The following is a 57,671-nucleotide window of genomic DNA, read 5'->3' as shown; positions in this document are numbered from 1 at the left end:
TGAATAGATTGCAGTACCCTGGTCTTCATTCCATTCATTATATAAAATGAATGGTTTTCCCACCTGTTCAATATTGTTTGTAGCCATAAAATTGCCAACCTCAGTAACCATTTTTTCCATTCGGTCGCTTACCTGACTTATTTTGCTGGCAGTAGTGATATACATATAATAGCCTCCGCCATGTTGTGTTATGCCATCAATATTAATAGTGTAGCTGTTCATTTTAACAGTGATCTCTTCCTGAAGATTATTTAGTCCTTTGCTGAACATTGGTTGCATCATTTCAGCCAGGCTTTCATCTTGAAAAATGAATGCAGCTTTTTCCATAAAAGTTTGCTCACCCATCATTCCCCATTTTACAAGTGTGCTGTCACCTTGTGGTTCAAACTCCCAGTAGACTTCGCTGGTAGATTCACCAAATGGAGTGATAAAAGTGAGTTCCTGTTGCAGGCTGCTATGAGGTTTAGCATTGATGGTTCTCATTTTCCCATCTCCCATCTTTTCACTTTGCCATGAATAGGAAGCACCTTCGCCAGTTGTTTTTTCGCCATAATTTATAATCATGTCGTCTGTTTCCTGTGACCATGGTTCCCAATTTTTCCAGGTAGTAAAATCATTAACTTCATTAAATATTATCTCCCGGGGTGCTTCCATCATTAAAGTTCGCTCCACCTGAAATTTACCATCTTTAGTTGCAATGTATATTGAGGCGCCAATTATAAAAATTAGGCTTAGAAATAAGAGATACTTAAAGATTTTCATGTCTGGTTGTAATTAGGTAATGCTAATATAATTAAATTAAGAAATCATGCGTAAGTTAATTCCTATAGAACTAATGATTCAGCTTGGTTTTAATGAAAAAAAGAAGCAGTATAAATATTATAAAGCCTGCCAGTACATAAAGGCTCCCTTTGTAGTATTTTTTATGCAGGCTTTTATCTTTTCTATAACTAAAGAACATGACAATTATAAAAGAAACAAGGAATAGACCTGCGAATATTAGTTGTCCGGTAGAAAACATTTTGGTTATTTTTATGCAAAGTTAACTTTTTAAAGCTTGAATCAATATGAAGAAAAGAATTGCTGCCGTAAAAGAGTTTCATTCGGCATTTGGACTGGGTATAGAAGAAAAGCCTGTTGCGAGTCTTGGAGAAGCTAAAAATCTGCTTCGTTTTAATTTAATGAAGGAAGAAAATGAGGAATATTTGGATGCGGCTAATAATGATGATCTAGCAGAAGTGGCAGATGCCCTGGGAGATATGTTGTATATTTTATGTGGAACGATTATAGAGCATGGGATGCAGTATAAAATTGAAGAGATTTTTGAAGAAATTCAATCCAGTAATATGAGCAAACTGGGTGCTGATGGAAAACCAATTTATAGGGAAGATGGGAAAGTGCTAAAAGGCCCAAATTATTTCAAACCCAATATCTCTAAAATATTGAATCAATAATTTTTAGATTATTTTAAAATAATACTTGACTCATTTTTTTAACTTAAGAATAAAAAAGATGCGATACTTTATCATATTCTTAATCGTCTTAAGTTGTATTTCCTGCAAGAATAATACGAGTAAAGAAGCTGAAACTGATAATTCAGATAATAAAGAATCTTCAGATGCTCCATCAGGTTCAATTGAAACCTATAATAATGAAGAATGGGGATTTTCTTTAAAATTTCCCAAAGAGTTTATTCTACTGGAATCAGAACTTCCCGGTAAATCACCAGTTATTAATCTCTATTTAAAAAATAATAATTTTAATCCACCATTTGCTATACATGAAGATCCTGAAAACGCCTATATAGCAGTCTTACCTCAAGGCTTTGGCGTGGATGCCCCAAACGGAGGTCATATATCTTTTGAAAATACAAGCGAAACTGTCAATTTAAGCTCAGATTTGAAGTTGGATAATAGTAAAGCCTATGTTTTAGAATCTGGAGAATCCTGGGCTTATTTCTTGAGATTTAAAGACCCACCTGAGAATTGGAAGGAATACGGTGGTGTCTTTGTCCATTTTCCCATTCAGAACTTCGAAGCGAAATGTGTGGATAAAGCGGGAAATCAAAAGGATTTAGAGAATTGTGATCCCATGGGGGAGGATAAAATTAAATATTATGGAAAAGTGGAGACAGACATAAAGTCCAGGATGATCAATATTTTAGAATTCTTTCAATTCCAGTCCAATTATCAAAAACCGATTTCAGATTTGATCAAAATTGAAAAGCCCTTACCAAATATGGATGTTACTTCACCCCTTACAACTAAAGGAAAGGCAAGAGGTTATTGGTTTTTTGAAGCAAATGCGCCCATAGAAATTCAGGATAAGGATTATAATACGCTGGCGGAATCTTATATCAAAGCAGAAGGAAAATGGATGACTGAAGATTTTGTTGATTTTTCGGGAAAAATCGAATTTGAATCTCTTGATGATGAACGTGGTTATCTTGTTTTTAAAAGAGCAAACCCTTCAGCTAAGAAAGAGAATGACAGAATTTATAGATTACCTATAATATTTCCTCCTGAAAAATAAAAATCCTGATCAGAGACCAGGATTTTCACTTTATTTATTCGAAGATTATTTTACCTCGTACCTCCAGCCAAATTTGTCTTCAGCTTCATTATACTGGATCTTCATTAATTTATCTTTAAAGAATTTTGCATAAGAATCTTCCAGTTTAGGGAGCTCAAATTTTTGTTCTTTATAACCAAATCCAACAATAGGATTTATTACTGTCGCTGTTCCAGAACCAAACATTTCTTTTAGCTCACCTTTTTCTGCCGCTTCAACAATTTCTTTAACGCTAACCCTTCTAACTTCGGTATCTATATTATACTCCTCAGCCAGTGTTAAAACACTCTTTCTTGTTACACCGTCAAGAATTCTATCATTGGTAGGAGCAGTTACAAGTTTATCTCCAATCCTAAAAAAGATATTCATTGTTCCAGCTTCCTCTAAATAATCGTGGGTATTCGCATCTGTCCAGATGATCTGCTGGAAACCTTCTTCTTTAGCAAGATTTGTTGGGTAAAATTGTGCACCGTAGTTACCTGCTGCTTTGGCAAAACCTACACCACCGTCTGCTGCACGGCTAAATTTTTCTGAAAACTTAACTCTCACTTCACCACTATAATATGCCTGTGCAGGAGAACAAATGATCATGAACTTATACTCATTTGCTGCAGATGCAGATACACCGGCCTCTGTAGCAATAACAAACGGTCTTAGGTAAAGACTGTTTCCAAAACCTTTTTTGATCCAATCCTTATCAATTTTTAATAATTCTTCCAGAGCTTCGAAAAAATACTCTTTTGGAAATTCGGGAATTGCAAGACGCTTACTGGATTTATTGATTCGTTCAAAATTTTGATCAGGTCTAAAAAGCCAGATTTTATCATTATCATCCTTATACGCCTTCATACCTTCAAATACTGCCTGTCCATAATGAAAAACCCGTGCAGAAGGATCTAACGAAAGTGGCCCGTATGGCTTAATAACGGGTGTTTGCCATTTATCATTTTTATAGTCGCACTCCATCATATGATCTGAAAAGACGCGCCCGAAAACCAGATTGTCAAAATTAGTTTCACTTAGTTTAGATTTGGGAGCTCTTTGGATGTCTATCATTGATGTTAGATTTTTCATATTTATGTGATAAGTTTACAAATTTACCTAATTAAAAGCAGAATCAAAATCTAAAGTTTTGGTAAATTTGGGGCTTTAGGCCTTATAATACACGTGAAATATGAGATATAATATTCTAATTGTAATAATTTTCTTCGGTATTGCCTCTTGTAAAGATGCTGATTCGAGCAGAGAAGAAGTTTTCACTGAGGTACAGAAAACGCAGGAAACGTTTAAAAGTTTTGGGGAGAAAATTGCACCGGAAAATGCTCTTAGCGATGAAGAAATGAAGCTAAAGTTTGAAACGTTAGAACCCGGGGACACCATTTCAGCTAAATTTCGAACCACGGTTAACAGTGTATGTAAGATGAAAGGTTGTTGGATGACGCTGAATTTACCTGATTTTGAAGAAGATCCCATGGTGAAGTTTAAAGATTATGGCTTCTTCGTGCCAAAAGATATCGAGAGCAAAGAAGTGATCGTCCAGGGCATTGCATTTATTGAAGAAACTTCTATTGAAGATCAAAAGCATTTCGCGGAAGATGCTGGTAAAAGTAGTGAGGAGATCGAGAGCATAACCCAGACGAAAAAAACTCCAGGCTTTCTTGCCAATGGCGTGCTTTTAAAACAATAAATTGGAGAGGAAGATCATAAAAACCGACGATGGATCGGTTACCATACATTTACCAGAATGGAATGAACAATATCATTCTAAACATGGCGCAGTTCAGGAAGCCAGGCACGTTTTTCTTAAAATGGGGCTTCATTATTTTCTGGAAACAAATGTTATTAAAGATCTCTCGATTCTGGAAATAGGCTTTGGGACAGGTCTCAATGCTTTTTTAACCTTATTAGAGTCTGATAAACTTAATTTAAAGATCAACTATACTGGAGTAGAGGCATATCCTCTTCCGGCAGATGAGGTAAAAATGCTGAATTATCCCGAAGCTTCTCAGGCTGAAGATAAAAAGGATATTTTTTTGAAATTACATGAATGTAACTGGGAAAAGAAATGCATGATTTCTGATGACTTTTACCTGACCAAGATGAATAAAAAATTTGATGAGATTGATGATGCCAGACTTTACGATCTTATTTATTTTGATGCCTTTGGCGCAAGAGTTCAACCAGAATTATGGACAGAGGAGATCTTCAGTCTAATGTACCGGGCATTGAAAAGAAATGGGACTTTGGTTACTTACGCGGCAAAAGGTAGTGTAAGAAGAGCAATGATCGCATCAGGTTTTGAGGTTCAAAAACTTCCAGGGCCTCCTGGCAAACGCGAGATGTTAAGAGCTGTTAAAAATAAGGATTAATGTCGTTAAACCTCTGGTAAAACTAGGTGTTCCCGCAGAGTCTTATGTATCTTAACAAGAAAAAATATGCGGGTATTAATTACAGGTGCAACAGGATTGATTGGCTCTAAACTTTGTAGTTTGTGCCGTGAGGAGGGAATAAAAATTAACTACCTAACAACTAGTAAGTCCAAGATCGAAAACCAGGATGATTATCAGGGATTTTACTGGGACCCGAAAAATGATGTAATAGAAGGCGGCTGTTTTAAAGATGTTCATACAGTGGTACATCTTGCCGGAGCCAGTATAGCCGAACCATGGTCTAATTCATACAAAAAGACGATAATAAAAAGCAGGACAAGAACAGCTGCTTTACTCCATAAAAAGCTTAGCGAAAATTCCCATGAGGTTGAAAACTTTATTTCGGCCAGTGCTATAGGGATCTATCCAAGTTCTCTTGAGAAATTATATTTTGAAGATGAAACCGCAGTAGCAGATAACTTTATTGGAGAAGTGGTTAAAAAATGGGAAGCATCTGCAGATGATTTTGAAACTATTGGATTAGATGTTGCCAAGATTCGTGTAGGTTTAGTACTTGCACAGGATGGCGGGATGCTTGAGAAAATAAAAAAACCTATTTCACTTAACATGGGAGCTGCTCTGGGTAGTGGTAAACAATGGCAATCGTGGATCCATATAAATGATCTGGCAGAAATTTTTCTTTTTGCCATTAAAAATAACCTGACAGGAGTATATAATGCAGTAGCACCAAATCCTGTTACCAATAAAGAACTTACTAAAAACCTGGCAAGCCAGATGGGAAAATCAGTTTGGTTGCCAAATGTTCCCACTTTCGCATTAAAAACATTGTTGGGTGAAATGTCGCAGATCGTGCTTTCAAGTCAATTAGTCAGTAGTAAGAAAATTGAGAGTGCCGGGTATAACTTTACCTATAATAATCTTTCACGAGCACTGGGTGATCTCACCTAAAAATAAAAAAGGCCACCATAACTGGTAGCCTTTTCGTTAGATTCAAATTATAAACTAAGCTTTTTTAGCTTTAAGGTTTATCTTCAAGGTAACATCATCATTGATAAATTTGTCACCAAGACCATCAAAAACAGATTTTGAACCATAGTTCACATTCCATTTTGTACGATCAATAGTAAACTCTTCACTGGTAATTTCCATCATTTCACCATCATTAGAAATGTTTACAGGAAAAGAAATGTTTTTGGTTTCTTCTTTGATCGTAAGGTTACCTTGTAACATTGGCTGACCTTCTTCTTCAGAAATTCCTGTAACTTCAAAAATAGCTTCCGGGAATTCATTAACGTTAAAGAAATCACCTTCCTTACCTTCAACAGTTCCTTTTAAGTGTGCTTCAAGATTAGACTTCTGGTCACCTTCAAGATCTGTAACTTCAATAGAATTCATGTTTATCACGAAAGTCCCGCTTTCTACAACACTATCGTTTGCCATGAAAGAACCATTTGCAACCTTAATAGTACCAGTATGTGTTCCTGTTGGTTTTTCACCTTTCCATTCGATCACAGAAGAAGCTGTGTCTACTGTAAATTCCATTGATTCAGCTTCGGCAGTAGCAACTTCTTTAGTTTCTGCCATATCAGCTTCTTTATTATTGTTCTTACATCCGGTAACGGCTAGTCCAAGACCTGCGATTACAAATGCATTTAAAAAAATTCTTTTCATCAGATTTAATGATTTTAAAAGTTCGGCGCAAATGTAATTGGAATAGTATTTCGTGTCTCATAAAATTTTATTAAAAAAATCTTGTGACATTTTGACATTTTAATTGAGTTGGCAGCGATTTTGACTTCAATTGCGTGAAAGTAAAATTTAAATAATGAGCCGAAAAGAAGATAAAATCAAAGAAGATAATAAAAAGGTGAAAGACCAGGTTGAAGAGGTAATTGACGATGCCATTGAAGAGGTTGGGGAAAATGGAGAAAACCATGACGAACAGCCCGAAGTAAAAGAAGATGAGCTTACAGAAGAAGAGCTTTTGAAAGAAGATGTGCAGAAAGAAAAGGATAAATTCTTAAGACTTTTTGCAGAATTTGAAAACTATAAGAGACGTACTTCAAAAGAAAGGCTTGAATTATTCAAGACTGCCAATCAGGAGGTGATGACTGCCATGCTACCAATTATGGATGATTTTGACAGGGCTTTAAATGAGCTGAAGAAAGCCGGGGACGAAAATCTTCTGAAAGGAATTGAATTGATCCATAATAAACTTAAAGAAACCCTTAAAGCAAAGGGTCTTGAACGTATGGAAGTGGAGCACGGATCAGATTTTGATTCAGAAATTCACGAGGCTATTACTCAAATTCCAGCACCATCAGATGATCTTAAAGGCAAGATTGTTGATGTAGTAGAGCCAGGATACAAACTTGGGGAAAGAATTATTAGATACCCAAAAGTAGTAACCGGAAAATAAAAACCGCTTTTACAAAATTTGTAAAAACCCAACATGAAAGAAGATTATTACGAAATATTAGGCTTAAGTAAAGACGCTTCGGCGGCTGAAATTAAAAAAGCATATAGAAAAAAAGCTTTAAAATATCACCCGGATAAAAATCCTGGTGATACGGAGGCTGAAGAAATGTTTAAGAAATCAGCTGAAGCATATGAAGTTTTAGGAAATCAGGAAAAAAGAGCTAAATACGATCGTTTTGGACACCAGGCCTTTGAAGGTGGTGGCTTTGGTGGCGGAGGTGGTATGAATATGGATGACATATTCAGCCAGTTCGGTGATATTTTCGGTGGTGGTTTTGGCGGCGGTGGATTCTCTGGTTTTGGAGGGTTTGGTGGCGGCCAGCGCCGGGCTAAAGGAAGTAATCTTAGAATTCGGGTAAGTCTTAATCTTGAGGAGATCGCTAATGGTTGTGAGAAAAAGATCAAAGTTAAGCGTAAAGTTCAGGCCTCTGGAACTACCTACAAAACCTGTAATACCTGTAATGGATCAGGACAGGTAACACGTGTGACCAACACGATTCTTGGTAGAATGCAAACAGCTTCTCCATGTACTACCTGTGGTGGAAGCGGGCAAATGATAGATAAGAAACCTGAAGGTTCAGATGCGCATGGACTTGTGATGCAGGAGGAAACAGTTTCTATTAAAATTCCTGCAGGAGTTGAAGACGGAATGCAGTTAAAGGTCTCTGGAAAAGGAAATGATGCTCCAGGAAACGGAATTCCGGGTGATCTGCTGGTTGCTATAGAGGAGAAAGAACATCCCACATTGCAGAGAGAAGGTGATAATTTGCATTATGATCTTTATATAAGTTATTCAGAAGCAGTCCTGGGTTCGTCCAGGGAAATTGATACCGTTACCGGAAAAGTTCGTATCAAGATTGAAGAAGGTGTTCAGTCAGGTAAAATATTGAGACTTAGAGGTAAAGGGATTAGTAGTATAAATGGTTATGGAAAAGGTGATCTTTTGGTACATGTAAATGTATGGACCCCAAAAACGCTTTCCAGAGAACAAAAGGAATTTTTTGAGAGAATGGCTGATGATGAGAACTTCCAGCCAAATCCTGAAAAAAGCGATAAATCCTTCTTTGAAAAAGTTAAAGATATGTTTTCTTAAAAAGTTAATTTTAAGAAAAAATTTATATATTTGAGAATCACTAAGTCTTTTAGTGATAATTTTTCTTTTTCATAGCAATTTTTTTCCCATCCTTAATTTATTAAGGGTGGGTTTTGTTTTTATAGAGGTTTGGGAAATTATAAAATCCTCTTAATAGCCTTATACTCTCTTTGTATTTATATATCTTTAACACTTCTACAATAGACTATATGGAAAATCTTTTGGTTGCGGAGAATATCTATAAACGCTTCGGAAATTTTACTGCACTCAACAATGTTTCAATAAATATTCCCAGAGAAAGTATTTTTGGTCTTTTAGGCCCCAATGGAGCAGGAAAAACTACATTACTTCGTATTATAAATCAAATCACCATGCCCGATGAAGGCAGGGTATATCTTGGCGGTAAACCACTACATCCAGATGATATTGCGCACATTGGATACCTGCCAGAAGAACGCGGGCTTTACAAGTCTATGAAAGTAGGGGAGCAGGCGCTTTATCTCGCCAGGCTTAAAGGTTTAAGCAAGGCAGAGGCAAAAGAAAGATTGCAATACTGGTTTAAAAGACTTGAGATTGAAGGTTGGTGGGATAAAAAAATACAGGAACTTTCTAAAGGGATGGCGCAAAAAGTACAGTTTGTGATCACGGTGCTACACCGCCCTAAATTGCTTATTTTTGATGAACCTTTTAGTGGTTTTGATCCTGTAAATGCCAATCTTATAAAAGATGAGATCCTTCAGTTAAAAGAAGAGGGAGCAACTATTCTATTTTCAACTCATCGTATGGAAAGCGTAGAGGAACTTTGTGAATACATTGCATTGATTCACAAGTCTAATAAATTACTGGATGGGAAAGTCTCAGAAATAAAGAAAGAGTATAAATCTAATACTTTTGAGCTGGGTCTAGATGCTGTAGAGGAGCAAAGCTTAAGGCGTGAACTGGAAGAGCATTTTACAATTGGTCCCGCAAGGTTTAAAAGTATTCAGAACGATCTTAAATTGAGTATCAAATTAAAGGATAATGAAACTTCCAATGATTTGATCCAGTTCTTACTTCCCAGGGCCCGAATCAATCATTTTGTAGAAGTGATTCCTTCAGTAAACGATATTTTTATAAAAACTGTGACTCAAAATGAATAATCTCAGACTTATCATTAACCGGGAGTACCTGGCGCGAGTTAGAAACAGGACCTTCATTGTCATGACCTTTTTGAGTCCGTTGATTTTTGTGGGGATGATACTGCTTATAGCTTATTTGAGCATGTTGAATAGTACAGAACAAAAGATCATAGGGATTCATGATGAAAGCGGGATGTTTGCGACCGAATTTGTGGATGGTGAGCAGGTGCAATATTTAGATTATTCTCAAAAAACCCTGGATGCAGCAAGAAAGGAAGTACTGGAAAAAGAATATTTTGGATTAATTCATATTTCTAATATTGAACCCGGCATTGGTAAACCTTCTGAAATTGAATTTTTCGGGAAAGATACTCCTGGTTTTGGAACTATTGAAAGTATAGAAAAGACCATTTCAGATAAAATTACCAGAGAGCAGCTCATAGCAAAGGGTATCGATGTTACAGAAATAGATAAAGCTAGGGCTGATGTAAGTGTGCAGATCCAGAATTTTTCTGGAGAACGAAGTTCAAAAATGTCAAATTACATTAAGATGTTTTTTGGTGGTGCGGCGGGTTATCTTTTAATGATGTTCATTATTATCTACGGGAATATGGTGATGCGTAGCGTTATTGAAGAAAAGACCAACAGGATTATTGAAATCATAGTCTCTTCAGTTAAACCATTTCAATTGCTGTTGGGTAAAGTGTTGGGAACCTCTCTTGCGGGAATCACTCAGTTTACCATCTGGGTGATCTTAGGGACTGTATTGTTAATGGGAGTTTCCACTTTTCTGGGGATAGATCCTGCTGCCGCGCAGTCGCCGGCATCTGAAGCAATAGAAAACGCTGCAAGACCTGAAATTAATCAACTTGTAGTAGATATTCTCAAATTGCCTTATGCCAGTCTTCTTAGTTTTTTTGTGATCTATTTTATTGGCGGATATTTTTTATATAGTGCTATTTATGCCGCTATTGGTGCGGCTGTAGATAGTGAAACAGATACACAGCAGTTTATGTTTCCTATTATTTTACCCCTTATATTAGGGATCTATGTAGGATTCTTTTCGGTGGTGGAAAATCCGCATGGAACGGTCTCAACCATATTTTCTATAATTCCACTTACTTCACCAATTGTAATGTTGATGAGAATTCCGTTTGGCGTGCCGTGGTGGGAAATTACCATTTCTATCGTGGTTCTTATTGCCACTAATTTTGGGGTGCTCTGGCTATCTGCCAAGATCTACCGGGTGGGAATTTTGATGTATGGAAAGAAACCGAGTTATAAAGAACTGTATAAATGGCTTAAGTATTAGGTATGCAGCAAGACCAGTCAGCTAAAGAAAAAGTGACCGAAGTAATAGAGCAGGATATTTGGGGTCTTATAAAGGATTTCTGGAATGCCGGCTTCAGTTATCATATTGGTGAGGAAGAAATGCGGGTGACCGTGGGGCTCGTTATCATTATTGTTCTTGCTTTTCTTTTAACCAGTGTAGTGCTGCGCGTTATAAGATCATTTATCACTTCTAAACTTTTAGAAGAGGACAAGCTAAAGTTTATAAGTGTATTTAAGTTTATAAAATACTTTGTTTATCTGACAGTGATCCTAATTACGCTAAGTTCTACGGGGGTAGATGTAACTATTCTTCTAACGGCTTCAGCAGCCCTGTTCGTAGGTCTTGGTCTCGCTTTACAGGAGTTGTTTCAGGATGTGATAGGTGGTATTTTTATTATTCTTGATAAATCGCTGCTGGTAGGAGATGTTATTGAGCTGGAAGGCAGGGTAGCCCGGGTTTTTGAAATTAAATTGAGAACTACCAGAGCACTTACCAGGGATGACAAGGTCATGATCATTCCAAATCATAAATTTATTAGTGACACCGTTTATAATTATACTCAGAACCATAAAACTACCAGAGAAGTGGTTAGGGTAGGTGTTTCTTACGGAAGTGATGTTGAGCAAGTAAGGGAGGTTTTACTGGAATGTGCCAGAGAACAGAAAGGAATTTTAAAAAAACCTGAACCATTTGTACTTTTTGAAGATTTTGGCGATTCGGCCCTACTGTTTGGTCTCCATTTTTATATTTCAGACAGTTTTGTGGATCCAAAAGTTAAGAGCGAATTAAGATTTAAGATCAATAATAAGTTTAGATTGAATAATATTACGATTCCATTTCCTCAAAGAGATGTCCATATGTTCTATCCAAAAGGCGTGGAAAATTCCGATGAAATGAGTGAGAACGACTAAATACTTTTCAAATTTGAAGATAGGTGCATAGAAATTATATTATAGAAGAACGAAAACAGTTTACGCTAATAGCAGATTAATATTTACAATACTACAATGGCAAAAATTTTATTGATAGAAGACGAGGCCTCTATTAGAAGAGTGCTTAATAAGATACTTACCGAAGAAAGTAAAGATTATGAGGTAACAGAAGCTGAAGATGGATTGGAAGGAATGGAATTGGTCAAAAATGAAGATTTTGATCTGATTCTTTGCGACATCAAAATGCCTAAAATGGATGGCGTAGAGGTATTGGAGGCTGTTAAAAAGGTGAAGCCAGAAATTCCCGTGGTGATGATCTCTGGACATGGTGATCTTGACACCGCTGTAAATACCATGAAAATTGGCGCATTTGACTATATATCTAAACCACCAGATTTAAATCGTTTATTAAATACTGTTCGCAACGCATTAGATCGTAAGGAACTTGTATTAGAAAATACAAGGTTAAAGAAAAAGGTGAGCAAGAATTATGAAATGATAGGGGAATCTGAAGAGATACACGCTATCAAGAACATGATAGAGAAAGTTGCACATACAGATGCTCGTGTTCTTATCACAGGCCCAAATGGTACGGGAAAAGAACTTGTAGCGCATTGGCTACATCAAAAAAGTGATCGCTCAAAAGGACCTATGATAGAGGTGAATTGTGCCGCGATCCCTTCTGAATTAATTGAGAGTGAACTGTTTGGTCATGTAAAGGGGGCATTTACTTCAGCAAATAAAGACAGGGCCGGGAAGTTTGAGGCGGCAAATAAGGGAACCATATTCTTGGATGAGATTGGAGATATGAGTCTTTCAGCTCAGGCGAAAGTTTTAAGAGCTCTTCAGGAGAATAAAATTTCCAGGGTAGGTAGCGATAAGGACATCAAAGTAGATGTAAGAGTAGTCGCGGCAACAAATAAAGATCTTAAAAAAGAGATCGAAGAAAATAATTTCAGGGAAGATCTTTATCACAGACTGGCAGTAATTCTCATCGAAGTACCTGCATTGAAAGACCGTAAAGATGATATCCCACTCCTTGTTGATTATTTCAGTGAAAAGATCGCAAATGAGCAGGGTACTAACAAAAAAGAATTCACCAAAGAGGCTATTAATGTTTTAAAAGACAGTGAATGGCGCGGGAATGTTCGTGAATTACGAAATGTTGTAGAACGTCTTTTTATTCTTGGGGGTAAAGAGATTACAGATGAAGATGTAAAACTCTTCGGAAGCAGGTTCTAAGGTCTTTTATTTCTCGGATTCTTAGGATCGTATTTTAAGAAGTACATGGTATCACCGCTAGGGTGATCCCATTCATGAAAAAGTTCAAAACCAACCCGTTGATAAACGATAGCATTCGTTCTTCCGCGGGTTTCTGCATATAATTCCAGTCCTAGGTCATGGGCACTCCTAAAGAAAATGTCTTTCATTTCTTTGCCAACCTGAGTATCTGCACCACGAAATTCCTTGAGAATCCCCCAAAACCAGCAGTATAAATATTCTCCCTGCTGCGGACGTTGATTCTTGATATACTTTTGAGTTTTCAGGATATTAAGAGCATTCCTTACGCCAGTAACATTGGCAACCAGCTTTAGCTGGGACCATAGGTCTTTCCATATATTATCATCACCCTTGCTGGTCTTAAAAAGAATGGCAATTCCCTGCCGATTTTCAGAAACGATCAGGGCATCTTTTTCTATCGCCTTGTCCACCATATGGGTTGCGAGATACCTAAATCTCTCATCACGGTTCCCTTCTTTTTTTACAATATCCATAGAAGATGGGATCTCCTTTAATAATGTGGTAACCTTATCTATAATGTCTTTTCTTTCGAGTTTGTCCAAGCTGAAAAAGTATTTGCCGCGAAGATAAAAAAATTAACTCTTATAAAGATTGTATATTTAGTTGAGATATAGTTATGATATGAAGCAAATAGACCATTCAGAATTTAAAGTATCTGAAAAGATTCAACTAAAAATTACTAAAACCAAAATTGATCTGGACGCATCGGGAGCTGAGATCAAAGATGCAATGAAAGAGATAAGAAAAGATCTTGGCGACTGGCAGGATAAATTATATGCACACGGGAAATATTCAGTACTTATATGTTTACAAGGTATGGATACCTCCGGGAAGGATAGTTTGATACGGGAGGTTTTTAAAGACTTCAATAGCAGGGGAGTGGTGGTACACAGTTTTAAAGTGCCTTCAGAAAAGGAATTAAAGCATGATTTTTTGTGGAGACATTATATTGCGTTGCCCGAAAGAGGAAAATTTGGAGTGTTTAATCGTACTCATTATGAAAATGTACTGGTAACCAGGGTTCATCCTGGATACATTCTTAATGAAAATTTACCGGAAATTAATAATATTGAAGATATAGACGAAAATTTCTGGGAAGCTCGATTTGAGAATATCAGAAATTTTGAAAAGCATGTTGCAGAAAATGGAACGGTCATTTTTAAATTCTTTCTCCATCTTTCTAAAGAAGAACAGCGCCAGCGATTATTAAGACGATTAGATAAACCAAGTAAAAACTGGAAGTTTTCACCGGGAGATCTAAAAGAGCGTAAACTATGGGCAGAATATCAGGAATGTTACGAGGATGCCATAAATAGAACATCTACTAAAAAAGCACCCTGGTATGTGATACCAGCAGACGATAAAAATACCGCCAGATATTTGGTCGCAAAAACTCTTTATTCAGAACTTGTAAAGTATAAGGATGTAAAAGAACCTGAGCTGGATCCTGAAATTAAGAAGAATATAGCTGAATATAGGGAGCAGCTTCATCTGGAAAAGATTTAGACCAGGTTCGTAAAACTGAAAAAAATACTGTTATTTAGCGGCAAAATTAGTATTGCAATGAAATCTCTCTATTTAGTCCTGATCTTAATTTTTACCGGTATTACTGTTTCTGGGCAGTCTAATTCTACTGAAGATTCTCTACAAATCAGGAAAATTTACGATATGTCCCTTCTCAACGGGAAGAGCTACAACTGGCTGGATCATTTATCTAATGAAATTGGCGGAAGGCTCTCTGGGTCTTACAATGCGCAGCAAGCAGTTGAATATACCAAAGCTGAGCTAGAAAAGCTTGGTCTTGATAAAGTGTGGTTACAACCTGTAATGGTTCCTAAATGGACAAGAGGAGAAAGAGAGTTTGCATATGTACAAACAGCTCCGGGAGTCACCCGAAACGTAAATATTACTGCCCTTGGGGGGTCAATTGCCACTGCGATAGGAGGCACTAAAGCCAAAGTGATCGAAGTTCAGGGCATCGAACAGCTTAAAGAATACGGCAGGGAAAATATTGAAGGCAAGATCGTTTTTTATAACAGGCCAATGCGTGCAGACCATATTCAAACTTTTGAGGCTTATGGCGGTTGTGTAGACCAGCGATATTCAGGAGCAGAAGAGGCTGCGAAATATGGCGCAGTTGGAGTGATTGTTAGATCTATGAATTTGAGAATGGACGATTTTCCTCATACCGGTTCTATGGGCTATGGAGACACTCCTGCAAATAAAAGAATCCCGGCAGCCGCTATTTCTACAAACGACGCAAAATATTTAAGCGGAATACTGAAAATTCAGAAAGATCTGGATTTTTATTTCAGAATGACCTGTGAGTTACATAAAGATGTAGAGTCTTATAATGTGATTGGAGAGATCACCGGTTCTAAGAATCCGGAGGAGATCATGGTTGTTGGCGGTCACCTGGATTCCTGGGACCTTGGAGATGGTGCTCATGACGATGGTGCCGGTGTGGTACAGTCTATGGAGGTGCTTAGGTTATTTAAGGAAATTGGTTACAAACCGGAAAAAACCTTAAGAGTTGTTCTTTTTATGAATGAAGAAAACGGACTTCGCGGAGGTAATAAATATGCCGAGGTTGCTCAAAATAAGGGAGAGAATCATGTATTTGCATTAGAAAGCGATGCCGGTGGTTTCACTCCAAGAGGATTTTCTTTTGCCGCGACCGATGCACAGTTTAATAAAGTTCTTTCCTGGAAAAAGTTGTTCAAGCCATACCTGATTCATTATTTCGAACAGGGAGGCAGCGGGGCCGATATTGGTCCGCTCAAAGGAGGTAACACCGTTCTTGCGGGATTAAGACCAGATTCTCAACGTTATTTTGATTATCACCATGCTGCAAATGACACCTTTGATGCGGTTAATAAAAGAGAATTAGAATTAGGGGCTGCAACTATGGCTTCATTGGTCTATCTTGTAGATAAATACGGTTTTAATAATATCAATAAAGAAACTACAGAAATAATAGATTAAAGCTTTGAGACTTTAAAGAATTTTAATCTTTATCGCTTTAAAAGAAATCTAAAGCATCTACCTTTGCAAACCTAAATTCTAGTTTTTGCAACTTTCAGCTTATACCAAAGAATTCGGTAAGAATCTCAATATCGCATATCCCGTGATGCTTGGCCAGTTGGGTCATGTCATGGTTGGTCTTGTAGATAATTTAATGATTGGGAGATTAGGCGCCGCTCCATTAGCTGCTGTATCCCTGGGAAACGCTTTGGTTTTTATTGCAATGTCTATGGGAATTGGCTTTTCTTTTGCCATCACTCCTTTAATTGCTGAAGCTGACGGGGCAGACGATCTTGAAGGCGGAAGAAGTTATTTCCATCACGGACTTATTCTTAGCACTATTAATGGTTTATTGCTGTTTATACTTCTGTTGATCGCCAAACCTTTGCTTTATTATTTAGACCAGCCGCAGGAAGTAGTAGAGCTGGCCATTCCATATCTCAATATTGTTGCTTTATCTATGCTGCCGTTAATGGCTTTTCAGGCATTTAAGCAGTTCGCTGACGGACTTTCCCAAACCCGTTATGCCATGTATGCAACCATTCTCGCTAACGTGGTAAATGTGGTATTTAATTATTTATTGATCTACGGAATCTGGTTTTTTCCAAGGCTGGAACTCGAGGGCGCCGCCTGGGGGACACTTTTGTCCAGGTTTTTTATGCTCTGGTTCGTATGGGAGATATTAAGGAGGAAATCAAAATTTGCCGAATATTTCAAATGGTCTAAAAAGGAAATGCTCAAGTGGTCTATCTTTAAAAGAATATTGTCTTTAGGATTTCCAACAGCTTTGCAAATGCTCTTTGAAGTAGCAATTTTCACAGCCACTGTATTTCTGGCTGGTAACCTGGGTACAAATCCGCAGGCAGCTAATCAAATTGCTTTAAACCTGGCCTCCATGACATTTATGATTGCAGTTGGCCTGGGTGTGACGGCGACGATAAGAGTAGGAAATCAGGTTGGATTAAAAGCATACAGGGAACTAAGAAGAATAAGCTTTTCTATATTTCTATTAGTTTTTTTGATAATGGCAGTATTCGCCCTCCTTTTTATTTTGCTGAAAGATATATTACCGGTTTTTTATATAGACAATTTTGAAGTGATCTCACTGGCTTCACAATTATTAATTATTGCAGCATTATTTCAGTTAAGTGACGGGATTCAGGTGGTAATTTTAGGAGCTTTACGCGGATTGCAGGATGTTAAGATCCCCACAGTAATATGCTTTATAGCCTACTGGATTATCGGCTTCCCGGTTAGTTTCTATTTTGGGCAGGCAGATCAATTAGGTAGTATGGGAATATGGCTTGGCTTGTTGGCAGGCTTGACATCCTCGGCAATATTGTTATATTTCCGCTTTAATTACTTAAGCCGAAAATTAATTAGAACAAAAGAAAATTTAATAGCATAAAAAATAGATATGGAGCTTCCAAAATTTATATTAGGAGATAATACCGATTTACCCGAGTCAATTTTTGTAATTCATACTGAATTTCCTCGATTTATTATTGATCTGAAAGATGATGAGGTAGAATGGTTAGAAGATTTTGATAAGGATGATGAAAAAGAACTTTCCAGTGAAGCTGAATCTTTGATCACCCAGGCGAACGAGTTTTATGATCGTGAGGTAAACAGATACGAAGACAACTAATGGAGAAATTAGCTGAATTAGACCGGGAACTTTTCTTATTTCTGAATAATCTTGGTTCAGAAACCTGGGACTGGTTATGGATCGCTATTAGCGATAAATGGATGGCAATTCCTCTTTACGCTATTTTACTTTACCTCATCTTCAGAAAATTTGGATGGAAACCAACATTGATCACTATGGTGGTGATTACCTTATTAATTACTGCTACAGATCAATTGGCAAATCTTTTTAAGCACGGTTTTGAAAGACCAAGGCCCTGCCGGCAGGAAGGAGTGATGGAATATGCGAGATATGTCGCTGTGAGATGTGGTAGTTTTGGATATTTTTCGGCTCATGCAGCAAATTCAACCGGAGTGGCTGTTTTCCTGAGTCTTTTATTCAGAAAACATTATCCTAGATTATTCATATTCCTGCTTATTTGGGCAGTAGTGGTGTCTTATAGTCGTATTTATCTTGGGGTACACTATCCTGGGGACGTTATAACCGGAATGCTGATAGGCGCCATATTTGGAGTTTTATTCCATATTCTCCGAAAATTTCTGACCGCTAAGATCCTTAAGAAAGATCTAAGCCAGGCTTAATAAATGCTTTGCGGCTGCAAAGGCAGTAGTTTTATTATTTTCAATAAGCTGTAATTGTTCCTTTAAGGCCGTTTTTATTTTAGGATCATCATAGAACCTGCTTTTTAAATAATCATTGATAGTCTGGTAGAGCCAAAATTTGTTTTGTTCCTGGCGGTTATGCTTAAAATGACCGTTTTCGTCTACCTTAGACTTAAATTCAGTGATCATATTCCAGATATCTGAGACTCCCTCATTGTAAAGTGCACTGCATAATTTAACGTCCGGTTTCCATTTACTTTCCTTTGGGGGATATAGCTGAAGCGCCCTCTTAAATTCAAGTTTAGCTTCTCTTGCGGATTTTTGATTCTCTCCATCAGCTTTGTTGATCACAATGGCATCTGCCATCTCTACGATTCCACGTTTTATACCCTGTAATTCATCACCGGCACCGGCAAGTTTTAGTAAGAGAAAGAAATCTGTCATACTATGTACGGTGGTTTCGCTTTGCCCTACACCAACAGTTTCAATTAAGATCACATCAAATCCGGCAGCTTCACATAAAATAATGCTCTCCCTGGTTTTTCTTGCAACCCCTCCTAAAGAATCACCGCTAGGCGAAGGTCTTATAAAGGCATCTTTTTGAGTCACTAATTGCTGCATTCTGGTTTTATCTCCCAGAATACTTCCGTGCGAAACAGAGCTACTGGGATCTACAGCAAGTACAGCGACTTTCTTCCCCTGCTCTATGAGATAAGAGCCAAAACTTTCAATAAACGTGCTTTTTCCAACACCGGGTACGCCTGTAATTCCTATTCTTATAGATTTTTGCGCATGTGGCAAGGCCCCTTCAATAAGAAATTCTGCCTGTTCCTGATGGGTTTTTTGATTGCTTTCAATAAGCGTGATCCCTCTTCCAAGAGCTGTTTTGTTTCCTTGCAGCAGATCTTGCAGGAGGTCTTTTTCAGAGAATTTATTCTTTCTGAAATTCCTGATCTTTTTAGCAGATTCGGCACTAACATTTCCGGAAGCAGGTTTACTCCCAGACTCGCTTAAGGCTGATTTTTGCTCTTCTTTACTCAAAATAGGCTTAAATTTTTATGACAAATTTATGAATTCGGGTTTCAGGCATCATCAAATGCTTGGTATATTGAAGCAAACTAAATTACTTAAATTATTTTACGCAATGAAGAATTTGTATAAAACTAAAGTAACTACACATGGAGGTCGTAACGGTCGTACACGTAGTGAAGACGGTATTCTAGATATGGAACTTAAAAAGCCAGAAGGTCTTGGAGGCGCTGGTGGAGATTATTCTAATCCAGAGCAATTATTTGCTGCAGGATATTCGGCATGTTACGGGAGTGCCCTGGAGGTAGTTGCTAAAAAGCATAAGGTAGACCTTGGGGACTATAGCGTTACAGCGGTGGTGAAGCTAGGTCAGACTGATTCAGGAAATCTTCAACTTTCAGCAACACTGGATTCTTATATTCCGGGAGTAGATGTTGAAACCGGTGAAAAACTGGTCAACGAGGCTCATGAGATTTGTCCTTACTCCAGAGCTACTCGCGACAATATAGATGTTACTTTGAATTTGCTATTAGACGAATAAGAAGATTTAGAAATTATTGAGTAAAAGAGGTGCCTTTGGGTGCCTCTTCTTTTTTTATAGGAAGAAAAACACTGGTAGTATCCCAGGATAAAACCAGATTTACAAATTCACCATTCTGTTCAAAAAGGATGGTGAATTGTTCAAGGCTCATGTCTGTTTCATCAACCGGTCTTTCCAGTACAAGTGAATCAAATTCAGGATCTCTGTAGGCCTGTTTATCAAGGTTAATTCCCCATGGATACATTTTAGAGTTAAAAATGATTTTCCAGCTGTTCTCCATAGGAATAGTCCATAAGGTATATTTTCCCGCTTCCAGCAAGCTGCCGTCTACCATAATATCTTGATTTGTTTCAAAGGTAGTTGCTTCATTGGCTCCGGTTCTCCATACTTCATTATAGGGGACAAGGTTTCCAAATATTTCCCTTTCCTTTTTATAAGGTCTATTATAAAAAACCTCCAGCTTAAGATCTTCTTTCTGGTAGTTTGCAGTATCCTCGGGACTATGAGCCTTCGTGGTGTACCTTAGGATTAGAATTAAAATCAATCCCAGGAGAGCAATAATGCCTCCAATTTTTAACCCCGCTTTCAAACTTTTATTCATAGCTATGTCCTTTAGAAAGAGCTTTTCAAAAATTCGGCCATATCATACTTCAATCTGGCCTATAGTTATTAAAAGTAGGAATATGAATTTGAATATCCGAAATTTTACTAAATCGTAGAGGCAGTCTAATAGAATTCATGAGAATCACGGGTGATTTTGAAATGACCAATAAATTTATAGAATGATAAAATTTTAGTAATTTTTATATTTTTTTCGAAAATTTTGCAACGCGGGACTTTTAGTCTCGTCTTTAAAGTGAACTAACCCATCAAAAACCAATTAAATTGATACAGCATGAGCTAATAGAAGCTTGTAAACTGAACAGCCGGCGGGCTCAGTTGCAGTTGTACAACAAATATTGTGACGGGATGTATTATGTGGCATTACGGTTTATGAAAGATACGATGGAGGCCGAAGATGCAATGCAGGAAGCTTTTATAAAAGCCTTCTCAAAATTACATCAGTTTAACGGAGAGGTCACCTTTGGGGCCTGGCTTAAACGAATCGTTATCAATAAATGTCTGGACAAGTTGAAAGCGAAGAAAATGGAACTTGTTGCCATCAATGAGCAAACGCTGGGAACGGTAGAAGATGAAGAAGATTGGCAAATAGAAGACGGGGTGAGTGTTGAAGAAGTAAAGAGAAAAATGGAAAATCTGCCTGAGAAATATAAATATCCCTTGATGCTTTACCTGGTAGAAGGTTACGATCATGAAGAGATAAGTGAAATTTTAAATATTACGCAGGTAGCCTCTAGAACTTTGGTACACAGAGGGAAAAAGAAATTACAGGACGAACTTAAAACTTTAAGTAATGGGACAGGATATTAGAGAGATGTTTCGAAATGAAGAGCATCTGGAGAATGAAAAGCTTAAAAAAGGTCATCAAGATAGATTTGAGGCCAGGTTAGAAAAAGAACTTCCGGAAAAGAAGAAGAGTGGTTACAGATATTTCTTTCAGATAGCTGCCATATTGGTGGTGGCCCTGGGAATAGGAGCTTTTTTCTTATTCAATAATAATCAGGATCCTGTTCAGAATAACAATCAAATGGTTGAAACTCCGGTAGAGGAATCTGAAAATGACGAGAAAATACCATCTACCGAATACAGATTAAGCGATGTTTCTCCTGAATTTAAAAAGATTGAAGATTATTATATGGCCAGTGTTCATATTCAGCTTGCCAAACTGGAAATGACCCCGGAAAATAAAGAACTTATAGATGCATTTATGAAGAAGCTGGAAACCCTGAATGAAGAATATATAGCATTGAATGCTGAAATTCGGGAAACCGGTGTAAATGAGGAAACCGTTGAAGCGATGATCGCGAACTTACAGCTACGACTGGATCTCCTTAAAAAATTAAAAACAAAATTGAACGAAATTAAACAATCAAAAGACAACAGACATGAGAACTATCAAGCTTAAATACGTGATATTATCACTGCTTTTTATCACTGCTGGAGCTTTTGCTCAAACCAAAAAGTTAAGCAAGAACTATAAAACTTCAGCAGATGTGAATGTAGAACTCGATTCCCGTCATACCAATATCATCATCGAAAACTGGGATAGGAACGAGGTTCAAATTGAAGCCTATCTAGAAGGAGATACCGGTAACAAAGAAACGACCAAAAAACTTTTAGATTCCTGGAAACTGGAAACTTCGGGTTCTAATTCCAAAGTAATTATAGAATCTGGAGGCAATACCAACTGGAATATAGATATGGGCGAAATAGATATAGCAATGTCTCATTTACAACCCGCTTTAGATGAGTTACCAGACATGCTCGGACCTTTAATGGAAAATCTTGTAGGTCCTATTTTGAATAATATTGCTGAGAATCCGCTTCCACCCGGTTTTGCCGAAGATATGAAGGGAATGAAATTCGACTATGACGCTTACGAAAAAGATGGTGACAAATATCTTGAGAAATGGGAGGCAGATTTCGAAAAGAAATTTGGAAAAGAATATGAAGTAAAAATGGAGAAGTGGGCGGAAAAAATGGAGAAGAATTCTGAAAAATGGGAGAAAGAATATGAGGTAAAAATGGAAGCCTGGGGTAAAGATTTTGAAAAGGACATGGAAGCCTGGGGTGAAAGCTTCGGGAAGAAAATGGAAGCCTGGGGTGAACAATTTGGAAAACAATTTGAAGCCCGGATGGAAAATGGCGGAAACCGTGTTTTTATTATGGAAGACGGAAAAGGAGTGAAATCCAGGAAAACCATCAAGCTTAAAATTCCAAAAGATGCAAAACTGGAATTGAATGTGCGTCATGGTGAACTTAAACTTGGAAGTACTATAAAAAACCTGAAGGCCGATCTGTCACACAGTAGGTTTTCAGCCAACAGGATCGTTGGGAAGAACACCAATATCAAAGCCTCCTATACTCCGGTAAAAGTTGCGAACTGGGATTACGGGGTGCTTTCTACCGAATTTGTGAAGAATTGCAATATAGATAAGGCTGTAAGTATTAAGCTGAACTCCAATTCTAGTGATGTGGTGATCAATGAACTTCAAAAGACCGGGGTTTTAACCGGTTCTTTTGGAAAACTGAATATTAATAATCTTGGAGCAGGATTTGAGACTTTAAATATCAGTCTTGAAAATAGTGATCTTGAATTAAATATTCCAGATACGGCTTTTAATTTCAGTTTTAATGGGATGCAAAGTTCTATTGAACATCCATCTGGCTTAAAGCTAAAATCAACAAAGTCGTATGATAACGAGATCCTGAATGGTTATAATAAATCAAGAGAAGGGAATGCCAATATCACCATAAAAGCTAATTTTAGCGATGTATTGATAAATTAAAACATAGCTATTACATTTGGCTTCCTTAAGTTAAATGTTATGCAAAGTTTTTCTGAGTTTTTAAATGAATTGACCTCTTGTTTTACTCCGGTCATAGGAGGAGCGTATAAACAGGAGGATTTCGCATATATAGACCTCTCTGAAGATAACAGGGATCTTTTAAAATTAGAAGTCGCTTCTTCCAAAGCATTTTCCATTTTTGTAGATGAATACCTTCGGAACAGAAATTCAAAAGCTGCCTTTGGAGGTTATAATGAATTGAGGACTTTGTATAATAGGAGTCAATTATTTAATAATACAGAAGCCAATAGGAATATCCACATTGGTCTTGACGTTTGGGTTCCGGCGTATTCTGAAATTATAAGTCCGTTAGATGGCAAGATCCATAGCTTTAAGGACAATGATAATTTTGGCGATTATGGTCCAACGATCATTTTGGAGCATTCCTTTAACGAAAGAAAATTTTATACGCTCTACGGTCATCTTTCCCGAAAATCGCTGGATAATTTAAGTATAGGGACAGAGGTAAAAGCCGGAGATAAAATTGCTGAATTAGGAGATTTTGATGAAAATGGTGACTATGCCCCGCATTTACATTTTCAGATCATGGAAGATATGCAGGGTGGTGTAGGTGATTATCCGGGGGTCGTTAAAAAAGAAGATCTGGACATTTATTTAAAAAACTGCCCAGATCCCAATTTGTTGTTGAAAATATAATTCCTTATTGTTATTGATAGAGCCTGTCATTCCAAGGATAGGAGGAATCTCTAGTTTGAGGAAATCTCCTTGAAGAGATTCTTCGCTTCACTTCGTTCCGCTCTGAATGACATTTAATTCATACGCAGGAGGAATCTTTTACTTATTCTTTCTGGTTTTCACAAAAAACGCTACAATAGCAGATGTGACCACTCCTACTACAAGCGCAAAGAAGAACGACTGAATAATATAAGACGTCAGGTTAAAATATTCTTCGGCAGCAGCTCTGGTCATCGCGCCACTTTCTACCGAGTATTCTATTACATTGGAAAAGTAATCAGGTGTAATAAATTCATGAGTGATGTACATGGCAAGAGGAGATAGTATTGCTACAACAATACTTATCACGATCCCTGAAATAAACCCCTGGCTCCACGTCATTTTTCCGTGATAGAAATTTTTTCGTTTATCAAGTAGAGCCACTACATACAAAGCGATCGCTACTATAGCAAAGAGGTTGGTGTAAATGGCATGTTGTGCAATGTTTTTATCATGCCACCCAAGACTTTTCTCCAAATACACCCAGATTAGAGAAATAATACTAAAGATAATTCCCCACTTAATTTCAATTAAGAACTTTTTCATTGATTTGTTTGATTGTTTATCAATGTTAAAATTAGTGAAAATCTTATTGTGATTGGCATAAACGAAAAAAGCTGTCTAAAAAGTTAATTTATCTGTCATTTCGTTCGTAATGAAATTCAGAATCAACTTTTTAGACAGCCCTGTGATGAAATTAGTAAAAAACTAAGCGTCCTTATTCAGTTTTTTAGTGGCAAAGAAACCGGCAAACAATCCAATACCCGCTAAGAGGAATATTGTTCCGGGATAGGCTACATCTTCATCTACTCCCATATTCATGCTAAGGAAGCTGGCGATAAAAATTCCAATTCCTATTCCAGCCAGAAGTAAGGCAAGATTTAAAACAATAACCTTCCAAACCGGCGTTACATGTTTCTTTTTGCTGTAAAAAATACTTGCATCTGCTCCTTTATCAATAAGAGCAAGGCGTTCACGATTTCTTGCAGAAATGTATAAATAAAATATTCCGAAAAGCGTTCCGAAAATAACCGGTAAAACAATGACTTCTGATCCCATAATTTCTTAGTTTTTAATTTGAAAATAATGTTTGTTTGCTATTAGGACGTCGCGATCTCCAAACCGGTTACAAAAAAACGTAAATTTATTTCAGCATCTTTTTGTAACCGATGCTTAAATAGGGTCGTCTTAACTAATAATGATCAAGAACACTGACCAATATTTGATAGATAAAGTTCTTAAGGGCGATACCAATGCCTTTGGGGAACTGGTAGCCCGTTATCAAAATTTTGTGTTCACCATCGCTATAAGGATTTTAAAAGTGACGGAGGAGGCCGAAGAAGTTGCTCAGGATAGTTTTATCAAAGCTTATGATTCTTTGGCTAGTTTTCGAGGAGACTCTAAATTTTCAACCTGGTTATACAGGATCGTTTATCACAAGAGTCTAGATAGGATCAAAATGAATAAAAGACATAGAACTTATGAAATAATAGAGGAGATCACAGATGATAGTCTGGATCATATTGAAAACGGACTGGAATTTATACTGAGTGAAGAGAGGACAGAGATCATAAAAAAATGTATTGATCAGCTGCCGGAAGAAGATGCGGCGATCATTAGCTTATATTATTTTGAGGAACAATCCATAAAGGAAGTCTCAATGGTGACAGATCTCACGGAAGACAACATAAAAATAAAATTATATCGTAGCCGGAAAAAACTATTTTCGTTATTGAAGGGCTACATTAAATCTGAAATATCTACCCAGAATGGAAAAGCAATTTAACAGAGAAGACAAGCTGATTAAGAAGTTGCTGAATGAAGCAGGAACTGAGAAACCTTCAGCAGATTTTAAGAAAAGAATAATGATGAGGATAGAGGCAAGAAATGCCGAAATCAGACCTTATGAGCCATTGATTTCTATATCAGTATGGATTGGAATAGTTTTCGGTGTGATTATTTTTATTGCAGGGGTTACTTACCTGAATTCAGATATATCATTTCCTGGTTTCAATTTCGATATACCGACTCTGGTTAATATACCTGATTTCAACCTTTCGAGGACGATGCAAATTGCATTCGGTTTTGTAGCGCTATTCTTTTTACAGGTTCCTTTTTTAAAAAGGTTTTTAGATAGGGAGTATCAGTTGTAATTAAAGTCTAGATCGCTTATTTTTAAATTTTTACGACTCATCCTTCGACAGGTTCATCCTTCGGCAAGCTCAGGATAGCAGAGAGGTATAGTTGCACGGAGTCCTGAGCCTGACGAAGGATCGAAGTGCGATAAAAAAAATCCTGAAGTTTTAACTTCAGGATTTTTAATTTCTTCTAACGTCTACTCATCTACAAGCACCCAGTCACCTTTATCTAGTAACGGGATCGCCTGTTTGAATTTCATGGTTTTACTCTCGCCGCTCATGACATTTTTAACAGTCACCTTATCATTTCTTCCAATTTTAGGACGATCTCTTACGATGGTTTCAGTTACTTCAGGTTGTTGGCGTTGAGTATTCCCGGCAGCTCTGCTTTGCGCTGCTCTTTCGTCCATATTCGGAATTTCTTCCTTCCTGGTTTCTACTTTTTCTTTGGACTTTGTCTGTCGTGCTTCGTGAATATTCGGTGCACCGGTAGATGGAATTTCTCCTTTAAAAAGGAACGACATCACATCTCTATTCACATTTTCAAGCATTACTTTAAATAATTCAAAAGCCTCGAACTTATAGATCAATAATGGATCTTTTTGTTCATGTACCGCCAGCTGAACACTTTGTTTCAACTCATCCATTTTTCTTAGATGCGTTTTCCAGGCATCATCAATAATGGCGAGGGTAATATTCTTTTCGAAATCCTTGATTAGCTGTTTACCTTCAGTTTCATAGGCTTTCTCAAGATTGGTAACCACGCTAAGGGTTTTAGACCCATCAGTAAATGGTACTGAAATTCTTTCAAAATTATTTCTTTCATCTTCATGAACCTGCTTAATTACCGGGAATGCACGTTCAGCATTATGAGACATTTTTTCGTCATAATGTTTGTAGGCAGCTTTATAAACTTCACCGGCCAGCTTCTGAGCATTCATTTTTTTGAATTCTTCTTCAGTAACAGGAGAACTCATGGAGAAGTTCCTGATCAGTTCAAATTCAAAATTTTTGAAGTCTTCCGCAGCTTTATTGGTTTCCGTAATAGATTCAGAAATATCAAAGATCATATTGGCAAGATCTACCCGAAGTCTTTCTCCGAATAACGCATGATAACGACGTTTATAGATCACTTCACGCTGTGCATTCATCACGTCATCATACTCCAGCAATCTTTTACGAACACCAAAGTTATTTTCCTCTACTTTCTTTTGAGCACGCTCAATAGATTTGGAGATCATGGAATGCTGAATTACTTCACCCTCTTCCAGACCCATACGGTCCATTAGCTTGGCTATCCTTTCAGATCCAAATAAACGCATCAGGTTATCTTCCAGAGAAACGTAGAACTGAGAGCTTCCAGGATCTCCCTGACGACCAGCACGACCTCTTAACTGACGGTCTACACGTCTGGAATCATGGCGCTCTGTACCCACGATGGCCAAACCACCGGCATCTTTCACTTCTTTACTCAGCTTAATATCGGTACCACGACCTGCCATGTTAGTAGCGATAGTCACAATCCCTGAATTACCAGCTTCTGCAACAATATCGGCCTCCTGCTTGTGGCGTTTCGCGTTCAATACATTATGAGGAACATTTCTAAGCTTCAGCATCCGGCTTAAAAGCTCAGAAATTTCTACGGATGTTGTACCAATAAGCACCGGTCTTCCAGCATTTGAAAGATCGGTCACATGATCAATTACCGCGTTATATTTTTCTCTTTTGGTCTTATAAACTAAATCTTCTTTATCGTTTCTTGCAATTGGCCGGTTAGTAGGAATTTCTACCACATCCAGTTTGTAGATCTCCCAAAGTTCTCCAGCTTCAGTTACCGCGGTACCGGTCATACCAGACAGTTTGCTGTACATTCTGAAATAATTCTGAAGTGTTACCGTCGCGAAGGTTTGAGTTGCATCCTCGATCTTTACATTCTCTTTCGCCTCGATCGCCTGGTGCAAACCGTCACTATAACGACGGCCTTCCATAATACGACCTGTCTGTTCATCAACAATTTTCACTTTATTATCGATTACCACATACTCGGTATCCTTTTCGAAAAGGGTATAAGATTTCAGTAATTGTCGAAGTGTGTGAATACGTTCACTCTTTACACTATAATCCCTGAAAAGCTCTTCTTTCTTTTCAGCTTCTTCTTCAGCAGGAAGACCTTCCTTCTCGATCTTGGCGATTTCCATCCCAATTTCAGGCATTACGAAGAAATCCGGGTCATCTTTTCCAGAAAGAAATTCGATCCCTTTATCGGTAAGATCTATCTGGTTGCTTTTTTCTTCAATGGTAAAGTACAATTCGGCATCAACCTTTGGCATTTCACGGTTGTTGTCCTGCATGTATTGATTCTCAGTCTTCTGAAGCAATTGTTTGATTCCTTCTTCACTCAGAAACTTAATTAATGCTTTATTCTTCGGTAAACCACGGTAAACTCTCAATAACTGAAATCCACCTTCTTTGGTATCACCTTCTTTGATCAGTCTTTTTGCTTCAGCAAGAACCTTTACCAGGTGTTTACGCTGCACCTCTACAATATTCGCAATTGCAGGTTTCAGCTCCATAAACTCGTGAGTGTCTCCTTTTGGAACCGGACCAGAAATAATCAGCGGCGTACGGGCATCATCTACTAATACCGAATCCACCTCATCTACGATCGCGTAATTATGTGGTCTTTGTACCAGATCGTCTGGCGCATGAGACATATTATCTCTTAAATAATCAAAACCGAATTCATTATTGGTTCCGTAGGTAATATCGGCATTATATGCTTTTCTACGTGCTGCTGAATTTGGGCGATGATAATCTACACAATCAACGCTCATTCCGTGAAACTGGAATATAGGAGCCATCCATGCACTATCACGTTTTGCCAGATAATCATTTACTGTTACCAGATGAACCCCATTTCCGGTAAGTGCATTAAGATACATAGGAAGGGTAGCCACAAGGGTTTTACCTTCACCCGTCTGCATCTCTGCGATCTTACCCTGGTGCATGGCTACACCACCAATAAGCTGAACGTCGTAATGTATCATATCCCAGGTTACCGGTTTACCGGCCGCATCCCAGGAATTGCTCCAAATAGCATGGTCCTCTTCTAAGGTAACATAATCTTTCTCTGCAGAGATCTCTCTGTCAAAAGCAGACGCTTTTACTTTTAGCTGTGTATTATTTACAAAACGTTTCGCAGTTTCCTTTACGGTCGCAAAAGCTTCAGGTAAGATATCGTTAAGAACAGCTTCAGAAATTTCGTATGACTTATCTTTTAACGCATCTACTTCAGCATAGATATCTTCCTTTCTGGTGATATCATCAATTTCATCTGCTTCTTTATTTAAAGCAACGATCTTATCTTTAACTTCTTTTGTCGCTTCAGCGATCTTCGCTTTGAATTCAGAAGTTTTGGCTCTAAGTTCATCGAGACTTAGCGCTTCAAATTCAGACTCCAGCGCCTTTATTTTATTTACAATGGGTTGTATTTCTTTTACATCTTTCTTTGACTTATCGCCTACGAAAGCTTTTAATACAGAATCTAAAAAACTCATATTGGTTTTTTTATTTATTCAATTATAGTCTTAAATAATGATGAATAGATATACTTGTTTTCTAACAATATGCACCCGTTGAACCGTCGACAAGCTCAGGGCTCAGGATGCCAGATATCTATTGAAACTTTGTTTTAATTAAAGTTCAAAATCATTTTTATTAAGGGGTTCAAATTTAAGCAAAAAAAAAGCCTCATGAATGAGACTTTTCCCTATTTTTTGCGTGTTGTCAATTTAATATTCATCCTCATTCCAGAGGTAATCTTCATCGGTTGGATAATCCGGCCAGATCTCCTCAATAGAATCATAAGAGTCTCCCTCATCCTCAATAGCCTGCAAATTTTCAACTACCTCTAACGGAGCTCCGGTTCTAATTGCGTAGTCTATTAACTCGTCTTTTGTTGCCGGCCATGGGGCATCACTTAAATAAGATGCTAATTCTAAAGTCCAATACATTGATTAATCGGGTTTTAAATTTTGGCAAAAATAAATTTTTTGACTTAATAGCCAAGAAAAAAATCTATTATTTATACAATAATGATAAGAACATAATAAATTCCATGCTTTTTTGCAATTTCTGCAAAGAATTTCCTGAAACTAAAGTCTTATTTGGATTTTTTTGGGATCCATTGAATTTCTTCAGCTTGCAGTTGTTTAGACAACTTCCGTGCCAGCACAAATAGATAGTCTGAAAGTCGGTTGAGGTAAATAAGAACCTGCTCGTCAAAAGCTTCAATGTCATATAAAGCGCTGGAAAGCCTTTCGGCACGACGGCAAACACAGCGAGCAATGTGACAGAATGACACGCTTTGATGGCCTCCAGGAAGAATGAAATGTGTCATTTCCGGAAGTGCTTCATTCATTTTATCTATTTCTTTCTCCAGTGCTTCAATATCTTCCGACGATATTTTTGGGATATTAAGTCTTTCCTTTCCATTTTTTAATGTGGCCTTTTCAGGATCTGTAGCCAGTATAGAACCAATAGTAAATAATCTATCCTGAATTTGGGTGAGAAATTCTTTAGTTGGTTTATCTGTATCCTGATCTCTTAAAAGACCGATATGTGAATTTAGTTCATCTACGGTTCCGTAGCTTTCTATTCTTATATGATGTTTAGGAACACGGGTACCCCCAAATAATGAGGTAGTTCCTTTATCACCGGTTTTGGTATAAATTTTCATCTGAAATTTTTAGAAGCCTAAAGTTACAAAGATTAGTGAGGAGAAGAAAGCTTTGATGCCAGAATAGGTAAAGGAATTGATCTAGGCAGAATCTGATTTCCTTTCCTGTTTTCTTTCTAAATATCTTCTTCTGAAATTTCTATTTTTCCTTTCTTTTTTGAGTCTTTTCGTACGGCGTGAATTCCATAAGAAATAAGCTAAAAAAGCGGCAATTATGGCAAGATAAATCCAGGTTTCCTGGTCTAAATCGATCATTTTAAACGTCTTAGTAAATACAAGGTAATAAAGTTTCTTAGAAGTTCAAAGTGATAAGTGTGTAGTCTTTAGTTCGTGGTGAACACTATTTAACTAATGTCGCTTACTGTCTTTCTTTCGTCACTTTCTACCATTCCATCTTTAAGCCTGATGATCCTGTGGGCATGTTCTGCGATCTCTTCTTCATGAGTTACCAATATCACTGTATTGCCAGCAGCATGGATTTCGTCAAAAAGGTTCATGATCTCAACAGAAGTTTTAGAGTCGAGGTTTCCAGTAGGCTCATCGGCAAGGATAATAGAAGGTTTGTTCACAAGTGCACGGCCTACTGCCACACGTTGTCTTTGTCCACCAGAAAGCTGATTGGGTTTATGATCCATTCTATCTCCCAGTCCAACACTTCTTAAAACATCTTCAGCACGTTCAATTCGTTCAGACTTTGAAGCTCCGGCATAGATCATGGGCAGGGCTACATTGTCCAGAGCCGTGGTCCTGGGTAGGAGGTTGAAAGTTTGGAAAACGAAGCCAATCTCTTTATTCCTAATTTCAGCAAGTTCATCATCTGTCATCTGGCTAACGTCTTTTCCATTGAGAATATAAGAACCGGAAGTTGGAGTATCCAGGCAACCAAGCAGGTTCATCAAAGTAGATTTTCCTGAACCGGAAGGACCCATAAAGGCTACATACTCGCCACGATCTATATCCAGGTCTATTCCTTTTAAAACTTTAACTACTTCCTGTCCCAGAGGGAAATCTCTCGTGATGGTACGAATCTCGATTACTTTGCTCATTCAGAATAAATTTTCAATGGTATGACGTGAATTTAGGTTTTTTGTTACAAAAATTTGATGAATGAGGTAGATGCGTTAATTTTTTCTATTAATAAATCTTTCGTCTAAGCTGAGGAGAACCAATAAAAGTTATTCTTTTATCTTTCTTTTTCCCATTGCCGGAAAAAGAAACAAAAAGGTCTAGGCTTACGAAAATTGAGCTGAATTTATTGTTTAGCACCTAAATTTTAGGAACTCGCTTTGCTCAGACAGCCTAAAATTTTACGGTGCTTTCACTTCAAATTCTATGCTAAATTTTCGATAGGCCGCCAATTATCGTAATTAAAAGGAATCCAAGTTTAATACTTGAAATAATAAATTCTATTATCAGTGCTTTTACACTCTGATTGTAAAATCTTGTTTTTGCTGTTCTTTTCTGAAAAAAACCAGTCCCCATTGAAAAGTATCTATAGTTACCCGAACTTCGGGATGAATTTTAATTTCTTCCCAGGCTTCTTCCATCTCGGGTGACCAGTGGATGTCATCAAAAATAAAGACGGAATCATTATGGGCTGTGGGTAGTAATCTTCTGAAATATTCCAAAGTCGGCTCCTTTTGATGATTTCCGTCGAAATAAACAAGGTCGAATTTTTCTGAAGTTCGGAGATCAGAGTTCGTAGTTTGTAGTTCAGCCTTTATTTTAGAAAGTATATCATCAAATTGACCAATTTCTAATTTGATGTTTTTTAAGTCGTACTTTTCAAACTGTTGCCTTGCAATACGTGATGTTTCTTTGCATCCTTCAATTGTAATAAGTTGTGTGGATCTGTTTGCTGCAATCGCCGAAGAGGCTATCCCAAGCGAAGTGCCTAATTCTAATACCTGGTCAATGTTCAGATAATTAGTAATTCGATATAGTAATTTTGCCCGATGCAAAGTAATTCCGGCATTTTTGGCAATAGAAAATACAGGTCTTTTGTTTGATTTAAAAACCCTGCTTCCGGCCCCAAAATCGGTAATCTCAATTAATTTCTTATTTCTTAAGAGATCATTTCGGTAATTTTTAATAAGCTGATATTCCTGGTGGTCACTTTTATCGTAAAAACATTTGGTGACTAAATCGTATACGAAAGGGGAGTGGAGTCCGTGTTGGTTCTGGCTTTTAAAGAGGAAGTTGAAATATGACTGAATTTGGAAAAGCATAAAATTTGTTGTGCGTTCTCAGTTGTGTGTTATGCGTTTAGTATACTTCAAAATTGAAAAAAATATTATTTCCATTCTTTCTCAACATATTTTATGAATGAATAGATTTTTGCGCCGAGTATCTCGTATTTTTCTATTAAAGATTTGATTCCTTGGACTGTATATAATTTATCAATCATTTCTAATTGGGAAATACATTCTAGTAATGAGGCATGTGAATAAATTAAGAATTTTATAAAATCCTGTTTATAAGAACGTCTCCCATAACCTTCGATAATATTGTCCTTTATACTTTTTGAAGATCTCCGAATTTGGCTTCCCTGTTCATATAATTCGAATTTTGGAAGTTTTAAAGAAATTTCATGAACTTCTATAGCATATTGAAACGCCATATTATAGATGTCCAAATCCTTATAACTTTTCATTCTTTTTAATTTTTGAGACACAACACACAACAGAAAACTCACAACTAAGACTCCAACTTCTCCATCAATTCAAACCAACGTTCAGTTTTAGATTCAATTTCGTTCTCAATTTCTTTTAATTTCATTGAATTTTCAGCAATCTCGTCGCCATCCAATTCTTCCAGAAATTTCTTCTGTACCTCTTCTTTTTTAGTTTCCAGTTTGGCTATTTGTTTTTCCAGTTTACTGAATTCTTTTTTCTCATTATAACTCAGGGAAGGTCCTGAACTGTTTGATTTGTATTCTTTTTTCTCTTTTTTGGATTCTGAATCTTCGGAAGAAGACTTTTCAGCTTTCGGTCTTGAAGCTTCATATTCCCTATAATCAGTATAATTTCCAGGGAAGTCTGTAATTTCTCCTTTTCCTTCAAAAACAAAAAGGTGATCGGTGATCTTATCCATGAAGTACCGGTCGTGGGATACCACGATGATACAACCCGGAAAATCCATCAGAAAATTCTCTAAAACATTAAGGGTTAAAACGTCAAGATCATTTGTAGGCTCATCCAGAATTAAGAAGTTTGGATTCTGAATTAGAACGGTGCAGAGGTAAAGCCGTTTTTTTTCACCACCACTGAGTTTTTCTACAAAGTCATATTGCTTTTTTCTGCTGAAAAGGAATCGTTCGAGAAGCTGTTCGGCAGAAATCTGTCTGCCTTTTTTTAGCGGAATATAATCTCCAAACTCCTTGATGACTTCAACAACCTTCTGTCCGGGTTTAATTTTAATGCCCTTTTGCGTATAGTATCCAAATTTTACCGTTTCCCCGATCACTATTTTACCGGTGTCTGGATTCATATTCCCGGTAAGCATGTTCAGGAATGTCGATTTTCCAGTTCCATTCTTACCAATAATACCAAGACGTTCACCTTTCTGAAACGTATAGCTGAAGTGGTTAATCAGTTCCTTTCCGCCTAATTCCTTAGAAATATTATGTATCTCCACGATCTTACTACCAAGACGTTCCATATTGAGTTCCAGCTGGACCTTATGATCCTGCCTGCGCTGACTCGCTCTATGCTTGATCTCGTGAAAATCTTCAATTCGTGATTTGGATTTTGTGGTGCGCGCCTTCGGCTGGCGGCGCATCCAGTCCAGTTCTTTCTTATATAACTGCTGGGCCTTATCGGTATTGGTTGCTTCCAGCTGGTGTCTTTCCTCTTTTTTATCCAGATAATAGGAATAGTTACCTTTATAAGTATAAAGCTTCCCGTCTTCCAGTTCTATGATCTCGTTACAGACTCTTTCCAGGAAATAACGGTCGTGAGTGACCATAAAAATGGTAAAATCCTGCTTTTTAAAATATTCTTCCAGCCACTCGATCATATCCAGATCAAGATGGTTGGTAGGCTCATCCAGGATTATAAAATCCGGTTTTTTAAGAAGCATCCTGGCCAGAGCAAGTCGTTTTTTTTGTCCACCCGAAAGATTCTTTACCACTGCCTGCAAATCTTCCAGGTTCAGTTTAAAAAGGATTTGTTTGAACTCAGTTTCAAAATCCCAGGCATTATTTGCTTCCATCGCATCCATAGCCTTTTGAAGTGCATCTCCGTCTTCAGGATTCAGCAAAGCCTTTTCGTACTGCTCAACAACCTTAAGCGTAGGGTTTTCGCTGGTAAAAATGCTCTGTTCTATAGTAAGTTCAGGATCTAAATCTGGTTCCTGGGAAAGAAAAGCCACGCGAATATCGTTGCGGTAGATCACCTGCCCTTCATCGGGAGAATCGGTTCCTGCCAGGATATTTAAAAGGCTGGTCTTCCCGGTTCCATTTTTAGCGACAAAACCAACTTTCTGGTCTTTGTTTATTCCGAAGCTTATATTTTCAAAAAGCCCGCGTTCGCCGTAGGATTTCGCTATATTTTCTACTGAGAGGTAGTTCATGTGTTTTTAAGACTTTAGACAGTAGTCTGTAGATTGATCGCAAAAGTACGAAGTAAGATTAATCAATGAGCAATAATCAATAAACAATGATCAATTTGCAGTTCTGGGTTATGTGTTCTCAGTTCTCAGTTGTCTGTTGTGGGGTATGTTTTTCTGTTTGAGGTTGGATGCGGATTTTAAGATGCTGAATCAAGTTCAGCATGAGGGTAAGATTTCTCAGTCGCTGCGCTTTGTTTCGAAATGACAACAGCAATTAGCATTTATCAATTAACAATAATCATTTTAGGTTGTTTGTTGTGGGTTCTGCGTTGTGGGTTCTCTATGTGGGGATGAGAACTCCCAGTTGCTATGCCGCTTCAAAATGGCGACATTATTATTTGCCATGCTGAGCCTGTCGAAGTATGAGTAATGACGATTAACAATTATCAATGAACAGTAATCAGGAATTTTCTGTTAATGAGTGAGATGCTGAATCAAGTTCAGCATGACGGTAAGATTTCTCAGTCGCTGCGCTTCTTTGAAATGACAAATTACTTAACTGAGTTTACCGAAGTATGAGTAATGACGATTAACAATTATAAAATAACAGTAATCAGGAATTTTCTGTTAATGAGTGAGATGCTGAATCAAGTTCAGCATGACGGTGCGGCAATAATCATTTGTCAGTAAGCAATGTTCATTCCTAGTATGAGATTTCTGAATTGCTCTGTTTCTTCGAAATGATAAATATTTTCTAAAGTTACGATGATTTCATAATTGCATACTTTAGTAAAAAGTGTTTTCAGATAAAATTCGGACTTTATTTTATTATTTGCCTGTAAAAACTATATTTGTTAAAACAATGTGAAGCCCTCTATGCGATTTAAATCCTTTTTGTTTTTATTCGCTGCAATACTAGCCTTAACCTCATGCGTATCTACCAAGCAGATGTCTTACCTTCAAGAATATGAAGGTGATGTAGATAGTATCATCCAGGTACAGCGATTGCGCAAACCTTACCGTATCCAAACAGGTGACCTTTTAAGTATTAGAGTGAAAGCTCTTGATCAGGATATTGTTGGGATGTTCAATCCCATAGGTAGTGAGAATCCAAACGCAACTACTGAAGAAGCAGTATATTTTGATGGGTTTACCGTAGATGATCATGGAAATATTCGGGTACCCACGATGGGAGAGATCAACGTTTTAGGATTTACCGAAAAAGAAGTGCGAGAAAGAATAGAGAAAAAGTTACTCGAAGAATATTTTAAAGAAGAGGCAAATATATTCGTGACCGTAAAACTTGCTGGTATACGATACACTACACTGGGAGAAATAGGGCAGGGAAGCCAGGTGATCTATAAAGAACAGGTATCTATTATGGAGGCTATCGCCAATGCTGGAGGAATTTCAGATTATGGAGACAGGGAAAATGTACAGATCATCAGGCAATATCCGCAGGGAGAAGAAGTGCATACCATAGATGTTACCAATATTGATGCTTTAAGCAATCCCTATTATTATATTCAGCCAAATGATATGATCGTGGTAAATCCTTTGCCTAGAAAGGCTTTAGGTTTGGGTACTACAGGACTCGAAGTTTTTAGAACTGTGGTTAGTTTGGTTACCCTGGCGACTTCAATTTATTTCTTAACAACAAGGTAATGGCGCACGAAGATGATCATATATCAGACGTAGGTTCTACCTTTGATTTTAAGGGTTTTATCTTAAAGATTATTAGTTACTGGAAACTAATCCTTTTATCTGTTGGTATAAGCTTAGCTGTTGCATATTATAATAATGTTAGAAAATTACCGGTGTATCAGCTGGGTAATACTATATCCATTAAAGATGATCAAAATCCGTTTTTCACTTCCAATACCAGTTTAACTTTTAACTGGGGAGGGACTTCAGATAAGGTAAATACTGCCATGACGATCTTAAGGTCAAGATCACATAATGAAGCAGTGGTTGAAGAATTACAGTTTTATATAAATTATCTGGAAGATGGAGAGTATCAGCGGGTAGATGCTTACGGAAAAGCACCTTTTAAAATAATCGCGGACAGTGCTGCTTTTCAGGCAAATAACGTAACGCTGGAAATAAAAATGATAGATGAGCTCAGGTTTAATTTGAAGACTCAAGTGCCTGCTAATTTGTCAAGAACCAATTATCAAACTCAGGAAACTGATAATAGAACTGTAGAGGCCAGAGAATTTGACAGAAACTTTAAAATCGGGGAATATTTAAACCTTCCTTTTTTTACCGGATATTTGGAAAGGACCACGAATGCCTTGCAAGCAGGAAAAGTATATTATATAAGTTTTTTAAATTTTAATGGTGCAGTAGGGAGATATCGCGGGGTTAATATCCAGCCTCAATCCAATGGATCTTCTGTATTAAATCTGAGTCAGGTTGGTCTGAATAAATCCAGACTGGTAGATTATCTGAATGGCTCAGTGGCTGTATTGAGTAAAAATATGCTGGAGCGAAAAAATCTATTTGCAACCAAAACCATTCGGTTTATAGATAGTAGTCTGGCAGTGCAGGCTGAGCAATTAAAAGAAGTTCAGGATGAGCTGAATAATTTTCGCAATAGCAATACCATATTAGATATTTCTGCGGAAAGTTCAGAGTTGACAGGAAAGTTATCCAACCTTGATGCTCGTAAGGAAACAATTAGAAGACAATTAGCCTACTATGATAATTTAGAAGATTATCTTCAAACAAGAGAAGATTATTCCAATGTGCCAGCTCCTTCGGTAGCCGGTATTTCAGAAGGAAGCATTGCATCTGGCGTCTCTAAGATCATTCAACTTGCCGAAGAGCGCAGTAACTATCAATATACTTTAAAAGAAAATTCACCGGTATTTGATGATATAGATCGTCAAATTAATACAATTAAATCCATTCTTTTAGAGAACATTAGTTCGTCTAAAGGTCTTATAAGGTCAGAATTAGCCGATGTAAACTCTCAAATTTCCAGATTTGAACAGGAGGTACGGAAACTCCCTCAGGAAGAGCAGGACTTACTTAAAATTCAAAGAAAATATGCTATTAATGAACGTACCTATAATATGTTCCTGGAGAAACGAAGTGAAGCAGGACTTATTAAAGCAGCAAATGTAAGTGATGTTTTAGTTATTGATAAAGCGAAAGATACCGGTGGTGGAAGAATTGGGCCAGATACCCAGTTAAATTATGTAATGGCCGTGATGGTTGGAGGTTTAATACCATTGACTTTCGTTTTCCTATTAGTATTTCTAAATACCAATGTTCATAATGCTCAGGAAATTACCAGGTTGTCCCCTATACCAATATTGGGGTTGATAGGTAAAAATAAAATGGATGGAAATCTGGCTGTATTTAATTCTCCAAAATCATCTATTGCAGAAAGTTTCAGAGGTTTAAGATCCAGTTTACAATTTATGTATAAGAGACAGGGTGTTACAGGCTCAAAAACAGTAATGATCACCTCTTCTGTATCGGGTGAAGGAAAAACCTTTTGTGCCATGAATCTAGCCACGGTATTTGCATTAAGCGAAAAGAAGACCGTGCTGGTAGGGGTGGATCTTAGAAAACCTAAGATATTTGATGATTTTCAGTTGAATAATGATCTGGGTATCGTTAACTATTTAATAGACCAGGCCTCGGCTGAGGAGATCGTGCAAAAAAGTAAAATCCCGTATTTAGATGTAATTACCTCAGGACCTGTGCCGCCTAATCCTTCTGAATTGCTTCTATCAGAGAAAATGGATAAGTTAATTGAAGATCTTAAGCAGGATTATGATTACATAATTCTGGATACTCCTCCAATTGGGATGGTAGCTGATGCACTTAATTTAGTTAAGCATGCCGATGCAACTTTATATATGATACGGCAGGATTATACCAAAAGAGGGATGTTGGAAACCATCAATCAAAAATACGATAAGGGAGAGATCAAGAATATCAGTTTTGTTTTAAACCATTTTGTGCATAGTGCGAAATATGGTTATGGCTATGGTTACGGATATGGTTACGGTTATGGATATGGTTATAATCGTTATGCTAAAGGTTATTATGGAGCTGCACCTTCTCGCATGTCTCAGCTCAAGGATTCATGGAGGAAATTTATGAGGAATTTTGAATAGAGTTTTTTAGTGAATGGTGAATAGTGAAAAGTGAAAAGTGGAGAGTGAAGGTTGAATGGTGTTTTTTCGTGAGTAGTAGTGAATAGAAGGTTATATGGATCATAAGGAGTTGGATGTTTGGAAGAAGAGTATTGAACTGGTTGAAACTATCTACAAAATTTCTGCTGAATTTCCAGCTTCTGAGATTTATGGATTAACAAATCAAATTAGGCGGGCTTCGGTTTCAATTTCATCTAATATCGCCGAGGGAGCTGGTCGTAATAGTGATAAAGAATTACTATATTTTCTGAACGTAGCTTTAGGTTCACTTGCAGAAGTAGAAACGCAAGTGGAAATTGCTTTACGCCTTAATTTTATTTCTACTGCAGATTCCATTTTTAAGCAAATAACAGAAGTTCGCAAATTGATTATAGGTTTTAGAAATTATATTAATAAAAAATCTAATCACTAATCACTAATCACGATTCACTAGAAAGAATGAGCGAAGCGAATAACAAAGATTGGCTATACGAGATCACTCCAAAGCGGAAGCTGATCGACCTTAATTTCAGGGAGATCTGGCGGTACCAGGATTTACTAATACTTTTCGTTAAGCGAAATATTGTAACTGTTTATAAGCAGACCATTTTAGGGCCTCTCTGGTATTTTATCCAACCCATGTTTACGGCGATCACTTTTACCCTTGTTTTTAATAATATCGCTAATATTCCCACGGGAGATGTACCTCCATTTCTTTTTAATCTTGCAGGGATTACGGCCTGGAATTATTTTAGCCAGTGTTTCACTGGAACCTCTGATACCTTTCGGGCAAATGCCGGTATTTTTGGTAAAGTCTATTTTCCAAGGGTTATTATGCCATTATCTAATGTGATCACCAACCTGTTTAAATTTGGGATACAAATGGGAGTGCTTTTCATTGTTTATTTATATGTGATATGGAGCGGAACAGAGATAAGCCCGAATTCAAACCTTCTCTTATTTCCCGTATATGTTTTAATGATGGCTCTTTTAGGACTGGGGTTAGGAATGACTATTTCAGCATTTACAACTAAGTATAGGGACTTAAGCGTTTTGGTGGGATTTGCGACTTCACTGCTCGTTTATTTTTCGGCGGTGCCTTATCCTCTAAGCGAAGTTTCCGAGAAAATGCCGGACTGGGCATGGGTGGTTAAATATAATCCCCTGACTCAGATCATCGAGGGCTTTAGATATATGATCCTTGATACCGGTATTTTTACCTGGTCGGGATTCTTTTATACCCTTATCATTTCAATAGTATTATTCCTTTTTGGACTTATCATATTTAATAGAACAGAAAAGAATTTTATCGATACTGTTTAATAGTGAAGAGTGAAGGGTGAAGAGTGAGGAGTGAAAAGTGAATAGTGAGGAGTGAATAATGAAGAGTGAAATGTGAAAAACGGGTGGGAAGTTCACTGTATTCTTTAAAAGAAGGATTTCTAAAATTATTTTTAGACAACAGACCTCCCTATAATAAAGTTATAGCGGGCAAACAACAAACAAAAAATTCAATATGGCTAGAGCCAAGGACATACCTCTTTTCTGGTGGAGCGAAATCCGACTTATGGGCAAGCAAAGAGAGAATTATGGAGATTTGCTTTCCAAATATCTAGTAGAAAAGATATCAGGAAGACCCGTTAAATGGGTGCACCCTAAAAAGAAGGCCTGGTATAAACTAAACAAAACTCATTATCTTGCTGCAGGAAGTATTCTAGCTCAGGCTACCAGCGATAGTATAGTATGGGGTAGTGGTATTGTAGACCGAAAGCTTAAAATTGCAAATTCAAAGTTTTATGCGGTTAGAGGACCAGAAACCAGAAAATATTTAATAGAACAGGGATTAGACTGCCCCGAGGTATATGGAGATCCGGCAGTTTTATTGCCCGATTTCTATGCACCCAAAATTGAAAAGAAATATGAATTGGGGATTATTCCTCATTACGTAGATTTTAAAAAGATCTCAGCCGAATATCAAAACGTGGAGAGAGTTAAGATAATAGATATGATGACGCTGGACATTGAAAAAACTACTGATGACATCCTGGCCTGTGAAAAGATCATCTCCTCTTCCCTGCATGGGGTTATCGTACCACATACTTATGGAATCCCGGCTATATGGATGCAGTTCTCCGATAAAGTTTTTGGAGACAACATTAAATACAAGGATTATTTTAAGTCGGTAGATATTTACAATTATAAAATTCCAAAATATCGTTATGGGATGAAGATAGACGATTTATTAGATTGTTTTGAAAAAGATCAGGTTTTGCCAGATTCAGACCGGATTAAAGAACTAAGAAACGGCCTTATTAATAATTGCCCGTTCAGAAATAGTAATATTAACAGTTAATGGATAGGGTTTCAAGAGATAATAAAGAAAAGAACCGGCAGCATTATAATAAATTATATGCCGATTATTCTATTAGGAATATTTTGATCTGGTTAAAAGATTTGGATAGTTTTCTTGATGGTGCCTGTGCTACAGAAACCAGCTGGCATGCTCTTTATCAGGATGGCTTTAAGGATAGACTTGAGGATAAGAAAGTAATGGAAATGGGATGTGGAGATTGTGTAAATGCCGCAATGATGGCGGGACTGGGTGCAGAAGTTTATGCCAATGATATTGCCGAGGCTAGTGGGGAGATTATCAATAAATTAAACCAGGCCTGGGAATTTAAGTATCCCATAAAATTTGTGAAAGGCGATTTTCTCAAAAATAATCTTGAAGCCGGAAAGTTTGATTTTGTAGTGGGAAAAGCATTTTTACATCATTTAACTCTACCAGAGGAAAAAGAATTTTTAAGAGAAACTGCTCGTCTATTAAAACCTGAGGGAGAAGCACGCTTTTTTGAACCGGCGGTAAATAGTAGGATACTGGATGAAATTAGGTGGATGATCCCTGTAAAGGGAAGACCTTCAAAGTTGAACAGGAAGAAGTTTATAGAATGGAAAGAGAATGATCCTCATCCCGATAGAAGTTTTAGTTCTTTACACTTTAAAAATGTGGGTACAGCATTCTTTAAATTTGTTAAGATAAAACCTGTAGGTACTCTTGAGAGATTCAACAGACTTATTCCAAGGGGTAAACATAATATTAGATACCGTAGATGGGCTTTTAAAGCCGAGCAGAATATTCCCCTGCTAATAAATACTTATCTTACCAGGAGCCAGCTTATAGTATATAAAGAACCTTTGCAATGAGTATAATTTTAAAAGCTGAAAACATTTCCAAGCAATACCGCCTTGGTACCGTTGGTACTGGTACACTGGGGGATGATCTAAAGAGATGGTGGTATGGTATACGAGGAAAAGAAGATCCTTTTTTAAAGGTAGGAGCGGTTAATGAACGCAACAGCCTGGCGAATGAAGATTATGTATGGGCGTTACGAGATATTAATTTTGATGTAAAACAGGGAGAAGTACTGGGAATCATTGGTAAAAATGGCGCCGGTAAATCAACCCTGCTTAAACTCCTTTCCAGGGTCACCTCACCCACTACGGGAACTATAAAAACCAAAGGCCGTATTGCTTCACTTTTGGAGATAGGAACAGGATTTCATCCTGAGCTTACCGGTAGAGAGAATATATTTATGAATGGAGCCGTTTTGGGAATGACCAGGATGGAAATAAAAAATAAACTGGAAGAGATCATCGCTTTCTCCGGTTGTGAAAAGTATATAGATACACCGGTTAAACGTTATAGTAGCGGAATGACCGTACGACTGGGATTTGCCGTTGCCGCACACCTGGAGCCGGAGATACTGGTAGTAGATGAGGTACTTGCGGTAGGTGATGCCGAATTCCAGAAAAAAGCCATAGGTAAAATGCAGGACCTTTCTACCGGTGAAGGCAGGACGGTGTTATTTGTTAGTCATAATATGGCAAGTATTCAGAATCTATGTACAAGAGTAATGCTTTTAAGAAATGGGTTGAATGAAAAAATTGGTTTTACTGATGACGTGATTAATTATTACTTGGAGAAATTCAGAAATACTACTACCTCTAAGGATTTAAACGAAAGGTTAGATAGAAAAGGCAATGGGATGTTAAAGTTTCTTCGTTTTTCTTTCGAAAATGAAAATGGTAGAGAAACAAATGCCTTGCAATCTGGTAGGAATTGTCATATGAATATTGAGATCATCAACACTACCAGAAAAAAAATAAGTAATGTAAGAATTTCGGTAGGTATTGATGATAATCAATCAAGGCGAATTACCCTTTTAGATAATACACTGACAAACTTAGATATTGAATTCAAACCTATGGAGTTCAAAATTATTAAAATAATAATACCAAAATTACCTTTGCAAGGTGGACAGTATTACTTTACTCTATTTTCGAGTATTGATCAAAATATTGCAGATTGGATCATTAATGCCGGAGGATTTGAAGTTGAATTTGGAGATTATTTTAACACAGGGAAAATAGTGGACTCCACCCAGGGAAATTTTTTAACCCACCATAAGTTTTCAATTATTTCTGGATAGTTCAAATTATATTTAGATTATGATAATTAGTAGATTAAAAAATCTTGTGAAATTTAATAAGGCTCAAAATAAAAAGATTATAGAGCAAAATAGCGAGATAATTCTGCAAAATAAAGAACTTATATGGGCGCATATATTTCACGATGCTATTAAAGGCAGAACGGAACTGGTAAATCTTCCGTTAAACGTGGGGAGATGGGCTGGAAACTACACTCTATTTTATATTTTATTTAGGATATTAAATGACTATAAACCAAAAAAAATATTAGAATTAGGATTAGGAGAATCAAGTAAGTTTATTTCCGTATTTATAAAAAATTATCTAAAAGATTCTATGCATTTGGTGATAGAGCAAGATGAAACTTGGAAAGATGATTTCTTAACTAAATTTAATCTTTCTAAAAACTCTGAAATAATAATTTCTCCTTTAAAAAAAGAAATAGTGAGAGATAATAATGTAAAGGTTTATAAATCGCTAGGTAAAGGAACGAATCAAAAATTTGATTTTTATTTTATTGATGGACCTCACGGGAGTAAAAAATTTTCCAGATATGATGCATTTAAGATTGTTAGAAGACTAGAGGCAGAAGACGATTTCTTATTATTATTGGATGATTATGATAGAGTGGGTGAGAAAGAAACCGCCAATTTGATTTTTAAAGAACTTCAGAAAAAAGGGATGGAATTTCACAAAGCTGAATATCATGGTATAAAAAGCATTTTAATTATTGGTTCTTCTCGTTATAAGGAAATTACAAATTTTTAATATTAGAAAACCATTATGTTGGCTCCGATTTTATTATTTGTTTATAACCGTCCCTGGCATACGCGACAAACTTTAAATGCATTAAGTTCTAATTTACTTGCTGATGAAAGTATTTTATATATCTACAGTGATGGACCAAAAGAAGATGCAAACCAGGTGGATTTAAATAAAATTAGGGAAATTCGAGATTTAATAAATGAAAGATCCTGGTGTGGAGATGTAAGAGTTATTGAAAGGTCAGATAATTTAGGATTAGCAAATTCAATAATTTCAGGTGTCTCAGAAATTATCAATAAGTACGGCAAAGTGATCGTTTTAGAAGATGATATTTTAACAGGTAAATATTTCTTGCAGTTTATGAATGAAGCTCTCGAAGTCTATGAGTATGAAAAAAAGGTTTTCGGAGTTTCTGGCTTTAAGTATCCTTCTACTAAAAGAATTAAAGATTCTACCTATTTTTTACCAATTGCTTGTTCCTGGAGTTATGCCACATGGAAAGACCGTTGGGATAAAGTAAATTTTGATGGTAAAAAGCTATTGGCGGAAATCGAATCTAAAGGCATTCAAAAGGAACTAGATTTTGGAGGAATTGAATTTTATTCAATGCTAAAAGATCAAATTGAAGGAAGAGTCGATTCCTGGGCAATCCGCTACTATGTATCTATGTTTTTGGAGAATGCGTACTTTTTTTATCCCAATTTATCATTAGTTAGTAATATTGGGTTTGACAATAGTGGTGTTCATTGCGGTACAGATCAATACTTCTCAAAAAATCCACATAGCCTAAAAAATATAAATGTTGTACATACCGAAGTAAAACTTAAACGTTCAATTATTAAAATTATAGCTGATAGTTTTAATAAAAAAAATACAAAGGAATCAAGATTAGGGTTATTCAAGAAAAAATTGAACCTATTTTTAAAATTTAGAAAATATTAGAAATGCTTAATTTGATTGATAGTAATGATTGAAAAAATCAAAAGAAAGATGAGGAAATATATATCTCAGAGTTTAAGGGATATTACTCTAGGCGTTGCTAATAATGGAAACCTTAATAATAAAATATTAATCCAGAATGGTAAAATTTGGTCTTCACTATTAAAAGAGAAAAATATAGAAACCTTAAACGATGCTGAATTTAAGGTTTTTTCTCAGTGGGGAGATGATGGAATCATTCAGTATCTTATCAATCATCTTTCAATTGAAAATAAATCATTTATAGAATTTGGCGTGGAAGATTATCAGGAAGCTAATACCAGATTTTTATTAGTTAATGATAATTGGTCTGGTCTCGTTCTGGATGGGAGTTCAGAAAATATCTTAAAAATAAAGAAAGACGAAATATTCTGGAAATATGATTTAAGAGTGAAAAACGCCTTTATAACGGCTGAAAATATTAATGAAATAATAAAGGAAGAAGGTATTGAAGGTGAGATTGGAATATTACATATAGATATTGATGGGAATGATTACTGGATCTGGAAAGCTTTAGAGGTTGTAGATCCCATTATAATGATTGTTGAATACAATAGTGTGTTTGGAAGTAAAAGAGCTATAACAATACCTTATTCAGATGATTTTTATAGATTTAAAGCACATTATAGCGGTTTGTATGCTGGAGCTTCACTAAAGGCATTGTGTGATTTGGCTGAAAAAAAAGGATATGATTTTATTGGTTGCAATAGCGCCGGTAACAATGCATATTTTGTGAAAAAAGGATATTGTAAGGATTTAAAAATTTTGGATCCGGAAACTGGATATATAGAATCTAAATTTCGGGAGTCCAGGGATGAAAACGGTAAATTAAATTATAAAAGAGCAGGAGACAGAATTGATGTAATAAGGGATATGCCCATTTATAATACAGAAACCAACCAAATAGAAAAAATATAATGGGAGAATTAAAATATCCAGTTTACCAGCCCAGCTTAAATGGTAATGAAAAGAAATATGTGAATGAATGTTTAGATTCTACATGGATCTCGGGTAAAGGTAAGTTTATTGATAAATTTGAAAAGGATTTCGCAAAATATATAGGTTCTAATCATGCAGCCGGTGTTTGCAATGGCACAGTAGCCTTACATCTGGCTCTTGAAGCATTGGGTATAGGAGAGGGGGATGAAGTAATTGTGCCTACGCTTACTTACGTAGCTTCAGTAAATGCTATAACCTACACCGGCGCCAAACCTGTTTTTGTAGATTCTTTAGAAAGCACCTGGCAAATAGACCCTGAAGATGTTATAACTAAAATCACCTCGAAAACTAAAGCAGTTCTTTGTGTTCATTTATATGGTCATCCCTGTGAAATGAAAAGTCTGGTTGAAATATGTGAAAAGCATGGTCTATTTCTGGTAGAAGATTGCGCAGAGGCCATTGGTTCACAATATGATGGAAAGCACGTTGGGGTCTTTGGGGATGTTGCTACGTTCAGCTTTTACGGAAATAAAACCATTACCACCGGTGAAGGAGGTATGGTAACGACAAATGATGAAACTCTTTATGAGCGAATCATTCATTTAAAAGGTCAGGGGCTTGCAAAATATAGAGAATACTGGCATGATGCTATTGGTTATAATTACCGGATGACGAATATATGTGCCGCCATTGGCCTTGCCCAGTTAGAACGTATAAACTCTATAATTGAGAAAAAAATAGAAATTGCTAAATGGTACCGAGAGGAATTCAAAGAAAGTAATTTTGAATTTCATATTGAAACCAAAAATGTTGTTCACTCTTACTGGATGTGTACTATTTTGCTGCCGATGGATGTTGACAGGCGTGAATTGAAAGAATACTTACTAAATAACGGAATTGAAACCCGACCCATGTTTTATCCTGTACATACTATGCCGATTTATGCACAAAAATATGAGAAGCATAAGGCAGCTGAAGCCTTGGCTCGAAGAGGGATAAATCTTCCTAGCTATCCAGGTCTTAAAAAGACAGATATTCAAGAGATAGTAGGTTATATGTTTTCTTATCAAAATTTAAAAAATGGATAATAAATTTTCTGTTATTGGTTCCGGAGGGCATAGTAGATCTGTAATAGCTCTTTTGAAAGATCAGGGTTTTGAAGTGGACGGGATTTATGATGATTCTTATAAAGAAGAGGAGAATGAGGTAATAAATTCAGTAAAACTGGTTGGTAAGATTCAAGATTATATTGGTAGTTATAAGGTAGTTCTTGCTGTTGGAGATAATATGATAAGAAAGGAATTATTTAATAATTTTTCGAAACAGATCTATTCCGGTAATATATTTCACTCCCGGTGTTTTCTTGAAAGTTCTTCAATAATAGGTGCATCCAATTTAATATTTGGAAATGTACTGATAAATGCTAATGCAGAAATAGGGGATAATAATATAATAAATACAGGAGCCATTCTGGAACATGAAGTACAAATTGGCTCCCATAATCATATTTCTGTAGGCTCTATCATATGCGGTAGGGTAAAGATTGGGAATGGTTGTTTTATAGGAGCCGGAGCAGTTATAAATGATCAGATTTCTATTTGTGATGGAGTTACCGTTGGTTCTAATTCTGTTGTAATAAACTCTATAGAAGAACCAGGGATATATGTAGGCAACCCCGTTCAAAAAATTCATAACAAACCGAAAACAATAAATGAGTAATATATTAATAAACATTCCACAAATAAATAAAGCATATGGGGGGTTTATCAATATTCTATCGCTTTGATAAAAATCCTAGCAGATAGTAATTTATCTCATGATTTTTTCATTTTTTGCCATAATCCCGATCCAGCCATTATTGAAATAATTGATAAATACCCTAATTTTCATCATCCAAAACCACCCAATCTTTTATACGTCCGCGCAGAAACCTTTTTTCATACCTTTTTAAATAAACTGTATAAGCGAGTTAAAATAAAAAAGAGGTTTTATAGAGAAGACATGTATGATTGGCTGGTTAAAAATTTGAATATTGATATTATTCATAGCCCTTATCAGGTTAATATAAAAAAGGATGGTGTAAAAAGTATTACCACCTTACACGATGTTCAGGAACTACATTTTCCTGAATTTTTTACTTCGGCACAAAGAGCCCAGCGTGCCGTCAATTACAAAAAATCGATTGACGAGGCGGATGCCGTAATAGTAAGTTATAATCATGTAAAAAAGGATATTATTAAATATTTTAATAAGCATGAAGAAAAGGTGCATACAATATTGCTGGACATGCAAAAATTGTGGTTTGAAAAAATAGAAAATATCGACCTAGTTAAACTTAATGAGAAGTACGAGCTTCCCACGAACTTTATTTTATACCCCGCATCATCATGGGAGCATAAAAATCATTTAAAATTAATAGAAGCTCTGAAATATCTGAATGCTCCTGAAATCCAACTAATCTGCACAGGTAATTTAACTGATCATTTCCATAATGACATTTTACCTGTGATTGAGAAAAATAATCTTTCGAACCAGGTAAGATTTTTGGGTATAGTTTCAGATGAAGAGTTATTGAAATTATATAAGACTTGTCGTGCCGTTATTGTTCCAACTTTATATGAAGCCGGAAGCTTTCCGCTTATGGAAAGTATTTTATTAAACGTGCCAGTGATTTGTTCTAATGTAACTTCGTTACCTGAAACTATCGAGGATGATAGGTTCACTTTTGACCCGCAGGATGTGGAGGACATGGCTCAAAAAATAAACCTAATCTGGAGTGATGATCAATACAGGGAATTAAATTTAAGTAGAATAAAAATTCAGGCAGAAAAATTAAGATTTAATAATGCAGGGTTAAAAATTAATAAAGTATATGAAACTTTATCAAAGGTTTAAATATGAATGATATTCGTAAAATTAAAAAAGCACTGATAACCGGAATTACAGGACAGGATGGAGCTTACCTGGCAGAATTTCTACTGGACAAAGGATATGAAGTTCATGGTATTAAAAGGAGGAGTTCCTCTTTTAATACGGATAGAGTTGACCATCTGTACCAGGATCCTCACGAAAAAAATATTAGATTTAAACTTCATTATGGTGATCTAAGTGATTCTATGAATCTTACCCGTATCATTCAGGAAGTACAACCAGATGAGATCTATAACCTGGGAGCAATGTCCCATGTAAAAGTAAGCTTCGAAACCCCCGAGTATACCGGAAATGTTGACGGGCTGGGTACGCTTAGGATTCTGGAAGCAGTTCGATTACTTGGGCTTACCGAAAAAACAAAGATCTACCAGGCTTCAACTTCAGAGTTGTATGGGAAGGTACAGGAAGTTCCGCAAAATGAAAAAACGCCGTTCTATCCTAGAAGTCCTTATGGAGTAGCTAAATTATATGCCTATTGGATGACCGTGAATTACCGTGAAGCCTATAATATGTACGCCTGTAACGGAATTTTATTTAATCATGAATCTCCATTAAGGGGAGAAACATTTGTTACCAGAAAGATCACGCGAGCAGCGACCCGAATTGCTTTAGGGATGCAGGACACCCTGTATTTAGGGAATCTTGATGCCCGCCGGGATTGGGGGCATGCTAGGGACTATATAAGAGCCATGTGGTTAATGCTGCAACAGGAAGAGCCAGATGATTACGTGATTGCCACAGGAGTAACTACTTCGGTAAGAGATTTCGTAAAGATGGCATTTTCTGAACTTGGAATTGAACTTAAGTTTGAAGGACAGGGAATTGAGGAAATTGCAAAAGTGACGTCATGCTCCAATCCTGAATTTCAGCTTGCGGAAGGAAATTGTGTGCTTAAAATAGACCCAGATTATCACCGACCAACCGAAGTGGACCTGTTAATTGGGGATGCATCTAAATGCAGGGAAAAACTGGGCTGGTCACCTGTATATAGCTTGGAGGACCTGGTAAGAGAAATGATAAAGTCTGATTTGAAACTCTTTCAAAAAGAAAAGTACTTGAGGGATGGAGGTCATGACACTTTGAATTATAATGAGTAAGTGAAGAGTGGAGAGTGTATTGTGAATAGAAAAATAATAGGTTGAATAAAGATTCGAAAATATATGTTGCGGGACATCGTGGAATGGTGGGCTCTGCCTTGTTGCGCCAGCTGGAGGCAGAAGGTTTTACCAATCTGGTTTTAAGGACTTCAAAGGAGCTGGATCTGATCGATCAGAAAGAGGTTGTCTCTTTCTTTGAACAGGAAAAACCTGAATATGTTTTCCTGGCTGCAGCCAAAGTGGGAGGGATAGAAGCTAATAATACTTACCGGGCACAATTTCTTTACGAAAACCTGATGATACAAAATAATGTGATCCATCAGAGTTATGTTCATGGAGTAAAAAAACTTTTATTCCTGGCTTCTTCCTGTATCTATCCAAAATTAGCTCCACAGCCAATAAAGGAGGAATATCTGCTTAGTGGGAAGCTGGAACCTACTAACGAGCCTTACGCGATTGCTAAAATAGCAGGGGTTAAAATGTGCGAGAATTATAACCGGCAGTATGGCTGCAAGTTTATTTCGGTTATGCCTACCAATCTGTATGGTCCTAACGATAACTACGATCTACAAGAATCTCATGTGCTTCCTGCCTTATTGCGTAAATTTCATGAGGCTAAACAAAAAATGGATTCAACGGGCAAATTAGAAACTGTCGAACTGTGGGGTAGTGGAAATCCCAGAAGGGAGTTTCTACATGTAGATGACCTGGCAGGAGCCTGCTATCATTTAATGTTAACTTTTGAAGGTAATATTAGTGTTAATGTAGGTACAGGCAAAGATATCTCCATTAAAGAGCTTGCTGAACTTGTTAAAGAGATCACCGGTTTTGAGGGGAAGCTTGTTTGGAACGTAGATAAACCTGATGGCACTCCAAGAAAACTGTTAGATGTTTCTTTAATAGAAGATCTGGGCTGGAAATACAGTATTAAACTTCAAGAGGGGATAAGGAAAGTGTATCGTAAAAAATTTCTAAGTTAGATGCCTAGAAGACCATTAATATCTATTATTACGGTAAACCTCAATGATGTAAAAGGTTTGGAGAGGACGTTGAAAAGTGTTTTTGAACAAACCTGGCAGGAATTTGAATTTATAGTTATTGATGGTGCCTCTTCAGATGGGAGTAAAAAGCTAATTGAAAGTCATAATGAGAAGATAGATCGTTGGGTTAGTGAACCCGATAGTGGAATTTATAATGCCATGAACAAAGGGATTGAAATGTCCACTGGCCGATATTTATTATTCTTAAATAGTGGTGATCTCTTGAATACAAATGATATTCTTGAAGAAAGTTATGGACATTTAGCACATGAAGAGATAATTTATTTTAATGTGCTTGTAGAGGAAAAGGATCAACTTAAATTAATAGAATATCCACAGCAATTACGATTTTCAGATTTGCTATACGGAACTGTATGTCATCAATCGGTTTTTATAAGAAAGGAATTATTTTATAAGGCAGGTAAGTATGACGAAACTTTGAAAATTGTATCTGATTGGAAATTTTTGATTATATCACTGTTTAAGGAGAACTGTACTTATAAAAAAGTTGATCTTCAACTAAGCATTGTCAATTCAGAAGGGATAAGTGCTTTAGCTGAAAATGAATCATTGATTCTTGCGGAAAGAGAAAAAGTAATTCAAGATCATTTTAAGGCGTTTTTAAAGGAGGTTGAAGAATTAAACGATCTTAAGTTTCTAGTGGAAAACCTAAAAAAATCTCGAAAAATAAATTTATTAGTAAGACTGGGATTATTAAAGAAATTTTAAATCAGACTTATGGCCTATGATGCTTTAAATTTATTTAGGATAATCTTTTCTTGCAGAAAAATATATTCCAAAATTTGGATTAAGTGTCTGAAATAAGATAATGAAATTATTAATAACCACCCCATTTTTAGTAACCGTTGGCGGAACAGAAATAGAAACGCTTATTACTGCACAAGAACTGGCAGGCTCAGGACAGTTTCAAAAAATTGAGATATTTTCTCCTTACAAACCAGAGTTACAGAATTTTCAGGATCTAATTGTAGCTCAAAATATAAAATTTATTACCTATCCTGATTTTTTTAAAAAGCCACTTATAAAAAAAATCAACACCTTTTTAAGGCGAGTTTTTAATATAAAGTATTCTTTCATTGAGGATATGTATTGGAAGCTGCAATTCTTAAAACGATTTGACTATGTCTACGTTCTTACCTCACCCTCTCAAAAATATTATTTCCCAATATTTCGAAATTTTGATCTTAAAAAATGTTTGGTTAAATATACAATGATAGAGGAACAGGATTTTAAGGTGATGAAAAAAGAGTATCTAAAAGCCATTAAATGGAATATTGTTATGAGCTACAGGCATAAGGATCTTTTCAATACTATGCTTGATAGTAATAATATAGTTGTACAGGATATTATAATAGCCAATGAAGAACGTCTATTGCAATCTAAATCAAACAGGTCTTTTACTTTTGGTTTATTATCCAGGTTTTCTAGAGAGAAAAGGATAGAACAAGCAATTCTACTCATATATAATTTAACGTTAAGTGGTTTTAATCCTAATTTGATTATTCAGGGAGAAGGGGATAATAACTATGTTCTAGAATTAGAGAAATTAATAGAAGAATATAGCTTAGGGAATAATATAACATTACTAAAAAGAAGTATTTCTCCATCCAATACTCATTTATTTTATAAGAATATCTCATTTTTTCTAATTACATCAAAATTCGAGACAGGACCTTTAACCGGATTGGAAGCAATGGCTGCCGGAGTTCCGGTTCTATCTTTTGATGTAGGCGCTATGAAAGAACGATTAGGAAAACATACAGATTTAATTGTGAACGACTTTGAGGAAATGGTGGAAGTGGCAAAAAATCTAATGCAATTAAACGATGAAGTTTACCACAAACTTTCTACCTCAATAAAGAAGACTTATATTTCCAACTGTTCTAATTCACCCAAAATTAAGTCCCTTGGGAAACTCTTTTTTAATTGATAATGGTATGAAAGGATTGGTGTCTATAATAATTCCCTGTTATAATGATGGACGATATATTGAGCAGGCTATTCAATCAATTTTAAATCAAACTTATTCTAATAGGGAGATTATAGTCATAGATGATGGGTCTGATAATGAAACCAAAAATATTCTTAGGGAACTCGATCAAAAAATAGACCTATTGATAACCCAGGAGAATCAGGGTACAAGTGTAGCTAGAAACACAGGTATTTCTTCTGCAAATGGAGAATTCATTCTTCCCTTGGACGCCGATGATTTTTTTGAACCAGACTTTATTGAAAAAAGTATAAATATTTTAGAAAACGATGCAAAAGTAGGATTAGTAACCTGCCATGCTCATATATTTCAGGGTGAGAATATTAGCGGTGAAATTATCTCTATGGGAGGGGAGGCAAAAGATATGTTGATAAGGAATGGAGTTCTGGCTAATTCTTTATTCAGAAAAAAAGTATGGGAAGATGTTTTAGGGTATGATGAAAAAATGGTCAATGGTTATGAAGATTGGGATTTTAATATATCCATTACCAAAAAAGGCTGGCAGGTTTATGTGATCGATGAATTTCTTTTTAATTATCGATTGAAGAAGAACTCAAGAAATACTTTTGCAAATTTTTCTCATAAATATGATTTGCTTACCTATATTAATTTAAAACATCAAGATACTTTCGTAAATAACTATAGTGAAAATATCCAGAATCTTTTTTCTCAGATGGAAAAAATCGAAAAGGAAAAAATTAGAATAGAAAACTCATTATCTAATCGATTAGGGATGGTAATCTTAAAGCCAATCAGGCTTATTAGAAGTATATTAAATAAAAATTCTACTAGTTATTGAATTTAAATTTATGAGCAAAAAAAAACCTGTAATAATTGAAATTCTGGGAGGTATAGGGAATCAAATGTTTCAATTTGCACTCGCAAAAATTTTAGCTGAAAAAAATGACTCAGAATTATTTATTGACACTAACTTTTATAAAGAAACATCTCAAAACTTAAAGAATTTTCCAAGGTATTTTTCTGTTGGGATTTTTGACCTGCAATTTAAATTGGCAACTGAAAAAGAAAAAATTTTTTTTAAACATCCTTCATTAAAAAACAGGCTAAATAGAAAATTGGGACTGAATTATCCAAAAGTCTTTAAGGAGAAATCCTTTAACTTCGATCCAGAACTGCTTACCATGAAAGCGCCAATATTTTTAAAAGGATATTTTCAGAGTTACAAATACTTTGCTGGGACAGAAAGTAAAATAAGGCAATTGTATGAATTTCCTGATGAAAAACTAGATAGTAGAAATGAAGAAATTAAAAATAGAATTATTACTAAAACTTCTGTTTCTGTTCATATTAGGCGGGGAGATTATGTAGAGAATAGAAAAACCCAGGATTTTCACGGTAATTGCTCTGTCGAATATTATAAGAAGGCAGTTGAATATTTATCAGCAACAATAAAAGATTTCAACCTGGTATTTTTTTCAGATGATATTGCATGGGTTCAAAACCAATTTAAAGATTTGCCGTATGAAAAAAAATTTGTGACCGGCAATCTATACGAGAACAGTTGGAAAGATATGTATTTAATGAGCTTATGTGATCATAATATAATTGCTAATAGTTCATTTAGCTGGTGGGCAGCCTGGCTTAACAAAAATCCAGAAAAGAAAGTTGTAGCTCCAAAAAAATGGTTTGCTGATATGGATCAGGAACAAAAATCATTAGATTTATTACCTCCAGACTGGGTACGCATTTAAAATAAGTAGAAGAACTCTTAATGATAGAAAAACTATCTATAGTAATCCCGTGTTATAATGATCCTTTGTTCATTGAAGAAAGTATAGATTCTGCCATTTCTCAATCTTATGGAAATAAAGAGGTTATTGTCGTAGATGACGGTTCAAATTTTGAAACTAAGGGAATTATAAAAAGTTTTAAATCAAAAATTGACTTAATAATAACACAGGACAATAAAGGATTAAGTGCAGCAAGAAATAAGGGGATTCAAGAGGCTAATGGAGAATATATCATCGTACAGGATAGTGATGATTATTTCGACTCTTCCTTTGGTGAAAAAGCAATTAATATTATAAGATCAAATGAAAACTGTAAAATTGTAACTTGTGAGGCCAGAAGATTTAGTCAGACAGGAACTATAGATATTTTCACTCCGGTAGGAGGGAACCTTCAAAATTTCTTATTTCAAAATTCAGCGATCGGAAATGCATTATTTAGAAAAGATGATTTTTTGAAAATTGATGGTTATGATGAGGAAATGACTCAGGGTTTCGAAGATTGGGAGTTTTATATTCGTCTTTTAGCGTTGGGGGGATATGCACATGTCATTAAAGAACCATTATTTAATTATAGGCAGAAGAATATTTCAATGCGAAAAAAAGCAAATCAGATTCAATTTGAAATATGGGAATATATTTTTAAAAAAAATCGTCATTTGTATCTTTCCAGTTATGATAAATTGATCGAGAACTATACTAAGACATTAAGAAAGGAAAGAAACCAGTTTTTAAAATTGAAAGATTCAAAAGAATATATCTTAGGGGGCTTAGTACTAAAACCTTTTAGATATTTGAAAAAAAGATTCTTATCCTGATATGATTAGAAATATTCCAGAAGTTACGATTATAATGGCTACGTATAACCGGGCTCATTTTATCCTTGAAACTTTAAAATCTATCCAGAAGCAGAGTTTTCAAAACTGGAATTGTTTGATCATCGACGATGGTGGGAGTGATAACACTTTTGACGTGATTGAACCAATTCTTAATGCTGATACACGCTTGAAATACCAACAGCGGCCTAAAAATTATAATAAAGGTTTACCCGGTTGCCGAAATTATGGTCTGGATATAGCTACCGGAGAGTATATATTGTTTTTTGATGATGACGATATCGCTCATCCAGAATTGTTAGCAATTTCACATTCAGAGTTATCTAAAGGGGAGTTCGATTTTAGTAGATTTAAAAGGGAAACTTTTCAAGGAGAGTTTTTTTACAACTTCGATAATAATGCAAACATAACACGTGAATATTTAGGTGTAGAGAAGATCGAAAAAGTAGTCCTGAATGAAATTCCTTTTAATTCATGCCAGATTTTATGGAATAGAAGGTGTTTTGAAAATAAGCGGTTTAAGGAAGATTTAATGTACGCTGAAGAATGGGAACTTTACTCCAGGATTTTATCTGATAACTCTAAGGGAGTCTTAATTAATAAAATACTAATGTATGGGCGTAAGCATGCTAATTCTAATACGGGAGAATATATGAGTGGAAACCAAATAAGGATTCAGTCTCATATAGAAGCTTATATTTTGGTATTCAAAAATTTAGTGACTAAAGACTTAATAACTCAAAATCTTTTAAAGCATTTTTTACAGATGAGTTTTTATTTTAGGTCAACGCGAATGATAAAACTGGTGTTAAAAAAATCTAATTATTCTAGTACACGCAAGCAATTGTATAGGGCAGGATTCTATTTTTATCCGTTAATTAGACCTCTTTTTATTATAAAAGGTAAAATAATCGACGCTTGAAAACTTTAATTTGTTTTGGTACACGTCCAGAGGCAATTAAGATGGCTCCGGTGATACATGAGCTGAAGAAGC

62 protein-coding genes (2 of these 62 running past the window's edge) are annotated in these 57,671 nt (G+C 36.3%); 45 read left to right on the top strand and 17 right to left on the bottom strand.

Features of this window, described 5'->3' with window-relative positions; all coding sequences use genetic code 11:
• Both BLT95_RS06575 and BLT95_RS14465 read right to left on the bottom strand, forming a co-directional pair.
• Window positions 1–762, bottom strand: the 5' portion of a protein-coding gene (locus BLT95_RS06575; protein ID WP_089665319.1) for a GyrI-like domain-containing protein. 294 nt of this gene lie to the left of the window's left edge; 762 of the gene's 1,056 nt are visible here — the first part of the coding sequence; the start codon lies at window positions 760–762; the stop codon falls past the left edge of the window.
• Window positions 763–832: 70 nt separating this feature from the next.
• Window positions 833–1,021 (bottom strand): hypothetical protein, encoded by a 189-nt coding sequence (locus BLT95_RS14465; RefSeq protein WP_089665318.1) that lies wholly within the window; start codon window positions 1,019–1,021, stop codon window positions 833–835.
• A 46-nt stretch (window positions 1,022–1,067) separates the two neighbouring features.
• Between BLT95_RS14465 and BLT95_RS06565 the strand changes: the two genes are divergently transcribed.
• Both BLT95_RS06565 and BLT95_RS06560 read left to right on the top strand, forming a co-directional pair.
• Window positions 1,068–1,454, top strand: a complete 387-nt coding sequence (locus BLT95_RS06565) for a nucleoside triphosphate pyrophosphohydrolase family protein (protein WP_089665317.1) — start codon at window positions 1,068–1,070, stop codon at window positions 1,452–1,454.
• A gap of 58 nt (window positions 1,455–1,512) precedes the next feature.
• Window positions 1,513–2,532, top strand: coding sequence for a Gmad2 immunoglobulin-like domain-containing protein (locus BLT95_RS06560; protein WP_089665316.1), 1,020 nt, complete (start codon window positions 1,513–1,515; stop codon window positions 2,530–2,532).
• Between the two features lie 45 nt (window positions 2,533–2,577).
• Here BLT95_RS06560 and BLT95_RS06555 read toward each other — a convergent pair whose 3' ends face one another.
• Entirely contained in the window at window positions 2,578–3,645 is a 1,068-nt protein-coding gene (locus BLT95_RS06555; protein ID WP_089665315.1) for a branched-chain amino acid aminotransferase, read from the bottom strand.
• Between the two features lie 100 nt (window positions 3,646–3,745).
• On the opposite strand from BLT95_RS06555, the gene BLT95_RS06550 reads away from it, so the two are divergent.
• From BLT95_RS06550 to BLT95_RS06540, 3 genes are all read left to right on the top strand, one after another.
• Window positions 3,746–4,258 (top strand): DUF4920 domain-containing protein, encoded by a 513-nt coding sequence (locus BLT95_RS06550; RefSeq protein WP_089665314.1) that lies wholly within the window; start codon window positions 3,746–3,748, stop codon window positions 4,256–4,258.
• A 1-nt stretch (window position 4,259) separates the two neighbouring features.
• Complete coding sequence (mnmD, locus tag BLT95_RS06545; protein WP_089665313.1) at window positions 4,260–4,940, top strand: tRNA (5-methylaminomethyl-2-thiouridine)(34)-methyltransferase MnmD; 681 nt, start codon at window positions 4,260–4,262, stop codon at window positions 4,938–4,940.
• A 66-nt stretch (window positions 4,941–5,006) separates the two neighbouring features.
• Window positions 5,007–5,909 carry a TIGR01777 family oxidoreductase gene (locus BLT95_RS06540; protein WP_089665312.1) on the top strand — a complete coding sequence of 301 codons (903 nt, stop codon included), beginning with the start codon at window positions 5,007–5,009 and terminating at the stop codon, window positions 5,907–5,909.
• 54 nt (window positions 5,910–5,963) lie between these two features.
• Here BLT95_RS06540 and BLT95_RS06535 read toward each other — a convergent pair whose 3' ends face one another.
• Window positions 5,964–6,632 carry a YceI family protein gene (locus BLT95_RS06535; RefSeq protein WP_089665311.1) on the bottom strand — a complete coding sequence of 223 codons (669 nt, stop codon included), beginning with the start codon at window positions 6,630–6,632 and terminating at the stop codon, window positions 5,964–5,966.
• 154 nt (window positions 6,633–6,786) lie between these two features.
• Here BLT95_RS06535 and BLT95_RS06530 point away from each other — a divergent pair, with 154 nt between their 5' ends.
• The 6 genes from BLT95_RS06530 to BLT95_RS06505 all read left to right on the top strand — a co-directional run bounded on the left by BLT95_RS06530 (window position 6,787) and on the right by BLT95_RS06505 (window position 13,157).
• Entirely contained in the window at window positions 6,787–7,380 is a 594-nt protein-coding gene (locus BLT95_RS06530; RefSeq protein ID WP_089665310.1) for a nucleotide exchange factor GrpE, read from the top strand.
• Between the two features lie 33 nt (window positions 7,381–7,413).
• Entirely contained in the window at window positions 7,414–8,532 is a 1,119-nt protein-coding gene (dnaJ, locus tag BLT95_RS06525; protein ID WP_089665309.1) for a molecular chaperone DnaJ, read from the top strand.
• A 209-nt stretch (window positions 8,533–8,741) separates the two neighbouring features.
• A complete protein-coding gene (locus BLT95_RS06520) occupies window positions 8,742–9,671 on the top strand; it encodes an ATP-binding cassette domain-containing protein (protein WP_089665308.1) in 930 nt (309 codons plus the stop codon).
• A complete protein-coding gene (locus BLT95_RS06515) occupies window positions 9,664–10,962 on the top strand; it encodes an ABC transporter permease (protein WP_089665307.1) in 1,299 nt (432 codons plus the stop codon). Before BLT95_RS06520 ends, BLT95_RS06515 begins: the two co-directional genes overlap by 8 nt.
• 2 nt (window positions 10,963–10,964) lie before the next feature.
• Window positions 10,965–11,894, top strand: coding sequence for a mechanosensitive ion channel domain-containing protein (locus BLT95_RS06510; RefSeq protein WP_089665306.1), 930 nt, complete (start codon window positions 10,965–10,967; stop codon window positions 11,892–11,894).
• 96 nt (window positions 11,895–11,990) lie between these two features.
• Window positions 11,991–13,157, top strand: coding sequence for a sigma-54 dependent transcriptional regulator (locus BLT95_RS06505; protein ID WP_089665305.1), 1,167 nt, complete (start codon window positions 11,991–11,993; stop codon window positions 13,155–13,157).
• On the opposite strand, the gene BLT95_RS06500 is transcribed toward BLT95_RS06505, so the two are convergent.
• On the bottom strand, window positions 13,154–13,759 hold the full coding sequence (locus BLT95_RS06500) for a hypothetical protein (protein ID WP_089665304.1): 606 nt from the start codon (window positions 13,757–13,759) through the stop codon (window positions 13,154–13,156). The two genes, BLT95_RS06505 and BLT95_RS06500, sit on opposite strands and share 4 nt — an antisense overlap.
• Window positions 13,760–13,838: 79 nt before the next feature.
• Between BLT95_RS06500 and BLT95_RS06495 the strand changes: the two genes are divergently transcribed.
• The 5 genes from BLT95_RS06495 to BLT95_RS06475 all read left to right on the top strand — a co-directional run bounded on the left by BLT95_RS06495 (window position 13,839) and on the right by BLT95_RS06475 (window position 18,470).
• On the top strand, window positions 13,839–14,723 hold the full coding sequence (locus tag BLT95_RS06495) for a PPK2 family polyphosphate kinase (RefSeq protein WP_089665303.1): 885 nt from the start codon (window positions 13,839–13,841) through the stop codon (window positions 14,721–14,723).
• Between the two features lie 57 nt (window positions 14,724–14,780).
• Window positions 14,781–16,202 (top strand): M28 family peptidase, encoded by a 1,422-nt coding sequence (locus BLT95_RS06490; protein ID WP_089665302.1) that lies wholly within the window; start codon window positions 14,781–14,783, stop codon window positions 16,200–16,202.
• Between the two features lie 85 nt (window positions 16,203–16,287).
• A complete protein-coding gene (locus BLT95_RS06485) occupies window positions 16,288–17,649 on the top strand; it encodes an MATE family efflux transporter (protein ID WP_089665301.1) in 1,362 nt (453 codons plus the stop codon).
• A gap of 9 nt (window positions 17,650–17,658) precedes the next feature.
• Window positions 17,659–17,889, top strand: a complete 231-nt coding sequence (locus BLT95_RS06480; RefSeq protein ID WP_011708436.1) for a hypothetical protein — start codon at window positions 17,659–17,661, stop codon at window positions 17,887–17,889.
• On the top strand, window positions 17,889–18,470 hold the full coding sequence (locus tag BLT95_RS06475) for a phosphatase PAP2 family protein (RefSeq protein ID WP_089665300.1): 582 nt from the start codon (window positions 17,889–17,891) through the stop codon (window positions 18,468–18,470). The genes BLT95_RS06480 and BLT95_RS06475 overlap by 1 nt, the downstream gene beginning before the upstream one ends.
• Here BLT95_RS06475 and meaB read toward each other — a convergent pair.
• On the bottom strand, window positions 18,456–19,532 hold the full coding sequence (gene meaB, locus BLT95_RS06470; protein ID WP_089665299.1) for a methylmalonyl Co-A mutase-associated GTPase MeaB: 1,077 nt from the start codon (window positions 19,530–19,532) through the stop codon (window positions 18,456–18,458). The two genes, BLT95_RS06475 and meaB, sit on opposite strands and share 15 nt — an antisense overlap.
• A gap of 103 nt (window positions 19,533–19,635) precedes the next feature.
• On the opposite strand from meaB, the gene BLT95_RS06465 reads away from it, so the two are divergent.
• On the top strand, window positions 19,636–20,061 hold the full coding sequence (locus tag BLT95_RS06465) for an organic hydroperoxide resistance protein (protein WP_089666863.1): 426 nt from the start codon (window positions 19,636–19,638) through the stop codon (window positions 20,059–20,061).
• Between the two features lie 13 nt (window positions 20,062–20,074).
• On the opposite strand, the gene BLT95_RS06460 is transcribed toward BLT95_RS06465, so the two are convergent.
• Window positions 20,075–20,662, bottom strand: a complete 588-nt coding sequence (locus BLT95_RS06460) for a DUF2911 domain-containing protein (RefSeq protein WP_089665298.1) — start codon at window positions 20,660–20,662, stop codon at window positions 20,075–20,077.
• A gap of 284 nt (window positions 20,663–20,946) precedes the next feature.
• Here BLT95_RS06460 and BLT95_RS06455 point away from each other — a divergent pair, with 284 nt between their 5' ends.
• The 4 genes from BLT95_RS06455 to BLT95_RS06440 are packed head-to-tail and all read left to right on the top strand — an operon-like array spanning window position 20,947 to window position 24,188.
• On the top strand, window positions 20,947–21,492 hold the full coding sequence (locus tag BLT95_RS06455) for a sigma-70 family RNA polymerase sigma factor (protein WP_089665297.1): 546 nt from the start codon (window positions 20,947–20,949) through the stop codon (window positions 21,490–21,492).
• Complete coding sequence (locus BLT95_RS06450; protein WP_089665296.1) at window positions 21,476–22,087, top strand: hypothetical protein; 612 nt, start codon at window positions 21,476–21,478, stop codon at window positions 22,085–22,087. The genes BLT95_RS06455 and BLT95_RS06450 overlap by 17 nt, the downstream gene beginning before the upstream one ends.
• On the top strand, window positions 22,068–23,471 hold the full coding sequence (locus tag BLT95_RS06445) for a hypothetical protein (protein WP_089665295.1): 1,404 nt from the start codon (window positions 22,068–22,070) through the stop codon (window positions 23,469–23,471). Before BLT95_RS06450 ends, BLT95_RS06445 begins: the two co-directional genes overlap by 20 nt.
• Before the next feature lie 39 nt (window positions 23,472–23,510).
• Entirely contained in the window at window positions 23,511–24,188 is a 678-nt protein-coding gene (locus BLT95_RS06440; protein WP_089665294.1) for a peptidoglycan DD-metalloendopeptidase family protein, read from the top strand.
• Between the two features lie 138 nt (window positions 24,189–24,326).
• Here the strand turns inward: BLT95_RS06440 and BLT95_RS06435 are convergent, their stop codons facing one another.
• Both BLT95_RS06435 and BLT95_RS06430 read right to left on the bottom strand, forming a co-directional pair.
• A complete protein-coding gene (locus BLT95_RS06435) occupies window positions 24,327–24,812 on the bottom strand; it encodes a DUF4199 domain-containing protein (RefSeq protein ID WP_089665293.1) in 486 nt (161 codons plus the stop codon).
• 162 nt (window positions 24,813–24,974) lie between these two features.
• Window positions 24,975–25,325, bottom strand: coding sequence for a DUF6249 domain-containing protein (locus BLT95_RS06430; RefSeq protein ID WP_089665292.1), 351 nt, complete (start codon window positions 25,323–25,325; stop codon window positions 24,975–24,977).
• A gap of 139 nt (window positions 25,326–25,464) precedes the next feature.
• Here BLT95_RS06430 and BLT95_RS06425 point away from each other — a divergent pair, with 139 nt between their 5' ends.
• Complete coding sequence (locus tag BLT95_RS06425) at window positions 25,465–26,052, top strand: RNA polymerase sigma factor (RefSeq protein WP_089665291.1); 588 nt, start codon at window positions 25,465–25,467, stop codon at window positions 26,050–26,052.
• Window positions 26,036–26,419 (top strand): hypothetical protein, encoded by a 384-nt coding sequence (locus BLT95_RS06420; RefSeq protein WP_089665290.1) that lies wholly within the window; start codon window positions 26,036–26,038, stop codon window positions 26,417–26,419. Before BLT95_RS06425 ends, BLT95_RS06420 begins: the two co-directional genes overlap by 17 nt.
• Before the next feature lie 182 nt (window positions 26,420–26,601).
• On the opposite strand, the gene secA is transcribed toward BLT95_RS06420, so the two are convergent.
• From secA to BLT95_RS06385, 8 genes are all read right to left on the bottom strand, one after another.
• Entirely contained in the window at window positions 26,602–29,961 is a 3,360-nt protein-coding gene (gene secA / locus BLT95_RS06415) for a preprotein translocase subunit SecA (protein ID WP_089665289.1), read from the bottom strand.
• 234 nt (window positions 29,962–30,195) lie between these two features.
• On the bottom strand, window positions 30,196–30,417 hold the full coding sequence (locus tag BLT95_RS06410; protein WP_008272287.1) for a DUF2795 domain-containing protein: 222 nt from the start codon (window positions 30,415–30,417) through the stop codon (window positions 30,196–30,198).
• A gap of 149 nt (window positions 30,418–30,566) precedes the next feature.
• Window positions 30,567–31,142 (bottom strand): cob(I)yrinic acid a,c-diamide adenosyltransferase, encoded by a 576-nt coding sequence (locus BLT95_RS06405; protein ID WP_089665288.1) that lies wholly within the window; start codon window positions 31,140–31,142, stop codon window positions 30,567–30,569.
• Between the two features lie 81 nt (window positions 31,143–31,223).
• A complete protein-coding gene (locus BLT95_RS14395) occupies window positions 31,224–31,397 on the bottom strand; it encodes a hypothetical protein (RefSeq protein WP_172822573.1) in 174 nt (57 codons plus the stop codon).
• Between the two features lie 89 nt (window positions 31,398–31,486).
• The gene (locus BLT95_RS06400) at window positions 31,487–32,188 is read right to left on the bottom strand and encodes an ABC transporter ATP-binding protein (RefSeq protein WP_089665287.1); all 702 of its coding nucleotides are present in this window, start codon (window positions 32,186–32,188) and stop codon (window positions 31,487–31,489) included.
• Window positions 32,189–32,563: 375 nt separating this feature from the next.
• Complete coding sequence (locus BLT95_RS06395) at window positions 32,564–33,370, bottom strand: class I SAM-dependent methyltransferase (protein WP_089665286.1); 807 nt, start codon at window positions 33,368–33,370, stop codon at window positions 32,564–32,566.
• 65 nt (window positions 33,371–33,435) lie between these two features.
• On the bottom strand, window positions 33,436–33,795 hold the full coding sequence (locus BLT95_RS06390; protein WP_089665285.1) for a four helix bundle protein: 360 nt from the start codon (window positions 33,793–33,795) through the stop codon (window positions 33,436–33,438).
• Window positions 33,796–33,839: 44 nt separating this feature from the next.
• The gene (locus BLT95_RS06385) at window positions 33,840–35,714 is read right to left on the bottom strand and encodes an ABC-F family ATP-binding cassette domain-containing protein (RefSeq protein ID WP_089665284.1); all 1,875 of its coding nucleotides are present in this window, start codon (window positions 35,712–35,714) and stop codon (window positions 33,840–33,842) included.
• 855 nt (window positions 35,715–36,569) lie between these two features.
• Here BLT95_RS06385 and BLT95_RS06380 point away from each other — a divergent pair.
• The 22 genes from BLT95_RS06380 to wecB all read left to right on the top strand — a co-directional run.
• On the top strand, window positions 36,570–37,358 hold the full coding sequence (locus BLT95_RS06380) for a polysaccharide biosynthesis/export family protein (protein WP_089665283.1): 789 nt from the start codon (window positions 36,570–36,572) through the stop codon (window positions 37,356–37,358).
• The gene (locus BLT95_RS06375) at window positions 37,358–39,826 is read left to right on the top strand and encodes a tyrosine-protein kinase (RefSeq protein ID WP_089665282.1); all 2,469 of its coding nucleotides are present in this window, start codon (window positions 37,358–37,360) and stop codon (window positions 39,824–39,826) included. Before BLT95_RS06380 ends, BLT95_RS06375 begins: the two co-directional genes overlap by 1 nt.
• Window positions 39,827–39,920: 94 nt before the next feature.
• Window positions 39,921–40,277, top strand: a complete 357-nt coding sequence (locus tag BLT95_RS06370; RefSeq protein WP_089665281.1) for a four helix bundle protein — start codon at window positions 39,921–39,923, stop codon at window positions 40,275–40,277.
• Between the two features lie 26 nt (window positions 40,278–40,303).
• On the top strand, window positions 40,304–41,167 hold the full coding sequence (locus BLT95_RS06365; protein WP_089665280.1) for an ABC transporter permease: 864 nt from the start codon (window positions 40,304–40,306) through the stop codon (window positions 41,165–41,167).
• A 193-nt stretch (window positions 41,168–41,360) separates the two neighbouring features.
• Window positions 41,361–42,197 carry a polysaccharide pyruvyl transferase family protein gene (locus tag BLT95_RS06360; RefSeq protein ID WP_089665279.1) on the top strand — a complete coding sequence of 279 codons (837 nt, stop codon included), beginning with the start codon at window positions 41,361–41,363 and terminating at the stop codon, window positions 42,195–42,197.
• The gene (locus BLT95_RS06355; RefSeq protein ID WP_089665278.1) at window positions 42,197–43,048 is read left to right on the top strand and encodes a class I SAM-dependent methyltransferase; all 852 of its coding nucleotides are present in this window, start codon (window positions 42,197–42,199) and stop codon (window positions 43,046–43,048) included. Before BLT95_RS06360 ends, BLT95_RS06355 begins: the two co-directional genes overlap by 1 nt.
• Window positions 43,045–44,334 (top strand): polysaccharide ABC transporter ATP-binding protein, encoded by a 1,290-nt coding sequence (locus tag BLT95_RS06350; protein WP_089665277.1) that lies wholly within the window; start codon window positions 43,045–43,047, stop codon window positions 44,332–44,334. The genes BLT95_RS06355 and BLT95_RS06350 overlap by 4 nt, the downstream gene beginning before the upstream one ends.
• 19 nt (window positions 44,335–44,353) lie before the next feature.
• Complete coding sequence (locus tag BLT95_RS06345) at window positions 44,354–45,100, top strand: hypothetical protein (protein WP_089665276.1); 747 nt, start codon at window positions 44,354–44,356, stop codon at window positions 45,098–45,100.
• 15 nt (window positions 45,101–45,115) lie between these two features.
• Window positions 45,116–46,039 (top strand): hypothetical protein, encoded by a 924-nt coding sequence (locus tag BLT95_RS06340; protein WP_089665275.1) that lies wholly within the window; start codon window positions 45,116–45,118, stop codon window positions 46,037–46,039.
• Between the two features lie 24 nt (window positions 46,040–46,063).
• Window positions 46,064–46,993 carry a hypothetical protein gene (locus tag BLT95_RS06335; protein ID WP_089665274.1) on the top strand — a complete coding sequence of 310 codons (930 nt, stop codon included), beginning with the start codon at window positions 46,064–46,066 and terminating at the stop codon, window positions 46,991–46,993.
• Window positions 46,993–48,102, top strand: coding sequence for a DegT/DnrJ/EryC1/StrS family aminotransferase (locus BLT95_RS06330; RefSeq protein ID WP_089665273.1), 1,110 nt, complete (start codon window positions 46,993–46,995; stop codon window positions 48,100–48,102). Before BLT95_RS06335 ends, BLT95_RS06330 begins: the two co-directional genes overlap by 1 nt.
• Entirely contained in the window at window positions 48,095–48,733 is a 639-nt protein-coding gene (locus BLT95_RS06325) for an acetyltransferase (protein ID WP_089665272.1), read from the top strand. The genes BLT95_RS06330 and BLT95_RS06325 overlap by 8 nt, the downstream gene beginning before the upstream one ends.
• Before the next feature lie 63 nt (window positions 48,734–48,796).
• Window positions 48,797–49,909, top strand: a complete 1,113-nt coding sequence (locus BLT95_RS06320) for a glycosyltransferase family 1 protein (RefSeq protein ID WP_089665271.1) — start codon at window positions 48,797–48,799, stop codon at window positions 49,907–49,909.
• A gap of 2 nt (window positions 49,910–49,911) precedes the next feature.
• Window positions 49,912–51,042 carry a GDP-mannose 4,6-dehydratase gene (gmd, locus tag BLT95_RS06315; RefSeq protein WP_197676994.1) on the top strand — a complete coding sequence of 377 codons (1,131 nt, stop codon included), beginning with the start codon at window positions 49,912–49,914 and terminating at the stop codon, window positions 51,040–51,042.
• 41 nt (window positions 51,043–51,083) lie between these two features.
• A complete protein-coding gene (locus BLT95_RS06310; RefSeq protein WP_089665270.1) occupies window positions 51,084–52,022 on the top strand; it encodes a GDP-L-fucose synthase in 939 nt (312 codons plus the stop codon).
• Window positions 52,023–52,811 carry a glycosyltransferase family 2 protein gene (locus tag BLT95_RS06305; protein WP_089665269.1) on the top strand — a complete coding sequence of 263 codons (789 nt, stop codon included), beginning with the start codon at window positions 52,023–52,025 and terminating at the stop codon, window positions 52,809–52,811. It abuts the gene before it with no gap.
• A gap of 100 nt (window positions 52,812–52,911) precedes the next feature.
• Window positions 52,912–54,033 (top strand): glycosyltransferase, encoded by a 1,122-nt coding sequence (locus tag BLT95_RS06300; RefSeq protein WP_089665268.1) that lies wholly within the window; start codon window positions 52,912–52,914, stop codon window positions 54,031–54,033.
• Window positions 54,011–54,892, top strand: a complete 882-nt coding sequence (locus tag BLT95_RS06295) for a glycosyltransferase family A protein (RefSeq protein WP_231896423.1) — start codon at window positions 54,011–54,013, stop codon at window positions 54,890–54,892. Before BLT95_RS06300 ends, BLT95_RS06295 begins: the two co-directional genes overlap by 23 nt.
• Before the next feature lie 10 nt (window positions 54,893–54,902).
• The gene (locus tag BLT95_RS06290; protein WP_089665267.1) at window positions 54,903–55,805 is read left to right on the top strand and encodes an alpha-1,2-fucosyltransferase; all 903 of its coding nucleotides are present in this window, start codon (window positions 54,903–54,905) and stop codon (window positions 55,803–55,805) included.
• A gap of 20 nt (window positions 55,806–55,825) precedes the next feature.
• Window positions 55,826–56,659 carry a glycosyltransferase gene (locus BLT95_RS06285; protein ID WP_089665266.1) on the top strand — a complete coding sequence of 278 codons (834 nt, stop codon included), beginning with the start codon at window positions 55,826–55,828 and terminating at the stop codon, window positions 56,657–56,659.
• Window position 56,660: 1 nt separating this feature from the next.
• The gene (locus tag BLT95_RS06280; RefSeq protein ID WP_089665265.1) at window positions 56,661–57,599 is read left to right on the top strand and encodes a glycosyltransferase family 2 protein; all 939 of its coding nucleotides are present in this window, start codon (window positions 56,661–56,663) and stop codon (window positions 57,597–57,599) included.
• Window positions 57,596–57,671, top strand: the beginning of a protein-coding gene (gene wecB / locus BLT95_RS06275) for a UDP-N-acetylglucosamine 2-epimerase (non-hydrolyzing) (protein ID WP_089665264.1). It continues 1,031 nt past the right edge of the window; only the first 76 of its 1,107 coding nucleotides appear in the window; the start codon lies at window positions 57,596–57,598; its stop codon lies beyond the right edge, outside the window. The genes BLT95_RS06280 and wecB overlap by 4 nt, the downstream gene beginning before the upstream one ends.

Source organism: Gramella sp. MAR_2010_147 (genome assembly GCF_900105135.1).
Classification (GTDB): Bacteria; Bacteroidota; Bacteroidia; order Flavobacteriales; family Flavobacteriaceae; genus Christiangramia.
Note: the sequence above shows the minus strand (reverse complement) of the source record. Positions and strands in the feature narration are given on the sequence as shown.

Bases quoted from the DNA above. Each gene is read 5' to 3' on its own strand.
- BLT95_RS06290 (WP_089665267.1), top strand. From the start codon at position 54,903: ATGAGCAAAAAAAAACCTGTAATAATTGAAATTCTGGGAGGTATAGGG.
- BLT95_RS06490 (WP_089665302.1), top strand. From the start codon at position 14,781: ATGAAATCTCTCTATTTAGTCCTGATCTTAATTTTTACCGGTATTACT.
- BLT95_RS06365 (WP_089665280.1), top strand. From the start codon at position 40,304: ATGAGCGAAGCGAATAACAAAGATTGGCTATACGAGATCACTCCAAAG.
- BLT95_RS06375 (WP_089665282.1), top strand. From the start codon at position 37,358: ATGGCGCACGAAGATGATCATATATCAGACGTAGGTTCTACCTTTGAT.
- BLT95_RS06285 (WP_089665266.1), top strand. From the start codon at position 55,826: ATGATAGAAAAACTATCTATAGTAATCCCGTGTTATAATGATCCTTTG.
- BLT95_RS06495 (WP_089665303.1), top strand. From the start codon at position 13,839: ATGAAGCAAATAGACCATTCAGAATTTAAAGTATCTGAAAAGATTCAA.
- BLT95_RS06530 (WP_089665310.1), top strand. From the start codon at position 6,787: ATGAGCCGAAAAGAAGATAAAATCAAAGAAGATAATAAAAAGGTGAAA.
- BLT95_RS06380 (WP_089665283.1), top strand. From the start codon at position 36,570: ATGCGATTTAAATCCTTTTTGTTTTTATTCGCTGCAATACTAGCCTTA.
- BLT95_RS06410 (WP_008272287.1), bottom strand. From the start codon at position 30,417: ATGTATTGGACTTTAGAATTAGCATCTTATTTAAGTGATGCCCCATGG.
- BLT95_RS06350 (WP_089665277.1), top strand. From the start codon at position 43,045: ATGAGTATAATTTTAAAAGCTGAAAACATTTCCAAGCAATACCGCCTT.
- BLT95_RS06385 (WP_089665284.1), bottom strand. From the start codon at position 35,714: ATGAACTACCTCTCAGTAGAAAATATAGCGAAATCCTACGGCGAACGC.
- BLT95_RS06390 (WP_089665285.1), bottom strand. From the start codon at position 33,795: ATGAAAAGTTATAAGGATTTGGACATCTATAATATGGCGTTTCAATAT.
- BLT95_RS06300 (WP_089665268.1), top strand. From the start codon at position 52,912: ATGAAATTATTAATAACCACCCCATTTTTAGTAACCGTTGGCGGAACA.
- BLT95_RS06475 (WP_089665300.1), top strand. From the start codon at position 17,889: ATGGAGAAATTAGCTGAATTAGACCGGGAACTTTTCTTATTTCTGAAT.
- BLT95_RS06540 (WP_089665312.1), top strand. From the start codon at position 5,007: ATGCGGGTATTAATTACAGGTGCAACAGGATTGATTGGCTCTAAACTT.
- BLT95_RS06395 (WP_089665286.1), bottom strand. From the start codon at position 33,370: ATGCTTTTCCAAATTCAGTCATATTTCAACTTCCTCTTTAAAAGCCAG.
- gmd (WP_197676994.1), top strand. From the start codon at position 49,912: ATGAATGATATTCGTAAAATTAAAAAAGCACTGATAACCGGAATTACA.
- BLT95_RS06430 (WP_089665292.1), bottom strand. From the start codon at position 25,325: ATGGGATCAGAAGTCATTGTTTTACCGGTTATTTTCGGAACGCTTTTC.
- BLT95_RS06345 (WP_089665276.1), top strand. From the start codon at position 44,354: ATGATAATTAGTAGATTAAAAAATCTTGTGAAATTTAATAAGGCTCAA.
- BLT95_RS14395 (WP_172822573.1), bottom strand. From the start codon at position 31,397: ATGATCGATTTAGACCAGGAAACCTGGATTTATCTTGCCATAATTGCC.
- BLT95_RS06555 (WP_089665315.1), bottom strand. From the start codon at position 3,645: ATGAAAAATCTAACATCAATGATAGACATCCAAAGAGCTCCCAAATCT.
- BLT95_RS06445 (WP_089665295.1), top strand. From the start codon at position 22,068: ATGAGAACTATCAAGCTTAAATACGTGATATTATCACTGCTTTTTATC.
- secA (WP_089665289.1), bottom strand. From the start codon at position 29,961: ATGAGTTTTTTAGATTCTGTATTAAAAGCTTTCGTAGGCGATAAGTCA.
- BLT95_RS06505 (WP_089665305.1), top strand. From the start codon at position 11,991: ATGGCAAAAATTTTATTGATAGAAGACGAGGCCTCTATTAGAAGAGTG.
- BLT95_RS06425 (WP_089665291.1), top strand. From the start codon at position 25,465: ATGATCAAGAACACTGACCAATATTTGATAGATAAAGTTCTTAAGGGC.
- BLT95_RS06340 (WP_089665275.1), top strand. From the start codon at position 45,116: ATGTTGGCTCCGATTTTATTATTTGTTTATAACCGTCCCTGGCATACG.
- BLT95_RS06420 (WP_089665290.1), top strand. From the start codon at position 26,036: ATGGAAAAGCAATTTAACAGAGAAGACAAGCTGATTAAGAAGTTGCTG.
- BLT95_RS06465 (WP_089666863.1), top strand. From the start codon at position 19,636: ATGAAGAATTTGTATAAAACTAAAGTAACTACACATGGAGGTCGTAAC.
- BLT95_RS06305 (WP_089665269.1), top strand. From the start codon at position 52,023: ATGCCTAGAAGACCATTAATATCTATTATTACGGTAAACCTCAATGAT.
- BLT95_RS06550 (WP_089665314.1), top strand. From the start codon at position 3,746: ATGAGATATAATATTCTAATTGTAATAATTTTCTTCGGTATTGCCTCT.
- BLT95_RS06480 (WP_011708436.1), top strand. From the start codon at position 17,659: ATGGAGCTTCCAAAATTTATATTAGGAGATAATACCGATTTACCCGAG.
- BLT95_RS06435 (WP_089665293.1), bottom strand. From the start codon at position 24,812: ATGAAAAAGTTCTTAATTGAAATTAAGTGGGGAATTATCTTTAGTATT.
- BLT95_RS06440 (WP_089665294.1), top strand. From the start codon at position 23,511: ATGCAAAGTTTTTCTGAGTTTTTAAATGAATTGACCTCTTGTTTTACT.
- BLT95_RS06330 (WP_089665273.1), top strand. From the start codon at position 46,993: ATGGGAGAATTAAAATATCCAGTTTACCAGCCCAGCTTAAATGGTAAT.
- BLT95_RS06535 (WP_089665311.1), bottom strand. From the start codon at position 6,632: ATGAAAAGAATTTTTTTAAATGCATTTGTAATCGCAGGTCTTGGACTA.
- BLT95_RS06355 (WP_089665278.1), top strand. From the start codon at position 42,197: ATGGATAGGGTTTCAAGAGATAATAAAGAAAAGAACCGGCAGCATTAT.
- BLT95_RS06325 (WP_089665272.1), top strand. From the start codon at position 48,095: ATGGATAATAAATTTTCTGTTATTGGTTCCGGAGGGCATAGTAGATCT.
- BLT95_RS06515 (WP_089665307.1), top strand. From the start codon at position 9,664: ATGAATAATCTCAGACTTATCATTAACCGGGAGTACCTGGCGCGAGTT.
- BLT95_RS06510 (WP_089665306.1), top strand. From the start codon at position 10,965: ATGCAGCAAGACCAGTCAGCTAAAGAAAAAGTGACCGAAGTAATAGAG.
- BLT95_RS06360 (WP_089665279.1), top strand. From the start codon at position 41,361: ATGGCTAGAGCCAAGGACATACCTCTTTTCTGGTGGAGCGAAATCCGA.
- BLT95_RS06405 (WP_089665288.1), bottom strand. From the start codon at position 31,142: ATGAAAATTTATACCAAAACCGGTGATAAAGGAACTACCTCATTATTT.
- BLT95_RS14465 (WP_089665318.1), bottom strand. From the start codon at position 1,021: ATGTTTTCTACCGGACAACTAATATTCGCAGGTCTATTCCTTGTTTCT.
- BLT95_RS06460 (WP_089665298.1), bottom strand. From the start codon at position 20,662: ATGAATAAAAGTTTGAAAGCGGGGTTAAAAATTGGAGGCATTATTGCT.
- BLT95_RS06280 (WP_089665265.1), top strand. From the start codon at position 56,661: ATGATTAGAAATATTCCAGAAGTTACGATTATAATGGCTACGTATAAC.
- BLT95_RS06520 (WP_089665308.1), top strand. From the start codon at position 8,742: ATGGAAAATCTTTTGGTTGCGGAGAATATCTATAAACGCTTCGGAAAT.
- BLT95_RS06450 (WP_089665296.1), top strand. From the start codon at position 21,476: ATGGGACAGGATATTAGAGAGATGTTTCGAAATGAAGAGCATCTGGAG.
- BLT95_RS06565 (WP_089665317.1), top strand. From the start codon at position 1,068: ATGAAGAAAAGAATTGCTGCCGTAAAAGAGTTTCATTCGGCATTTGGA.
- BLT95_RS06335 (WP_089665274.1), top strand. From the start codon at position 46,064: ATGATTGAAAAAATCAAAAGAAAGATGAGGAAATATATATCTCAGAGT.
- BLT95_RS06400 (WP_089665287.1), bottom strand. From the start codon at position 32,188: ATGAGCAAAGTAATCGAGATTCGTACCATCACGAGAGATTTCCCTCTG.
- BLT95_RS06560 (WP_089665316.1), top strand. From the start codon at position 1,513: ATGCGATACTTTATCATATTCTTAATCGTCTTAAGTTGTATTTCCTGC.
- dnaJ (WP_089665309.1), top strand. From the start codon at position 7,414: ATGAAAGAAGATTATTACGAAATATTAGGCTTAAGTAAAGACGCTTCG.
- BLT95_RS06370 (WP_089665281.1), top strand. From the start codon at position 39,921: ATGGATCATAAGGAGTTGGATGTTTGGAAGAAGAGTATTGAACTGGTT.